The sequence below is a fragment of the Nocardia sp. NPDC004654 genome, assembly GCF_040609595.1.
Taxonomy (GTDB): domain Bacteria; phylum Actinomycetota; class Actinomycetes; order Mycobacteriales; family Mycobacteriaceae; genus Nocardia.
In genome coordinates this window covers 112,232-168,408 of the sequence record NZ_JBEXKI010000002.1, presented here as the reverse complement: position 1 = coordinate 168,408, position 56,177 = coordinate 112,232, and the positions used below count along the sequence as shown (strand labels likewise).

General features: G+C 68.9%; 58 protein-coding genes (2 of these 58 running past the window's edge). 24 read left to right on the top strand and 34 right to left on the bottom strand.

All coding sequences use genetic code 11. The features are described 5' to 3' along the window. Positions 1-430, top strand: the end of a protein-coding gene (locus tag ABZV58_RS06495) for a glycoside hydrolase family 57 protein (RefSeq protein ID WP_354999171.1). 1,157 nt of this gene lie to the left of the window's left edge; only the last 430 of its 1,587 coding nucleotides appear in the window; its start codon lies off the left edge, out of view; the stop codon is at positions 428-430. Further along, the gene (locus tag ABZV58_RS06490) at positions 427-1,689 is read left to right on the top strand and encodes a glycosyltransferase family 4 protein (protein ID WP_354999170.1); all 1,263 of its coding nucleotides are present in this window, start codon (positions 427-429) and stop codon (positions 1,687-1,689) included. Before ABZV58_RS06495 ends, ABZV58_RS06490 begins: the two co-directional genes overlap by 4 nt. Positions 1,690-1,753: 64 nt before the next feature. Here ABZV58_RS06490 and ABZV58_RS06485 read toward each other — a convergent pair whose 3' ends face one another. Beyond that, positions 1,754-3,085, bottom strand: a complete 1,332-nt coding sequence (locus tag ABZV58_RS06485; protein WP_354999169.1) for a PQQ-binding-like beta-propeller repeat protein — start codon at positions 3,083-3,085, stop codon at positions 1,754-1,756. A 266-nt stretch (positions 3,086-3,351) separates the two neighbouring features. Here ABZV58_RS06485 and ABZV58_RS06480 point away from each other — a divergent pair, with 266 nt between their 5' ends. Then, a complete protein-coding gene (locus ABZV58_RS06480; protein ID WP_354999168.1) occupies positions 3,352-4,101 on the top strand; it encodes an acyltransferase in 750 nt (249 codons plus the stop codon). Positions 4,102-4,142: 41 nt separating this feature from the next. Further along, a complete protein-coding gene (locus tag ABZV58_RS06475; protein WP_354999167.1) occupies positions 4,143-4,682 on the top strand; it encodes a DUF1697 domain-containing protein in 540 nt (179 codons plus the stop codon). A 19-nt stretch (positions 4,683-4,701) separates the two neighbouring features. On the opposite strand, the gene ABZV58_RS06470 is transcribed toward ABZV58_RS06475, so the two are convergent. From ABZV58_RS06470 to ctaD, 9 genes are all read right to left on the bottom strand, one after another. Next, entirely contained in the window at positions 4,702-5,895 is a 1,194-nt protein-coding gene (locus ABZV58_RS06470; protein ID WP_354999166.1) for a class I SAM-dependent methyltransferase, read from the bottom strand. Continuing rightward, positions 5,895-6,872, bottom strand: coding sequence for a class I SAM-dependent methyltransferase (locus ABZV58_RS06465; protein WP_354999165.1), 978 nt, complete (start codon positions 6,870-6,872; stop codon positions 5,895-5,897). Before ABZV58_RS06465 ends, ABZV58_RS06470 begins: the two co-directional genes overlap by 1 nt. A 158-nt stretch (positions 6,873-7,030) precedes the next feature. Beyond that, positions 7,031-7,807 carry an enoyl-CoA hydratase-related protein gene (locus ABZV58_RS06460; protein WP_354999164.1) on the bottom strand — a complete coding sequence of 259 codons (777 nt, stop codon included), beginning with the start codon at positions 7,805-7,807 and terminating at the stop codon, positions 7,031-7,033. Positions 7,808-7,865: 58 nt separating this feature from the next. Continuing rightward, positions 7,866-8,636, bottom strand: a complete 771-nt coding sequence (locus ABZV58_RS06455; RefSeq protein WP_354999828.1) for an NUDIX hydrolase — start codon at positions 8,634-8,636, stop codon at positions 7,866-7,868. 302 nt (positions 8,637-8,938) lie between these two features. Continuing rightward, positions 8,939-9,772: an ABC transporter ATP-binding protein gene (locus tag ABZV58_RS06450; RefSeq protein WP_354999827.1), complete on the bottom strand. Its 834-nt coding sequence runs from the start codon at positions 9,770-9,772 to the stop codon at positions 8,939-8,941. A 329-nt stretch (positions 9,773-10,101) separates the two neighbouring features. Continuing rightward, positions 10,102-10,878: an aminoacyl-tRNA hydrolase gene (locus tag ABZV58_RS06445; RefSeq protein ID WP_354999163.1), complete on the bottom strand. Its 777-nt coding sequence runs from the start codon at positions 10,876-10,878 to the stop codon at positions 10,102-10,104. Further along, positions 10,879-11,328 carry a protease inhibitor I42 family protein gene (locus ABZV58_RS06440; protein WP_354999162.1) on the bottom strand — a complete coding sequence of 150 codons (450 nt, stop codon included), beginning with the start codon at positions 11,326-11,328 and terminating at the stop codon, positions 10,879-10,881. Positions 11,329-11,417: 89 nt separating this feature from the next. Continuing rightward, a complete protein-coding gene (gene serB / locus ABZV58_RS06435) occupies positions 11,418-12,638 on the bottom strand; it encodes a phosphoserine phosphatase SerB (protein ID WP_354999826.1) in 1,221 nt (406 codons plus the stop codon). Positions 12,639-12,818: 180 nt separating this feature from the next. After that, positions 12,819-14,561 carry a cytochrome c oxidase subunit I gene (ctaD, locus tag ABZV58_RS06430; RefSeq protein WP_354999161.1) on the bottom strand — a complete coding sequence of 581 codons (1,743 nt, stop codon included), beginning with the start codon at positions 14,559-14,561 and terminating at the stop codon, positions 12,819-12,821. A 263-nt stretch (positions 14,562-14,824) separates the two neighbouring features. On the opposite strand from ctaD, the gene ABZV58_RS06425 reads away from it, so the two are divergent. From ABZV58_RS06425 to ABZV58_RS06415, 3 genes are all read left to right on the top strand, one after another. Beyond that, a complete protein-coding gene (locus tag ABZV58_RS06425) occupies positions 14,825-15,625 on the top strand; it encodes a VOC family protein (protein WP_354999160.1) in 801 nt (266 codons plus the stop codon). A 72-nt stretch (positions 15,626-15,697) separates the two neighbouring features. Next, a complete protein-coding gene (locus ABZV58_RS06420) occupies positions 15,698-16,783 on the top strand; it encodes an ABC transporter substrate-binding protein (protein ID WP_354999159.1) in 1,086 nt (361 codons plus the stop codon). 204 nt (positions 16,784-16,987) lie between these two features. Beyond that, positions 16,988-17,848 carry a dioxygenase gene (locus ABZV58_RS06415; protein WP_354999825.1) on the top strand — a complete coding sequence of 287 codons (861 nt, stop codon included), beginning with the start codon at positions 16,988-16,990 and terminating at the stop codon, positions 17,846-17,848. A gap of 119 nt (positions 17,849-17,967) precedes the next feature. Here ABZV58_RS06415 and nrdF read toward each other — a convergent pair whose 3' ends face one another. Next, a complete protein-coding gene (gene nrdF, locus ABZV58_RS06410) occupies positions 17,968-18,930 on the bottom strand; it encodes a class 1b ribonucleoside-diphosphate reductase subunit beta (protein WP_067781560.1) in 963 nt (320 codons plus the stop codon). Positions 18,931-19,485: 555 nt separating this feature from the next. Here nrdF and ABZV58_RS06405 point away from each other — a divergent pair. The 4 genes from ABZV58_RS06405 to ABZV58_RS06390 all read left to right on the top strand — a co-directional run bounded on the left by ABZV58_RS06405 (position 19,486) and on the right by ABZV58_RS06390 (position 23,773). Beyond that, positions 19,486-20,367 (top strand): hypothetical protein, encoded by an 882-nt coding sequence (locus ABZV58_RS06405; RefSeq protein ID WP_354999158.1) that lies wholly within the window; start codon positions 19,486-19,488, stop codon positions 20,365-20,367. A gap of 184 nt (positions 20,368-20,551) precedes the next feature. Continuing rightward, positions 20,552-21,508, top strand: a complete 957-nt coding sequence (locus tag ABZV58_RS06400; protein ID WP_354999157.1) for a hypothetical protein — start codon at positions 20,552-20,554, stop codon at positions 21,506-21,508. A gap of 181 nt (positions 21,509-21,689) precedes the next feature. Continuing rightward, a complete protein-coding gene (locus tag ABZV58_RS06395) occupies positions 21,690-22,664 on the top strand; it encodes a peptidase (protein WP_354999156.1) in 975 nt (324 codons plus the stop codon). A 179-nt stretch (positions 22,665-22,843) separates the two neighbouring features. Continuing rightward, positions 22,844-23,773, top strand: coding sequence for a peptidase (locus ABZV58_RS06390; RefSeq protein ID WP_354999155.1), 930 nt, complete (start codon positions 22,844-22,846; stop codon positions 23,771-23,773). A gap of 4 nt (positions 23,774-23,777) precedes the next feature. Here the strand turns inward: ABZV58_RS06390 and mgtE are convergent, their stop codons facing one another. The 3 genes from mgtE to ABZV58_RS06375 all read right to left on the bottom strand — a co-directional run bounded on the left by mgtE (position 23,778) and on the right by ABZV58_RS06375 (position 26,232). Continuing rightward, a complete protein-coding gene (mgtE, locus tag ABZV58_RS06385) occupies positions 23,778-25,142 on the bottom strand; it encodes a magnesium transporter (protein WP_354999154.1) in 1,365 nt (454 codons plus the stop codon). A 276-nt stretch (positions 25,143-25,418) separates the two neighbouring features. Further along, positions 25,419-25,943 (bottom strand): hypothetical protein, encoded by a 525-nt coding sequence (locus tag ABZV58_RS06380; protein WP_354999153.1) that lies wholly within the window; start codon positions 25,941-25,943, stop codon positions 25,419-25,421. 76 nt (positions 25,944-26,019) lie between these two features. Continuing rightward, entirely contained in the window at positions 26,020-26,232 is a 213-nt protein-coding gene (locus tag ABZV58_RS06375; protein ID WP_354999152.1) for a type II toxin-antitoxin system VapB family antitoxin, read from the bottom strand. A gap of 171 nt (positions 26,233-26,403) precedes the next feature. Here ABZV58_RS06375 and ABZV58_RS06370 point away from each other — a divergent pair, with 171 nt between their 5' ends. Together ABZV58_RS06370 and ABZV58_RS06365 are read left to right on the top strand one after the other, a co-directional pair. Further along, positions 26,404-27,165 carry a response regulator gene (locus tag ABZV58_RS06370; RefSeq protein ID WP_354999151.1) on the top strand — a complete coding sequence of 254 codons (762 nt, stop codon included), beginning with the start codon at positions 26,404-26,406 and terminating at the stop codon, positions 27,163-27,165. Positions 27,166-27,460: 295 nt separating this feature from the next. Further along, the gene (locus tag ABZV58_RS06365; protein ID WP_354999150.1) at positions 27,461-28,453 is read left to right on the top strand and encodes an LLM class F420-dependent oxidoreductase; all 993 of its coding nucleotides are present in this window, start codon (positions 27,461-27,463) and stop codon (positions 28,451-28,453) included. Positions 28,454-28,569: 116 nt separating this feature from the next. Here ABZV58_RS06365 and nrdE read toward each other — a convergent pair whose 3' ends face one another. From nrdE to ABZV58_RS06345, 4 genes are all read right to left on the bottom strand, one after another. After that, on the bottom strand, positions 28,570-30,651 hold the full coding sequence (nrdE, locus tag ABZV58_RS06360) for a class 1b ribonucleoside-diphosphate reductase subunit alpha (protein WP_354999824.1): 2,082 nt from the start codon (positions 30,649-30,651) through the stop codon (positions 28,570-28,572). Positions 30,652-30,716: 65 nt separating this feature from the next. Further along, a complete protein-coding gene (gene nrdI, locus ABZV58_RS06355; RefSeq protein ID WP_354999149.1) occupies positions 30,717-31,178 on the bottom strand; it encodes a class Ib ribonucleoside-diphosphate reductase assembly flavoprotein NrdI in 462 nt (153 codons plus the stop codon). 45 nt (positions 31,179-31,223) lie between these two features. Further along, complete coding sequence (locus ABZV58_RS06350; protein ID WP_067781531.1) at positions 31,224-31,457, bottom strand: redoxin NrdH; 234 nt, start codon at positions 31,455-31,457, stop codon at positions 31,224-31,226. Positions 31,458-31,987: 530 nt separating this feature from the next. Continuing rightward, positions 31,988-32,614, bottom strand: a complete 627-nt coding sequence (locus tag ABZV58_RS06345) for an NAD(P)H-dependent oxidoreductase (protein ID WP_354999148.1) — start codon at positions 32,612-32,614, stop codon at positions 31,988-31,990. A gap of 143 nt (positions 32,615-32,757) precedes the next feature. Between ABZV58_RS06345 and ABZV58_RS06340 the strand changes: the two genes are divergently transcribed. Beyond that, positions 32,758-33,378: a helix-turn-helix domain-containing protein gene (locus ABZV58_RS06340; protein WP_354999823.1), complete on the top strand. Its 621-nt coding sequence runs from the start codon at positions 32,758-32,760 to the stop codon at positions 33,376-33,378. A gap of 6 nt (positions 33,379-33,384) precedes the next feature. Continuing rightward, complete coding sequence (gene nadE / locus ABZV58_RS06335) at positions 33,385-34,209, top strand: ammonia-dependent NAD(+) synthetase (RefSeq protein ID WP_354999147.1); 825 nt, start codon at positions 33,385-33,387, stop codon at positions 34,207-34,209. A 24-nt stretch (positions 34,210-34,233) separates the two neighbouring features. Here the strand turns inward: nadE and ABZV58_RS06330 are convergent, their stop codons facing one another. From ABZV58_RS06330 to moaA, 5 genes are all read right to left on the bottom strand, one after another. Beyond that, positions 34,234-35,523 (bottom strand): sigma-70 family RNA polymerase sigma factor, encoded by a 1,290-nt coding sequence (locus ABZV58_RS06330; protein ID WP_354999146.1) that lies wholly within the window; start codon positions 35,521-35,523, stop codon positions 34,234-34,236. A 2-nt stretch (positions 35,524-35,525) separates the two neighbouring features. Next, positions 35,526-36,236: a YciI family protein gene (locus ABZV58_RS06325; RefSeq protein WP_354999145.1), complete on the bottom strand. Its 711-nt coding sequence runs from the start codon at positions 36,234-36,236 to the stop codon at positions 35,526-35,528. A 104-nt stretch (positions 36,237-36,340) separates the two neighbouring features. Further along, positions 36,341-36,709 (bottom strand): DUF1801 domain-containing protein, encoded by a 369-nt coding sequence (locus ABZV58_RS06320; RefSeq protein ID WP_354999144.1) that lies wholly within the window; start codon positions 36,707-36,709, stop codon positions 36,341-36,343. A gap of 86 nt (positions 36,710-36,795) precedes the next feature. Next, on the bottom strand, positions 36,796-37,038 hold the full coding sequence (locus ABZV58_RS06315; RefSeq protein ID WP_354999143.1) for a MoaD/ThiS family protein: 243 nt from the start codon (positions 37,036-37,038) through the stop codon (positions 36,796-36,798). Next, positions 37,031-38,089, bottom strand: coding sequence for a GTP 3',8-cyclase MoaA (moaA, locus tag ABZV58_RS06310; RefSeq protein ID WP_354999142.1), 1,059 nt, complete (start codon positions 38,087-38,089; stop codon positions 37,031-37,033). Before moaA ends, ABZV58_RS06315 begins: the two co-directional genes overlap by 8 nt. Before the next feature lie 114 nt (positions 38,090-38,203). Here moaA and glp point away from each other — a divergent pair, with 114 nt between their 5' ends. The 4 genes from glp (at position 38,204) to ABZV58_RS06290 (ending at position 41,992) form a co-directional block, all read left to right on the top strand. Beyond that, positions 38,204-39,409, top strand: coding sequence for a gephyrin-like molybdotransferase Glp (gene glp / locus ABZV58_RS06305; protein ID WP_354999141.1), 1,206 nt, complete (start codon positions 38,204-38,206; stop codon positions 39,407-39,409). Positions 39,410-39,452: 43 nt separating this feature from the next. Further along, positions 39,453-40,469 carry a bifunctional molybdenum cofactor biosynthesis protein MoaC/MoaB gene (gene moaCB / locus ABZV58_RS06300; protein ID WP_354999140.1) on the top strand — a complete coding sequence of 339 codons (1,017 nt, stop codon included), beginning with the start codon at positions 39,453-39,455 and terminating at the stop codon, positions 40,467-40,469. Continuing rightward, positions 40,456-40,890, top strand: a complete 435-nt coding sequence (locus ABZV58_RS06295) for a molybdenum cofactor biosynthesis protein MoaE (RefSeq protein ID WP_354999139.1) — start codon at positions 40,456-40,458, stop codon at positions 40,888-40,890. Before moaCB ends, ABZV58_RS06295 begins: the two co-directional genes overlap by 14 nt. Before the next feature lie 94 nt (positions 40,891-40,984). Further along, complete coding sequence (locus ABZV58_RS06290; RefSeq protein WP_354999138.1) at positions 40,985-41,992, top strand: AraC family transcriptional regulator ligand-binding domain-containing protein; 1,008 nt, start codon at positions 40,985-40,987, stop codon at positions 41,990-41,992. Between the two features lie 4 nt (positions 41,993-41,996). On the opposite strand, the gene ABZV58_RS06285 is transcribed toward ABZV58_RS06290, so the two are convergent. The 5 genes from ABZV58_RS06285 to ABZV58_RS06265 form a co-directional block, all read right to left on the bottom strand. Continuing rightward, on the bottom strand, positions 41,997-42,188 hold the full coding sequence (locus ABZV58_RS06285; RefSeq protein WP_354999137.1) for a hypothetical protein: 192 nt from the start codon (positions 42,186-42,188) through the stop codon (positions 41,997-41,999). Between the two features lie 183 nt (positions 42,189-42,371). Next, positions 42,372-43,418, bottom strand: coding sequence for a GTP-binding protein (locus tag ABZV58_RS06280; RefSeq protein ID WP_354999822.1), 1,047 nt, complete (start codon positions 43,416-43,418; stop codon positions 42,372-42,374). A gap of 74 nt (positions 43,419-43,492) precedes the next feature. Beyond that, on the bottom strand, positions 43,493-44,815 hold the full coding sequence (locus tag ABZV58_RS06275; protein ID WP_354999136.1) for an N-acetylmuramoyl-L-alanine amidase: 1,323 nt from the start codon (positions 44,813-44,815) through the stop codon (positions 43,493-43,495). A 212-nt stretch (positions 44,816-45,027) separates the two neighbouring features. Continuing rightward, entirely contained in the window at positions 45,028-45,438 is a 411-nt protein-coding gene (locus tag ABZV58_RS06270) for a Rieske (2Fe-2S) protein (protein WP_354999135.1), read from the bottom strand. A gap of 80 nt (positions 45,439-45,518) precedes the next feature. Then, positions 45,519-46,010 (bottom strand): sigma-70 family RNA polymerase sigma factor, encoded by a 492-nt coding sequence (locus ABZV58_RS06265; protein WP_354999134.1) that lies wholly within the window; start codon positions 46,008-46,010, stop codon positions 45,519-45,521. 294 nt (positions 46,011-46,304) lie between these two features. On the opposite strand from ABZV58_RS06265, the gene ABZV58_RS06260 reads away from it, so the two are divergent. The 3 genes from ABZV58_RS06260 (at position 46,305) to ABZV58_RS06250 (ending at position 49,157) form a co-directional block, all read left to right on the top strand. Further along, complete coding sequence (locus ABZV58_RS06260; RefSeq protein WP_354999133.1) at positions 46,305-46,670, top strand: hypothetical protein; 366 nt, start codon at positions 46,305-46,307, stop codon at positions 46,668-46,670. A 186-nt stretch (positions 46,671-46,856) separates the two neighbouring features. Next, entirely contained in the window at positions 46,857-47,258 is a 402-nt protein-coding gene (locus ABZV58_RS06255) for a PaaI family thioesterase (protein ID WP_354999132.1), read from the top strand. 639 nt (positions 47,259-47,897) lie between these two features. Further along, entirely contained in the window at positions 47,898-49,157 is a 1,260-nt protein-coding gene (locus tag ABZV58_RS06250; RefSeq protein ID WP_354999131.1) for a transcription termination factor Rho, short form, read from the top strand. A gap of 49 nt (positions 49,158-49,206) precedes the next feature. Here the strand turns inward: ABZV58_RS06250 and ABZV58_RS06245 are convergent, their stop codons facing one another. Together ABZV58_RS06245 and ABZV58_RS06240 are read right to left on the bottom strand one after the other, a co-directional pair. Further along, entirely contained in the window at positions 49,207-50,364 is a 1,158-nt protein-coding gene (locus tag ABZV58_RS06245) for a DUF6545 domain-containing protein (protein ID WP_354999130.1), read from the bottom strand. A 92-nt stretch (positions 50,365-50,456) separates the two neighbouring features. Further along, complete coding sequence (locus ABZV58_RS06240; RefSeq protein ID WP_354999129.1) at positions 50,457-50,894, bottom strand: DoxX family protein; 438 nt, start codon at positions 50,892-50,894, stop codon at positions 50,457-50,459. Between the two features lie 103 nt (positions 50,895-50,997). Here ABZV58_RS06240 and ABZV58_RS06235 point away from each other — a divergent pair, with 103 nt between their 5' ends. Beyond that, the gene (locus tag ABZV58_RS06235) at positions 50,998-51,567 is read left to right on the top strand and encodes a TetR/AcrR family transcriptional regulator (protein WP_354999128.1); all 570 of its coding nucleotides are present in this window, start codon (positions 50,998-51,000) and stop codon (positions 51,565-51,567) included. Positions 51,568-51,659: 92 nt separating this feature from the next. Beyond that, positions 51,660-52,028, top strand: a complete 369-nt coding sequence (locus ABZV58_RS06230) for a hypothetical protein (protein WP_354999127.1) — start codon at positions 51,660-51,662, stop codon at positions 52,026-52,028. 198 nt (positions 52,029-52,226) lie between these two features. Here ABZV58_RS06230 and ABZV58_RS06225 read toward each other — a convergent pair whose 3' ends face one another. From ABZV58_RS06225 to ABZV58_RS06210, 4 genes are all read right to left on the bottom strand, one after another. After that, the gene (locus ABZV58_RS06225) at positions 52,227-53,498 is read right to left on the bottom strand and encodes an MFS transporter (RefSeq protein ID WP_354999821.1); all 1,272 of its coding nucleotides are present in this window, start codon (positions 53,496-53,498) and stop codon (positions 52,227-52,229) included. 315 nt (positions 53,499-53,813) lie between these two features. Further along, positions 53,814-54,578, bottom strand: coding sequence for a 3-oxoacyl-ACP reductase (locus tag ABZV58_RS06220; protein WP_354999126.1), 765 nt, complete (start codon positions 54,576-54,578; stop codon positions 53,814-53,816). A gap of 42 nt (positions 54,579-54,620) precedes the next feature. Continuing rightward, positions 54,621-55,982: an aldehyde dehydrogenase family protein gene (locus tag ABZV58_RS06215; RefSeq protein ID WP_354999125.1), complete on the bottom strand. Its 1,362-nt coding sequence runs from the start codon at positions 55,980-55,982 to the stop codon at positions 54,621-54,623. Positions 55,983-55,996: 14 nt separating this feature from the next. After that, positions 55,997-56,177: the final stretch of a gamma-glutamyl-gamma-aminobutyrate hydrolase family protein gene (locus ABZV58_RS06210; RefSeq protein ID WP_354999124.1), read on the bottom strand. Its footprint extends 569 nt past the window's final position; the window shows 181 of its 750 coding nt (coding positions 570-750); its start codon lies off the right edge, out of view; it ends in the stop codon at positions 55,997-55,999.

The following is a 56,177-nucleotide window of genomic DNA, read 5'->3' as shown; positions in this document are numbered from 1 at the left end:
GGCCGGTGATCAGGTGCGGGATCTGGTCGAACTCAATGACGAAGTCGTGCGGTTGGCGCTGGACACCCTGGACAAGATGCGCGCGGGATCCACGTCCCCGCTGCGCGATCCGGTCGCGGATCAGTTGCTGCGCGAGGCGATCCTGACAGTGTCCAGCGACTGGGCGTTCATGGTCAGCAAGGACTCCGCGGCGGGTTACGCGCGGGAGCGGGCCCACCAGCACGCGCATGCCGTGCGGGAGATCGCGGCGGCGGTCGGCGCGGGTCAAGTCGCGAAAGCGCGGCAGTTGGCGGCAGGATGGTACGCGGCCGACGGATTCTTCCCCGGATTGGATGCGCGACGGCTCCCCAGTGCCGATCCCACCGGGAACCTGGGCCGGGGCCCGCAAGGCCCGGCCGCGGACGGCCCTGCCTATGAAGGACATGCATGAAGATCTTGATGGTGTCGTGGGAATACCCGCCGGTTGTGGTCGGTGGGTTGGGTCGGCACGTGCATCACCTCGCCACCGAACTCGCCGCGGGGGGCCACGAAGTGGTCGTCCTGTCCCGCCGCCCGTCCGGCACCGATTCCGCCACCCACCCGACGCATTCGTTCATCGAGGACGGCGTACTGGTGGTCGCCGTCGCCGAGGATCCGCCCTGCTTCGACTTCGGCGAGGACATGCTGGCCTGGACGCTGGCCATGGGCCACGCGATGGTGCGCGCGGGCGTCGCGCTCGGTAAGCCGGGCATCGGCGACGGCTGGACGCCCGACGTCGTGCACGCGCACGACTGGCTGGTCGCCCATCCCGGCATCGCCCTCGCCGAGTACTACGACGTGCCGCTGGTCTCGACCATTCACGCCACCGAGGCGGGTCGCCACAGCGGCTGGGTCGCGGGCAAGGTCAACAAGCAGGTCCACTCGGTCGAATGGTGGCTCGCCAACGAATCCGACGCGCTGATCACCTGCTCGACCTCGATGCAGGACGAGGTGCAGCGCCTCTACGGTCCCGAGCGCATCCCGATGACCGTCATCCGCAACGGCATCGACGTGGGCGCGTGGACCTTCCGGCCGCGCGCGCCACGCTCCGGCCCGCCGCGGCTGCTGTACGTCGGCCGGCTGGAATACGAGAAGGGCGTGCAGGACGCCATCGCCGCCCTGCCCCGCATCCGCCGCGCCCACCCCGGCACCACGCTGACCGTCGCCGGCGTCGGCACCCAGTTCGAATGGCTGCGGGAACGGGCTCGGGTGCACCGCGTCGCGCGCGCGGTGACCTTCGCCGGTCAGCTCGGTCACCAGGAGCTGCTCGGCTGGCTGCACGGCGCCGACGCCATCGTGCTGCCGAGCCGCTACGAGCCGTTCGGCATCGTCGCGCTGGAGGCGGCCGCCGCGGGCACCCCGCTGATCACCTCCACCGCGGGCGGGCTCGGCGAAGCGGTCATCGACGGCGTCACCGGCGCCTCCTTCGAACCCGCCGACGTGGACGGTCTGGTGGAGGCGGTGCGCGCCACGCTGGACGATCCCGTCGCCACGCAGGACCGCGCCTACGCCGCGCGGGAGCGTCTGACCGCGGACTTCGCCTGGGACGTGGTCGCCGCGGAGACCGCGCAGGTGTACTCGGAAGCCAAACGCCGGGTGCGCAACCCGCTCGGCAGGCCGGTCATCGTGGAACGTCCGCTGCCGGAACGGGATCCGAACAACCCGATCTGATCGGCGCTGCCGGACGCAGTCCGGCCGAAGACCGCGCACGGCCGGAGCGGATACGGAGGTACGCCTACTCCGGCTTGAAAACGAAGACCTCGCCGATTCGCGTGGCCAGCACCACCTCGCCCTCGGCGCCGACCGAGGTGCCGGTGGTGCTGCCCTTCGCGCCGGGCAGCACGTCGGCATCGATGGTGTCGCCGCTGCCGGTGTCGAAGGTGATCAGGCTCAGGCCCTCGCGGATCGCCGCCACGGTGTAGCCGGTACCGCCCGCGGTCTGCACCGGCACGCCACGCAGCGCGAGATCCTTGCGCTCCCAGACCGTTTCGGCGGTCTCACCGGTGTCGCGCAGGGCGAGCAGGTAACCCTCGTCGCCCGCCGGGATGATCAGACCGTCGGCGGAGACCGAGATTCCGCCGGTCGGTGTGAATCCCAGCGGCCGCACCCACTTGGTGCGACCGTCGGCGGTGTCGACGGCGATCAGCCGCTCGGTGTTGTCGCCGACGTAGACCGTGCCGCCGTCCGCGGAGAGCGCGGGACCGGTGGCGCTGCCGTCGGTCAGTATCTCCGCGCGCCACTCCTGCTGGATCTTGTTGTCGGCGTAGCGCAGAGCGACCAGCGCCGCGTTCGGCGAACCGGGCTGCCACACGGTGACGTAGAAGCGACCGGTGGACTCCTCGATCGCCGAGATGTTCGCGACCGGGCATTGCGGGCCGCCGGTGGCGCAGTCGTCGAGACCCTGGCCCGAAGCCGGGCGGGTCAGGTCGGGGTGCTCCATGAAGTCGGGCTCGCCGAGCAGCTGAAGGGTCGGCACGGTCCGCAGGCCGGTCTGCCGGTCGAGCACGTCCACCTGGCCGGACTGGGTGATGGTGAGCAGCCTGCTGTCACCGGTGAACTGCACCGAAACCGGCACGCCCGCAACGGCTGTGCGCCAGCGCGGCTGACCGAGGTAGTTGTAGGAGTTCACCGCGCCGTCGTCGCCGACGTAGACGTTGCTCACGCCGTCCACGGCGGTGGGCGACGAGATCGCGTTGGGGCCGAGCACATCACAGAAACGCTTGCGGCCGGTCGGCATCTGGAACGACAGGATGGCGCATCCGTTGGGGGTGCGGGTGGTCAGGAACAGCTGGCCTTCGGCGCCGATGGTGACCGGCTGCTCGATGGGACCGGCGGCGGGCCTGGACCAGCTCAGCGTCAGCGAGCGCGCGCCGGTCACGGGGCTGACGCCGCTGTTGCGACCGTCGTGGTGCGCGGCGGGCCAACCCTTCCCGGGGCCGACCGTGATGTCGTCGACGTCGGTGCCGCAGGCGGTCAGCGCGAGCGCGCCCATGGCGGCCAGCGCGGCCACCGCACGCACCCGGGATCGCGGCTGTGTGGCGACAGCCCGCACGCTACCGGTTCGCACCTGCTGTTCTCCCCTCTGGTCGGTGGCCGCTCGCAAGACTAGCCGGTGTTCGATTTGCCGCGCCTGCGGCACGGCGCTCTTAAGACTCGCGCGGGGTGGCCGACTTGCGAGGCGCGGGTTGCTTCTCGGTGAACAGGTCGGCTGACGGACGTCTCGCGGGCGAACGGGAGGGTAGAGCAGGCGGTGATGCGGCGCGAAAGTACGCTGTGTAGCCAAAGACACCCCTCGGGTCGCCGGCCCCGGGGAACACGACGGGAGAACGGTTCGTGACGAGCATGTGGGGCGCACCGTTGCGCTCGCGGTGGCGGGGTTCGCGCCGCCGGGATCCGCAGCAAGCGCGATTTCTGACCATGGCGTCGCTGCGCTGGGTGCTCGCCAACCGCGCCTACACGCCCTGGTATCTGGTCCGCTACTACCGGCTGTTCAAGTTCAAGCTGACGAACCCGCACATCGTGCTGCGCGGCATGGTGTTCCTCGGCCGCCGGGTCGAGATCCACGCGACCCCCGAGCTGAGCCGGATGGAGATCGGTCGCTGGGTGCACATCGGCGACGGCAACGCCATCCGCTGCCACGAGGGCTCGCTGCGCATCGGCGACAAGGTGGTGTTCGGCAAGGACAACGTCGTCAACACCTACCTCGACATCGAGATCGGCGAATCGACCCTGGTCGCCGACTGGTGCTACATCTGCGACTTCGACCACAAGATGGACGACATCACGCTGCCCATCAAGGACCAGGGCATCGTGAAGAGCCCCGTCCGCATCGGCCCCGACACCTGGATCGCCGCCAAGGTGACCGTGCTGCGCGAGACCCGGGTCGGCCGCGGCTGCGTGCTCGGCGCGCACGCGGTGGTCAAGGGCGAGATCCCGGACTACAGCATCGCCGTCGGCGCACCGGCCAAGGTGGTCAAGAACCGCAAGGCCACCTGGGAGGCGGGCGCCGAGGAGCGGGCGAAGTACATCGCCGCGCTGGAGGACATCGAACGCAAGAAGAACGGCGCCACCCAGCAGGTGTAGTTCGACGGAAGTCGTCGGTCCGCTCGAGTACGGTCGTCGGCATGAACAGGTACGCGGCGCTGCTGCGCGGGATCATGCCGGCCAACCCGAACATGCGCAACGAGAAGTTGCGCGCGGTGTTCGAAGGACTCGGCTTCGAGAAGGTCGCGACGATCCTGTCCAGCGGCAACGTGGTGTTCCGCTGCGCCGACACCGACGCGGCGGCGCTGGAGGACCGGATCCAAGAAGCCTTGAACCGGGAACTGGGGATTCCGGGCGGGACCATCGTGCGCAGCTACGAGGAACTGCGCGAGCTGCTCGATCGCGACCCGTTCGAGGGCCTCACCCACGAGCGGGGCTCCTACCTCACGGTGACCTTCTTCAAGGACCAGAGCCCGAGCGTCGAGCACCCCGACACCGGCGACGCGCTGACCCGAATCATCGGCTACGACGCCGAGGCGCGCGCGTTCCTCACGGTCATCGACAACAGCACGCCGAAGACCCCGGACTTCATGGCCTGGCTGGACAAGACCTACGGCAAGGACATCACCACCCGCACCTGGCTGACGGTGCAGCGGATCGTGAAGAAGCTGGAGTCGTAGGACGACGGAATCCCGCTTGTCAGGTTGCGGCATGCGCCGTACACAGGAACACCGTGGCGGCGCGGCCGATTCGGGTGATCACCAAGGTATAGGGCACGCTGCCCTCGAGCTTGAGACGTTTACGCAGCGCGTCCGGGTCGACGCCCACGCCGCGCACCAGAATCTCCAGCGCCCCGCAATCGCGGCGGGCCAGCTCTCGGCGCAGTGTCTTCTCACGCAGTTCGAGCCGGTCCTCGATACGGAAGCCGCGGACACCCGCGGGGACAGTCTCGCCCGTGAGGTAGGCGATGTGTGGATCCAGCTGCCACAGACCGTGTCTCGCGGCGTAGTGCCGCACCAGCCCGGCGCGGACGATCGCGCCGTCGGGGTCGATGATCCACTCGCCTGGCGGGCGGTCGGGTAGTTCGTCCGGCTCGGCGTCGGTGACGACCTCCGGCACGCCGCGTGAACTCAGCACCGTGGCGCGGCGGGTGACGCCGGATTCGGCCAGGCCCACCGACCACAGGCACGCCTCGCGCACCGCGCCGTCCAGCGAGACCACCTCGATCTCGCCGGACCAGTCGAGCCGGTCGAAATCCAGTCCGGGCGCGCACTTCACGGCGATGTCGCGACCTGCGTAGGCGTCGAGCAGATCGGGCAGCGGAGGTTGCAGCTTGGCCGGGTCGTGGGTACGACGACCGTCCGAGCGGCGTGCCGGATCGGCGATGACCACCGTGCCGGTACTGCTCGGCACGACGGCATCGGCCTTGACCAGCAACACATTTCCGGTACCGGAGAGCGGCCACCAGCGGGCGCCGAGGTTGTGCGCGGCGATCGCCAGCCGCACCTCGTCCAAGTCGCTGCCGACGACGGCGGGGCACACCTCGGCCAGCTCGACGAGTTCGGCGCCGATGGAGCAGGTGACGTCGTGCACGGCCCGCCCCGCCAGCCGGGCCGCCCGGTGCCGGGCGACCGTGGTCGGCGTCGCCTGCTGTAGCGCGTCGTCGGTGAAGAGCCACTCCCCCGCGCCGTGCAGTTTGGTGGCGGCCTTCCGGCGCAGCCGCACGGTCTCCACGAGGGCGGCGGCGCGCTCCCCGTGGTCGCGACGCACCCGCTCCAGATCGCGCAGGTGCGTCGCGGGAGACAGTTCCAGCCGGTCCGCCTCGGCCAGCGCGGCACGCCCTGTCGCGGAGGCGAGGAAGGCGATGTCCGCGCGACCGAAGCGGTAGCCCACTACTTGGCGGACGCGCCCGGCTTCACGCCGGTGATCATGGCGTTGTAGAAGAACTGGCGCGGCACCACGCGGCGCATGATGTTCTCGTCCACCCAGCTCAGTCCGAGCCAGGCGCGGTACATCGCCATCCGGTAGCCCATGCCGAGCTTCTCGGCGGGCACAGCCGCCTCGAAGGTGCGCACCGGCCAGCCCCACAGCGCGGCGGCGAATTCCTCGGTGCTCGCCTTGACCTCGACCGCGCCCGCGGACCGCGCCATCGACTCGAGGTCGCGGGGATCGAAGGTGTGCAGGTCGACGACCGCCTCCAGCGCCGCGGCGCGCGAGGACTCGTCGAGCTCCTCCTGCGGACGCCGCCAGCCCGCCAGCGCGGGCAGCTTGGTGACCGAGGTGGTGGCCTTCCAGGTGATGCGGCCGAGCCAGCGGGCGTAGAAGTTGCCCACGGTGGTCGGCTCACCGGCGAAGACGAAGCGACCGCCGGGCTTGAGCACCCGGAGGCACTCCTTCAGCGCCAGCTCCACATCCGGGATGTGGTGCAGCACAGCGTGACCGACGACCAGGTCGAAGGTGTCGTCGTCGTAGGGGATGGTCTCGGCGTCGGCGACTCGGCCGTCCACGTCCAGACCCAGGTTCTCCGCGTTGCGCAGCGCCACCTTCACCATGCCGGGCGAGAGGTCGGTGACCGAGCCGGACTCGGCGACGCCGCCCTGCATCAGGTTCAGCAGGAAGAACCCGGTGCCGCAGCCGAGCTCGAGCGCCTTCCCGTAGGGCAGCGGCGCGGGGCCCACCGCGGCGTCGAAGCGGCCGCGGGCGTATTCGATGCAGCGCTCGTCATAGGAGATGGACCATTTGTCGTCGTAGGTCTCCGCTTCCCAGTCGTGGTAGAGCACCTGGGCGAGCTTCGTATCCTTGAGCGCTGCTTCGACCTCGGCCTCGGTGGCATGCGGGTTCGGCGCGGGGTCGTCGGGACGTACCGTCATGGTCGCCTAGCCTACATAAATCCCCAGATGAAGCCCGCTATCGGCCCGGGCTTCTTGCGGAGTGCTGGACCGAGGGTCGAAGGAGAACCTGTTCCCATCAGGGCAATCCCCTGGCATACCCCTTTCGGACCGATCGGTATGTGTGCGGGCGGCTGCCTTCAGCGACCGACGAAGGCCGCGGAACCCGGCCCGTCGGCGACGTAGGACTCCGTGCCGATCCGGCGGTCCTCGGTGGCGAACAGACCCGCCCACTCGCTGCGGGCGCGGTCCAAACCGTGCGGACCGGCCTCGAATACCGCCTTGGCCGCGGCCAGCGCGCGGGCGGGGCCGTCGGTGAAGCGTTCGGCCCAGCGCAGCGCGGCGGCGAAGACGTCGTCGGGCGCGACGACTTCGTCGACCAAGCCGAGCGCGCGCGCCTCGTCCGGCTCCACGAAACGCCCGGTGTAGACGAGGTCCTTGGCCGGGCCAGGACCGATCAGCAGCGAGAGCCGCCGGATACCCGCGAGCGGGATGAGTCCCGCGTGGATCTGCGGCAGGCCGAGCTTGACGTTGTCGCCGATGACGCGACGATCGGCGCCGAGGGCGAGCTCCAGCCCGGCGCCGAGGCAATACCCACTGATCGCGGCGACGGTCGGCTGCGGAACCTTGGCCAGGCACCCCAGCGCGGACTGCACGTCGGCGGCCATCGCCTCGGCCTGATCGGCGTCCAGGGCGGCCAGCTCGGCCACGTCGTCACCCGCGGAGAACACCCGCTCGTCCCCGTACACCACGAGGGCCGCGACCCGCGGATGCGCCGCCACCGCCGCCGCGGCCTCGGCCACCTCCCGCACCACCTGAACGTTGAGCAGGTTCATCGGCGGACGAGCGATCCGCAGGACGGCGACGCCCCGCGCGCCATCCCCTTCCGGCAGCTCCAAGGTCACGAATTCGGCCATGGCACGCACGCTACCTTCCACCCCTGCCGCACCCCGCATCTCCGCGGGCCTCGCTCGGCTACCGACGGGCGGAACCTTTGAGCTTGCCCGCTTCGGGAAGGTCCGCGAAGTAGCGGTCGTTGCCGGGGAAGCTCAGCATCTTGGTGCCGTTGGTGTCGGTGAACTCCGGCATGATCGCGTCGATGACCGGCTCGGCCGCGAAGATCTCCGCCGTGGAACCGAACCGGCCGAGGGCGTCCAGCTGGGACCAGGTCGGCGGGAGCAGGATGTCGGTGCCCGCGCGCCAGCGGTCCAGCGCCTCGGCCGGGGTGCTCCACTGGACCTCGGCGGCCTCGGAGGTCGCGCCGTCGGCCAGCTGGCCCTGCGGCAGGACGGCGACGAAGAAGTGGGTGTCGTAGCGGCGCGGCTCGATGACCGGGGTGATCCAATTCGCCCACGGGCGCAGCAGATCCGCGCGCAGCACCAGCTTCTCCTCGGCGAGGAAGGTGGCGAGGGAGAGTTCGCGGCGCTCGAGCTTGCCGCGGGCCTCGCGGTACGGGGCGGTGTCCTCGACGACGGTGTCGGCCGTCGGGCCCGCGAGCAACACGCCGCATTCCTCGAAGGTCTCCCGGACCGCCGCGCACACCAGCGCCTTCGCGCGGGGCTCGGTGCTCGCGAACCGCTCGGCCCACCAGGCCGGATCCGGACCCGCCCAGTCGATCTCGATGGTGCTGTCGGCGGGATCGACGCCCCCGCCCGGGAACACCGTCATGCCCGCGGCGAAAGCCATCGCCCCGACTCGTCGCTGCAGGAACACCTCGGGACCGTTCGCCCCGTCGCGCACCAGCATCACCGTGGACGCGTCCTTCGGGGCCGGGGGTTCCTGCGGCTGCGCGTCAGCCGACGTCGTTGTCTCACTCACACCTGCACCCTAACGCGCGCTTGGTTCGCGTCTACCGCCGCAGGACCAGCGACCACGCTACGCCGACGTGCGCTCCCGCCGCGCCGCATGACCGCAGCGCAGGCTGAGGGGCTCGAGGCGCGCTTGGCTTTCCAGACCCCAGTCGGCGCGCGGTCTGCGACCGGGCACACGCAGGCCGAACGTGCGCTGTCCACCGGCCCGTCGCGAGGCCAGCTGCGCTCGTGTGCTGCCTAGCGGGAGCGGTGTTTTCCCGCGCGGCGGGCGCGGCGGGCGAAGTAGCGGCCGTCGACGCGGTCGAGGGCGATGGATTGGCGGAAGGCGTCGCTGAGGTTCTCCGAGGTGAGCACGTCGGTGAGCAGGCCCTGCGCGACCACTTCGCCCTCGTTGAGCAGCAGGCCGTGGGTGAAACCGGGCGGGATCTCCTCCACGTGGTGGGTGACCAGCACCATGGCGGGCGCCTCGGGGTCCGCGGCGAGATCGCCGAGGCGCTCGACCAGTTCCTCGCGACCGCCCAGGTCGAGACCGGCCGCCGGTTCGTCGAGCAGCAGCAGTTCCGGGTCGGGCATCAGGGCGCGGGCGATGAGCACCCGCTTGCGCTCGCCTTCGGACAGGGTGCCGTAGGTGCGGTCGAAAAGGTGTTCGGCGCCCAGGCTTTCCAGCATGTCGATGGCGCGGTCGGTGTCGACGTCGTCGTAGCGTTCGCGCCAGCGGCCGAGCACGGCGTACCCCGCGGACACCACGAGGTCGCTGACCTTCTCGTCCAGCGGCACGCGATTGGCCAGCGCCGCCGAGGAGAGGCCGATGCGCGGCCGCAGCTCGTTGACGTCGACCTTGCCGATCACCTCACCGAGCAGGTGGGCGATGCCCGAGGTCGGGTGCATTTCGGCGGCGGCCATGCGCAGCAGGGAGGTCTTGCCCGCGCCGTTCGGGCCGAGCACGACCCAGCGTTCGTCGAGCTCGACCTGCCAGGTGACCGGACCGACGAGGGTGTGCCCCGAGCGTCGGACGGTCACGTCGGTGAAATCAATGAGCAGATCGGGATCCGGTTGCGGCACGCGCTCCATCTTGGCCCACATGCGCCGGGTTTGTCCGACCGACCCACAACGCTCGCACGGAACCGGGCATCCGGTCGGCCACGCGAGCCACCAAGGCGCGCCGCCTGGCTCGGGCGGGGCGCGGTCGATCCGACGGCGGCCCACCGATCGGCCGGAACATCCTGGCGACGATGAGGGCCAGCGGCAACGAAAGCAGCACCCATCCGGCGAGAATCCACAGCAGCGTCGTCATGACAACCTCCGGAGACAGCGGGGGCGCGGTCCTGTTCCGTCACTGATACCCAAATACCCACCGCCCACACCTGAGTGCGGCGGCAGCGGCCGGTCCGGCGAGCGGATCACCAGGCCTCGGGCGGCACCGCGATCACCGTCAGCGAACCCGGAGCGATCTCGGTGAAGCCCGCGTCTCGCACGGCCACCGCGCCGCCCGCCCGCACCAGGTCGCTCAGCGCCTGCCATCGCGCGGGGTCGGCTTCGCGCACCGCGCAATGGTATTCGCGCCGAGACCACCGGTAGGCGTCCTCGGGACGCAGCGCGGCCGCCAGCAGCATACTGGCGTGGCCGACCTGCGCCGCGCTCTTGCCGAGCGTCATGCGGAGCGCCGAGTTCACCCACAGCACAGGAAGATTCGGGTCCGCGATCCCCGGGTCGTCGTGATCGAGGTCGGTGCCGCCGATCTGGAGCTTCTTGATCCGCGGGTCCACCTCGCCGACCGCGCTCGGCACGAAGGCCCGCGCCTGCGCGCCGCCGATCTCCACGGTGACGCCGTCGACCTCGTTCGCCGCCAGCCACTGCGCACCGCGGGCACGACGCGCCACCTTGCGGATGCGGGAGCGCTTCCACGCGAGATACCGCTGCGCCCAAGGGCCGTCCGGTCCGACCCGTTCGTCCAGGCACAGCGCGACCGCCGAGGCCGCGGCGGCGGCGAGCAACGCGCTGCGCGCGGGCGGATCGGCTTTGGGCAGGTGCAGCACCATCTGCATCGCCTGCACCTGATCGGGGTCGTCAGGATCGCCCGCGCCGCCGTAGCCGAGCGCGAGTTCCGCGTGCCGGATGCGGAATCCCTCTTCCCCCGTGGACAATTCGTCCACGATGCCGCTCTCCGGACTGCTCATTCACTCCACCTCGACCCTCAACGTGAACTTCTGCGCGGGCTCGACACCGTGCTCCCACGGGCGCGCGTACTCCAGTGCAAGCTCGGTGACACCCGCGGCATTCCCGACGAACGTCCACACCGCGGTGCCGCCGGAACCCGGCGCGATCGGCCGGTCCGCATCCGGCCGGTAATCCGGCTCGCCTTCGGGACGCAGCACGTTCTGGTCCAGCGCGGCGAGCCGCCAGCCGTACCCGGTCGACGGGTTGGCGGGCAATGTCACGACCAACCGCTGCCCGGTGCGCAGCTCGCGATTCTGCCCGCTGTCGGCCTCGGTCACGTCCATGGCATCTCCCGAACGCTGGGTGGTCGCGGACGCGGTGGACGTCGCGGGCGTGTGCCCTTCGTGATCATCGGTGCCGCACCCGGCGAGCACGACGCCGAACAGCAGCACAACCAGGGACTTCCGCACCGCATTCTCCGATCGCCGAATGATCACCGTCCGCAATCAGCGTACGTGCCTGCCGGCCGCACCCGACCGGAGCGAAGGCGCAGGCCCGCTCACCGAACCAGCGGCACCCGGCGCATCAACCCGTCGCGCGCGTCGGCGGCCTCCACCTCGTGCCGGGTGACGCCGAGGATGAACAGCACCGCGTCCAGATACGGGTGCGACAGCGCCGTATCGGCGACCTCGCGCAGCGCGGGCTTGGCGTTGAACGCGACACCGAGCCCGGCGGCGTTGAGCATGTCGATGTCGTTGGCGCCGTCACCGACCGCGACGGTCTGCTCCATGGGCACCCCGGCCTCGGCGGCGAACTTGCGCAGCGCGGTCGCCTTGGCGGCGCGGTCGACGATGTCGCCGACGACCCGGCCGGTCAGCTTGCCGTTCTTGATCTCCAGCGTGTTCGCCTGCACGAAGTCGAGTTCGAGTTCGTGCGCGAGCGGTTCGATGACCTGGCGGAAACCGCCGGACACCACACCGCAGCGGAAGCCGATGCGGCGCAGGGTGCGGATGGTGGTGCGCGCGCCGGGGGTCAGCTCGATCCGGTCGGCGACCTCCTCGATGACCGATTCGTCGAGCCCCTCCAGGGTCGCGACGCGCTGGCGCAGCGATTCGGCGAAGTCGATCTCGCCGCGCATGGCGGCCTCGGTGACCTGGCGGACCTGCTCCTCGACACCGGCGTGCGCGGCGAGCATCTCGATGACCTCGCCCTGGATCAGGGTCGAGTCGACGTCGAACACGATGAGCCGCTTGGCCCGACGCGCCAGCCCGGCCCGCTCCACCGCGACGTCGACCTCCTCGGCGACCGCGACCTCGGCCAGCGCCGTGCGCAGCCTGGAGTCGGTGTCCGCGCCGGTATCCGTCGCGGTGACCAGCAGCTCCATCCCGGTGACGGGGTAGTCGGCGATGCCGCGGATGGTGTCGATGTTCGCGCCGAGCACGGCCAGTTCCCGCGACACCGCGCTGAACGCCCGCGCGGTGACCGGCGCGCCGAGGATGACCACCGCGTGCGTGGACATCGGCGCACGCCCGATGGCGGCGCCCACCTCCACGTCGACACTCATGCCGACGGTGTTCATCGCTTCTTCGAGCTCTTCCTGGAGCTCTTCCGGGTCGTTCGGACAGGTAACCAGCACACCGAGGGTGAGTCGGCCGCGGATGACGACCTGCTCCACATCCAGCAGGCTCACCTGGTGCCGCGACATCGCCGCGAGCAGCACGGACGTCACACCGGGGCGGTCGGGTCCGGTGACGGTGACGAGAACGGTGGTGTCGGCCAAGTCTGTGTGCTCCAAGTCTGTGTTCGATTGCCGCTGAGCTCTACCGTATTGGACGCCGACGCCCCGCGGCAGCCGCAGCGTGCGCAACGGCCCGTCAGCCGGGAGCCGTCGACGCACTACACCGGGTAAACACACATGCACCCGCTGGAACCAGCGGGTGCATGCGCGTTGTGTTGCGAACTAGTGCTTCGCCAGCTCGCCCTCGTGGACGGCGGTGGCGTGCTTGCCCGAGCCCCAGCCCACGTGCGCCTCGGCGCGCATGCGCTCGACCATGTGCGGGTAGTGCAGCTCGAACGCGGGACGCTCGGAACGGATGCGCGGCAGCTCGTAGAAGTTGTGCCGCGGCGGCGGGCAGGTGGTGGCCCACTCCAGCGAGTTGCCGTAGCCCCACGGGTCGTCCACCGTCACGACCTCGCCGTAGCGGTAGCTCTTGAAGATGTTCCAGATGAACGGCAGCATCGAGGCGCCGAGGACGAACGCGCCGATGGTCGAGATGGTGTTCAGCGTGGTGAAACCGTCCGTCGGCAGGTAGTCGGCGTAACGACGCGGCATGCCCTCGTTACCGAGCCAGTGCTGCACGAGGAAGGTGGTGTGGAAGCCGACGAAGGTCGCCCAGAAGTGCCACTTGGCCAGGCGCTCGTCCACCATGCGGCCGGTCATCTTCGGGAACCAGAAGTAGATACCCGCGAAGGTGGCGAACACGATGGTGCCGAAGAGCACGTAGTGGAAGTGCGCGACCACGAAGTAGGTGTCGGACACGTGGAAGTCCATGGGCGGCGAGGCCAGGATGACACCCGAGAGACCACCGAAGAGGAAGGTCACGAGGAAGCCGAGCGACCACAGCATCGGCGATTCGAAGGTCAGCTGACCGCGCCACATGGTGCCGATCCAGTTGAAGAACTTCACGCCGGTGGGCACCGCGATGAGGAAGGTCATGAAGGAGAAGTACGGCAGCAGCACGGCGCCGGTCGCGTACATGTGGTGCGCCCACACCGCGATGGACAGCGCGGCGATGCCGAGCGTCGCGTAGACCAGCGTGGTGTAACCGAAGATCGGCTTGCGGCTGAAGACCGGGAAGATCTCCGAGACGATGCCGAAGAACGGCAGCGCGATGATGTACACCTCGGGATGGCCGAAGAACCAGAACAGGTGCTGGTAGAGCAGGATGCCGCCGGTGGCCGGGTCGTAGATGTGGCCACCCAGGTGGCGGTCGTAGGCCAGGCCGAACAGCGCCGCGGTGAGCAGCGGGAAGGCGAGCAGCACCAGGACGCTGGTGACGGCGATGTTCCAGGTGAAGATCGGCATCCGGAACATGGTCATGCCGGGGGCGCGCAGGCAGACCACGGTGGTCAGCATGTTCACGCCACCGAGGATGGTGCCGAGGCCGGAGACGGCGAGGCCGAGGATCCACAGGTCGGTGCCGACGCCGGGCGAGTGCAGGATGTCGGTCAGCGGGACGTACGCGGTCCAGCCGAAGTCGGCGGCGCCGCCCGGGGTGACGAAGCCCGCGGTCGCCATCGAGCCGCCGAACAGGTACAGCCAGTAGCTGAACGCGTTCAGACGCGGGAAGGCGACGTCAGGGGCGCCGATCTGCAGCGGCAGGATGATGTTGGCGAAGCCGAACACGATCGCGGTCGCGTAGAACAGCAGCATGATCGTGCCGTGCATGGTGAACAGCTGGTTGAACTGTTCCGGCGAGAGGAACTGCAGGCCGGGGCGCGCCAGCTCGGCACGCATCAGCAGCGCCATCAGACCGCCGACCATGAAGAAGCTGATCGCCGTCACCAGGTACATGGTGCCGAGCACCTTGGGGTCCGTGGTGGTGACCATCTTGTAGAGGAAAGAACCCTTGGGTCCGGTCCGAGCCGGATACGGTCGAGTCGCTTCCAACTGAGGGACTGGTCTGGGCTCTACCGCAGTCACTGATCCTCCTGAAGATGCCTTTAGGTCGCTCCGCGAGCTCCGCTGCTCGCCTTCATCCCGTTCCCGAGACAGCGGACAGTTCGCTTGCGCTCCTGAGATCGTAAACGGTGCCGTCACGGCCGACAGCACGGGTCCTACTCTGCGTCGTATTTCGTTGTTCGCGGGTCGTCCGCGGGATGTCCCACGGCCTACGCCGATGAGTTCGCGACGCCGCGGTCGTCTCTATCCATGACAACCCTTCGTCACCTGCGAGGAGACCGCTGATGACCACCCCGAAGCCGGGCGACCCTGTCTGGGTCGACCTCTACACCGCCGATCCCGAGCGCAGCATCGCCTTCTACGGCGACCTGTTCGGCTGGACCGTCGACCGCGCCGACGCGGAATTCGGCGGCTACCTGACCTTCCGCAAGGACGGCAAGGCCGTCGCGGGCGGGATGGGCCGGACGGACGACGACGGCGACACCGGACCGGATCGGTGGACCGTCTATCTGTCGGCGCCGGACGCCAGGGCCGCCGCCGAGGCCGCGAGCGCGCACGGCGGGTCCGTGATCGTCGAGCCGATGGACGTCGGCGATCTCGGCGCGATGGCGGTGCTCGGCGATCCGGGCGGCGCGGGCGTCGGCGTCTGGCAGGCAGGTTCGTTCGGCGGATTCGAGACCGCGGCCATCGTCGAGGGCGGCAAGTGGCGCGACCATGCGGGCGCACCGTCCTGGTTCGAGCTGCACACCCGCTCCTACGAGAACTCGCTGGCGTTCTACCGCGAGGTGTTCGGCTGGTCCGACACCTTCGAGATGCCCGGCGCACCGGAGTTCCGCTACACCACCATCCACTCGACCAGTCCGATGCTCGGCGGCGTGATGGACGCCTCGGACTTCCTGCCGCCCGGCGCGCCCGCGGGATGGACCGTGTACTTCGGCGCCGACGACGTGGACAAGGCGGTCGCCCAGGTCGTCGCGCTCGGCGGCAAGGTCGTCTCGGCCGCGCAGGACTCCCCGTACGGGCGGATGGCCACCGTCGCCGATCCGACCGGCGCGATCTTCAATCTCGGCGGTGACGTCGCCTGAGAGCTCGCTCGCCGAGGCGCGGGCCGCCCCCGCGCCTCGGTCGCGCCGCCGGACGCCTGTACCCTCTCCGGCATGCCGGTGAGCGCACTCGTACGCACCCGAAATCGCGTTGTCGCCGCCCGTTACGGCGCTGTCGTCCGTAACGGCACTGTCGCCGTCGCGGCCGTCTGCGCCGCGGTGCTGGTCGGCTGCGGTAACCAGACCGACGACGCGAGTTCGATCATCCGCACCACCACCAACATCGCGGGCGCGGGCGTCGTCGGCCTGGAGCGCGACACGACCAAGGCCTGCGCCCTGCCCAGCGCGCCCGATCAGGCCTCGGGCACCCGCAGCGTCACGCACGCCGCCGGGGTCTCGGAGGTGCCCGCCGATCCGCAGCGCATCGTCGTGCTGACCACCTCCGCGCTGGACGCCACCTGCGCCCTCGGCCTGTGGGAGCGTGTCGTCGGCGCGGTGACCGTGGACGGCGAACGTCCGCAGCCCGAATTCCTCGGCACCGGCGTACTGAAGATCCCGAGCGTCGGCACCGCCGCCGCACCCGACCTGGCCAAGATCGCGGAACTGCGTCCCGACGTCATCATCGGCGAACAGCCCTCGGGCGCGGCCACTTTCGACGCGTTGCGAGCCATCGCACCGACCGTGCTGGTCGGAGCCTCGCACAGCTGGCAGGCCGAATTCAGCGCCTTCGCGGCGGGTTTGGACCGAAGCGGCGCGGCGAACACGGCCGTGGAGAACTACCGCACCGAAGCCGCCGACATCGGAAACGCCATCGCCGCCAACCAGAGTCAAGCCTCGGTCGTCCGGTTCACCGGCGACGCCGTCCAAATTCAGGGCGGTGACAGTTTCGCGGGCAGGGTCTTGGCGGACGCGGGCGTCCAGCGCCCCACCGCCCAGCGCGGCGCGTCCTTCGACGTTTCCACCGGCGACCTCGACACCAAGGTCGAAGGCGACATCATCTACGTCGTGCTCGCCGGTGAATCCGGTAAAGCGCAGGGCGAGAAGGTGATGCGCGGCGACGAATGGAAGGAACTGGGCGCCGCGAGCGACCGTCGCGTCTTCGCCGTCGAGGACAGCGTGTGGCACGGCGACGGACTCACCGCCGCCCGCGCACTGCTCAGCGATCTGCAGAAGACGCTGAACGGATACGTCACCGACTGATCGCACAGCCGCTCCCCTGAACTCACCGCGCGCGGAACCGCGAAGTCCACACCCTCACAGCGAACTCCCAGCGATGTCCCAGTCGGGTCCGAGCAGGGCCTCATACCTTCGCAGTCGACGCGGAACGAGCGGAGGAGGAATGTGGTGGACAGGAATGGTGGGGTGCACGAGCACGATCTCGGTCTGGCGCACGACCTGCGGGTCATGTCGCGGCGGCGAGCGCTGACCTTTCTCGGGATCGCCGGGGCGGCGACGGCGGCGACCGCTTGCGCGACGGCCACGACCACCGGCACGTCGAGCGCTACGAGCACGACCACGAGCGCGGCGGCGAGCGACACGGGCGCGGTGAGCGCGGCGCCGCAGGAGACGGCGGGACCGTACCCGGGTGACGGCTCCAACGGGCCCAATGTGCTCATCGAATCCGGGGTGGTCCGCTCCGACATCACCACCAGCTTCGGCTCGTATTCCGGTGTGGCGGAAGGCGTGCCGATGACACTGCGGCTCTCGCTGCGCGATCTCGCGAAGAACGGCGCCGCGGGCGCGGGCATGGCCGTCTACGTCTGGCATTGCGACCGATCCGGCGCGTACTCGCTCTACAGCCCGGGCGTGACCGACCAGAACTACCTGCGCGGCGTGCAAGTCGCCGACGAGACCGGCGCGGTGACGTTCACCTCGATCTTCCCTGCCTGCTATTCGGGCCGCTGGCCGCACATCCACTTCGAGGTCTACGACTCCTTGGAAACCGCGGTCGCGGGCAGCAACGCCCGCCTCACCTCGCAGATCGCGCTCCCCCAGGACGCGTGCGAGGCGGTCTTCGCGCAGGACTCCGGTTACGCGCATAGCATCCGCAACATGTCCGACGTCTCGCTCGCCTCGGACAACGTGTTCGGCGACGGCTGGGACGCCGAGCTGGCCACCGTCACCGGAACACCCGCCTCCGGCCTCACGGTCGCGCTGACCATCGGCGTCGCCGCGAGATCCGAGAACTCCTCTCCCGAAGAGGGTTTCGGTAAACCCGGCGGCCCGCCGTCCGGCCGCCCCGGCGGTCCGCCACCCGGCCGCTGAACTCGGGAAACCCGCTCAGCCGTGTGAGACCGGAACCCGCTGAGCGGCAAACCCGAAAAACCTGAGCGGCATAAAGACGGGGCCCCGCATCGGCGGGGCCCCGGTTCACGCGTGGACGCTCAGAACTCCCAGTCCTCGTCCTCGGTGTTGACCGCCTTGCCGATCACGTACGACGATCCGGAGCCGGAGAAGAAGTCGTGGTTCTCGTCGGCGTTCGGCGAAAGCGCCGAGAGGATGGCCGGATTCACGTCGGTCTCGTCCTTCGGGAACAGCCCCTCGTAACCGAGGTTCATCAGCGCCTTGTTGGCGTTGTAGCGCAGGAACTTCTTGACGTCCTCGGTGAGGCCGACCTCGTCGTAGAGGTCCTGGGTGTATTCGACCTCGTTGTCGTAGAGCTCGAAGAGCAGCTCGAAGGTGTAGTTCTTCAGCTCGTCGCGCTCGGCCTGGGAGACCAGCTCGAGGCCCTTCTGGTACTTGTAGCCGATGTAGTACCCGTGCACGGCCTCGTCGCGGATGATCAGGCGGATCATGTCGGCGGTGTTGGTCAGCTTGGCCCGCGAGGACCAGTGCATCGGCAGGTAGAAGCCGGAGTAGAACAGGAAGCTCTCCAGCAGCGTGGAGGCCACCTTGCGCTTGAGCGGGTCCTCACCGTTGTAGTAGGCCAGCACGATCTCGGCCTTGCGCTGCAGGTTCCGGTTCTCCTCGGACCAGCGGAACGCCTCGTCGATCTCCTTGGTGGAGCACAGCGTGGAGAAGATGGAGCTGTAGCTCTTCGCGTGCACCGACTCCATGAACGCGATGTTGGTGAGCACCGCCTCCTCGTGCGGGGTCAGCGCGTCCGGGATCAGGCTCACCGCGCCGACGGTGCCCTGGATGGTGTCGAGCAGGGTCAGGCCGGTGAAGACCCGCATGGTCAGCTGCTTCTCGTCGGCGGTCAGCGTGTTCCACGAGGGGATGTCGTTGGACACCGGAACCTTCTCCGGCAGCCAGAAGTTGCCGGTCAGCCGGTCCCAGACCTCGGCATCCTTCTCGTCGGGCACCCGATTCCAATTGATGGCGCTTACCCGATCGATCAGCTTCATCCTGCCTCCACACCTTTCCCGAGCACGCTGCCGTCACAGAGTTCCTACCACCGAACACTACTCCTAGTGGCTCAGAACTCCATGCAGCACAACACCTTGTGTCGCTGCGGCGCACGTCACGGACAACCGTTTCGCCGTGGGACCACCGCGCACGGCACCCATTGTGCGGTACCCGTCCGCGCGCGACCGCAGCGGTCCTCGGCCAGCGGGGATCGATCGCCAGCAGTTAGCCATCGCCAGCAGTTAGCCGGAAGAACTCGCCCGCGTCCGGCCCGTGGTCCACCCATCGGCGGCCGTTTGCCGGGACCGAATCGGTCCCGCGACCCGCCGAGACGGCCGGGAAACACCCCAATCACCGACTCCACACACCTCAGGTGGAACCCCGCCGCCGCCACCTCGACCGTTTGGCCCGCACCGCATAGTTGGGGCAGAGTGCTGTACCAGAAGTCGCGCACTCGATGCGCCGCACAAGGGGGGTTCGCTGTATTGCGCAGGTTCGCGCAGGCCGTAGTTGCCCTCGCCCTCGTCGCGATATCGGCGGGATGCCTGGAGGAAATGCCTGCCTCGCCGAAAAGCGACATGTTCTGGTCCACGGTGCCCGAGACCGACGAACAGCGCTGGGAGGTGTTGCGGCGGGTTCGCGCGGTCGACCCGTGTGCGTTGATTCCCCGCGCGGACCTGAGCCGATTCGGGTCGGTGGTGCGGGTCGAGGCGCGCAGGCCGGAATGGTGCAGCACCGTCATGGAAGCGACCGGACGCACCAAGATCGACTGGTCGCTGTTGTTCGCACCCAACGGACTCCACATCGGAGAGGGCGCCCGGGCGACCACCGTGGGCGCAGCAAAGGTCACCATGCTCGCCGACGTCGATGCCGATCCCAGCAAGAAGGACGAACTCGTCGAGCGGAAATGCACCGCTACGGTCACCTTGCCCTCGACCGTAGCGGTCATGCTTTTCGTCACTACCCCCCTGGGCACCGAACCCTGCTCCGTCGTCGAGGAGGTGGTGCCCGCGCTGCTGGCCAATCTGAACCGTTCCCCCGGGCAGGGCACCTCACCCGATACCCCGAAGACCGTTCTGCACGGCACCGATCCGTGCCGGGTGGCGCGCGGTTTCGGCGCCACGCCGTCCATCGAGGCGCAGCAAGTATGGAAGTGCATCTTCACCTACCGTGGCGACACCGTCCTGGTCGAATACACCTATGACCAGGAGAAGCTTTTCGCCGAGGGCGAGCCGCTCATCGTGAACGGGCGTCGCGTCTATCGCAAGGATCTGGACGAGGCCCGGGCATCCACGGCGCTCGTCGGCCCGGAAATATTCACCGCGGAGCCCGCCTTCATGGGACCTCGCTTTCCGGTCGTCACCGTCCTGGGCAAGGACGCCGCCACAGTGGAAGAGGTTGTGCGCCAAGTAGCCTCGTACTTCCCCGCGGCGTGAGCGGCCGCCTCGGGCAGCGGCGACGGCAGTCGAACGTGCATCGACCGACGGAATACCCGACCACTCACCGGCGCCACGCCGCGGCTGTTTGCGACGCGCGCCGACGAGCGGGCAGACTGCTGCCCAGGAACGCGCGCACTCGGCGCGCCGCACAAGGGGGGTCACTGTGCTACGCAGATTCGCGATGGTCGCCGCAGCCGCTGTTGTCCTGCTGGGTGTCACGTCCTGTCAAGACGACCTGCCACCCACACCCACCGGTTCCAGCGGATACTGGTCCACCGCCCCGCAGACCGACGAACAGCGTTGGGAACTGCTGCGCAAGATTCGCGCGATCGACCCGTGCGCGCTCATCCCACGCAGTGAACTGGCGAAGATCGATATCGTGCGCTGGGTGGATGCCCGCAGGCCCGATTGGTGCGAAGCGCGGATGGGGTCGACCGAAGCCGGGAAAGGAACCGAGCTGAGCTGGTCGCTGTTGGTCGCACCGAACGGCATCAAACAGTCGGAACCCGGTCGCACGACGACGATCGGCGCTGTCACGGTCGGCACGTTGAGCGATCTCGACGCCAATCCCGACCTCCAGGACCAGCTGGTCCAGCGCAATTGCACCGCGAGCGCGAGCTTCCCCTCGACCGCGGCCGTGATGATCTTCGTCACGACCCCCCTCGGCACGGAACCGTGCCCGGTCGCCGAAGCCGTAATACCGACCATCCTCGCCCAGCTCGACAAGGAACCCGCGCACGGCACCTCGCCGGATACACCGCTGACCGCCCTGCTCGGCCGCGATCCCTGCGCGGTCGCGAACGAACTCGGCGTCCCTCTGGCGGTAGCGGACCAGCGCGAGTGGAAGTGCTCCTTCTCGTACCGCGGCGACGACATCGAGGTTCAGTACACCTATGACAAGGAAGCGCTGGTCGTCAAGGGCGAACCGATCTTCACCATAAATGGGCATCTCGGATACGGCGATCCGGACGCCACCGAGCTCCATTCGTACAACGCGATAGTGGGACCGGTAGTGCCGTCGGCCCAACCCGAGTCCTTCCTGGGACCAAAGCTCCCGGTCGTGAACGTGTACGGCCGCGACGGGGCCGTGGTGGAAGAGGTCCTGCGCCGGGCGACCGCGCTGTTCCCCGCCGCCTGACACGCGGGGGCTGTCTCCACCCAGCCGGGAGAACCCGCGCGGACGACGATCCGCCCTGGCCTGGGGAATGTACGCATCTCGCTCCCGGCCAATGCAATCCCCGTTTTGCGAGACGGCGGCACTACGGGCAGACTCGGCGGCGATGGTTCGCGGGAGTTCGAGCCATCTCGGATCCGTTGCGATGAAGGGGGACTCGATGCTGCGTCGACTACTACTGGGGGGCGTGATCGCCCTGACCGCCGCCGGATGTCAGTCCGAACCGGCGACGAACTCGGCGTCGGCCACGGAATCCGTTGTGGCAGCGGAGTTCTGGTCCAAGGTCCCGGAGAACGACCAGCAGCGTGACGAGGTGCTGCGGCACACCCGCCGGATCGATGTGTGCGCGCTGCTTCCGCGCGAGACGCTCGGCCAACTCACCGAATTCGGCGCGGTGCGCGCCGTGGAGAACGATCAGCCGACCTCGTGCGAGGCATCGCTGGGTCCTGCGGGCTACCTCGAGGGCACCAAGCTGAAGTGGTCGACGAACGCGCTGCCGGATCAGTTTCCGCAGGACCGCGGTACGGTGCGCCAGCTCGGCGACATCACGACCTGGACCGTCGCTTCGGAGCGGCGGTGCAGCGTGACCGCCAGGTTCCCGGCGGGCGTCGGCGTGTATCTCGACATCGAGACCAAAACGTCGACCGATCTGTGCGCGACGATCGAAGGCTTGGTCCCGGGGATGCTCGACAGGTGGCGCTCGGGGCCGCAGCAAGGCACCTCGCCCGACACCGCGCCCACCGTCCTGCACGGCGCCGACCCATGCGCGGTGCGCGGCAAGTTGACCGGCACCGTCGAGTTCGGCGTCAAACGAACGCTGAACGGCTGCGGTTTCACCTACCGGGACGAGGAGGTGATCCTGACCTACGAGAACAGATACCGGCGTGTGCTCACCGCCGCCGCCACGGCTGTCACGATCGACGGTCACGACGTCTACCGGTCCAACCCGTCCGGCGACAACGACCCGATCCGCACATACAACGCGCCGGTCGGCCCCGACCTGCCGCAGGCCGAGCCGTCGGAGACGTTCGGCCCGTCCGTGCCGATCGTCAGCGTCCATGCCGCATCCGACGATGTCGCGAAAGAAGTCGTGCGGCAAGCGCTTTCGCTCTTCTCCTGAACCGGCCGGATCCCGTCGTCGACGTCCGCGCGGACACCGACGAGGTCGCCCAGAAGGTGACGAGTCAGGCGGCCGCCTGATCCCGGTGACGACGGTGATGTTTGCGCGGGGATTGCTCGAACGGCAGACTCGATAGGCGAGCACTCGATCGGGCACGGCCATCGCGGACGGAGGATCCGATGCACCGCAAACTCGTCCTGACCGCCGCCGCGCTGCTCGTCGCGGCGGGCTGCGGCGGTTCGAGCGAGGAAGCCGCCACCGTCCAACCCGCGCATCCCCCGGAATTCTGGTCGCAGCCCGCGCACACCGAACAGCAACGCCAGGAGGTCGCCTCGGGCGCCCGTCAGATCGACGTGTGCGCTCTGCTTCCCCGCGACGTCCTCGCCGATCTGGGCGAGGTGCGCAGGGTGACGACCGACCTGTACTCCTGCACCGCCGAGGTCGAGCGCGAAGAGCAGGCGGACGTCGTCATCGCGTACTGGTCACCGACGCTACTGGCCGAACTGACCGGCGCGACCAAGCCGATCGGCGACGTGAGCGTGCGCGTCGTTCCCGACCGCGAGACCGGACCGGCGACAGCGTGCGGAACCACCTCCCGATTTCCGGCGGGCGCGGCCATCTATCTCGGCGTCACCGCGAACGATCCCTGCGCGCTCGCCGAGCGGCTCACCCCCGGGATGCTGGACAGGTGGCGTGCGGGTCCGGTCCAGGGCACGTCACCCGACACCGTGCGCACCGTCCTGCTCGGCGCCGACCCCTGCGCGGTGCGCGCCCGGCTGTCCGGCACCGCCGATACCGGCGAACCGCGCCTGACCGCGTGCCGGTTCCGCTATCGGGACGAGGTCGTCACCGTCGGCTACGAGTACCGGATCCCCGACTACCTCGCCGAGCAGGGCACCGAGGTGCGCATCGACGGGCGCCCCGTCCGTCGTTCGGTCTCGGTGTACGACAACACCATTCCGATCTTCACCGCCCAAGTCGGCCCCGAGCTGCCCTCGGGAAGCACCGCCCACGGTCCGCGGGTACCTGTCGTCGAGGTCACCTCGGCGTCCGACGAGGTGGCCGCCGAGGTCGCGGCCCAGGTGCTCGCCCTGTTCCCCGAGCGCTAGCGGGTCAGATGCCGAGGACCAACTTCGCCGTCGTGAAGTAGATGATCAGACCGGTGGCGTCCACCAGCGTCGTCACCATCGGCGCCGACACCACCGCCGGGTCGATGCGCAGCTTCTTGGCCAGCAACGGCATGGTGCCCCCTATGGTGGCGGCCCACGCGCAGATCAGCACCAGGGTGATCGCCACCACCACCGCGATGCGCGGACCGACGAACAGCCCGCCGATCACCAAACCCGCAGTGGCCAAAAGGGATCCGAGCACCAGACCGACCCGGCATTCGCGCCAGATCACCTTGAACAGGTCCGAGACCCGCACCTCGCCGACGGCGAGCGCGCGCACACACGCGGTGGCCGCCTGGGCGCCCGCGTTGCCGCCCGCGCCGATCAGCAGCGGAATGAACAGCGCGAGGTGCGCGGCCTGTTCCAGGGTGCCCTCGAAGAAATCGGTGACGCTCACCGTGAGCGTCGCCGCGAAGAGCAGCAGCATCAGCCACAGCGCGCGGTAGCGGGCCAGCTGGAAGACGCCCGCCGCCATGTAGTGGCCCTCCCACGGCGCCGAACCGGCCTGGCGGGCGACGTCCTCGCTGTCGGCGGCCTCGATGACCTCCACGGCGTCGTCGATGGTGAGCAGGCCGACGAGGCGGTCCTCGCTGTCCACCACCGGCAGGTTGATGTCGTTGGTCTCGCGCATCAGGCGGGCGGCCTTCTCGGCGGAGTCGGTCGCGCGGGCGAACGCGGGCTCGGTGACGACCAGCTCGGACACCATGGTGTCGGGCCCGGCCAGCACCAGTTCCCGCAGCTCGACGACGCCGGTGAGCCGACGGCCCGCGTCGACGACGGGCAGCGTGTACACCGTTTCCGCGCCCGTGCCCTTGGCGCGCACCGTGGCCAGCGCCTCCGCGACGGTCAGGTTGCGCGGCAACGCGACCACCTCGGGCGTCATGTACTGGCCCGCGGAGCCCTCGGGATAGCCGAGCAGGGCGGCGGTCATCCGCCGCTCGCGCGGGCTCAGACCGGCGAGCACCTTCTTGGCGACCTTGGCGGGCGCCTCGCGCAACATGCGCGCACGGTCGTCCGGGGCCATGCCCTCGACCAGCTCACGGAAGCTCTGATCACGCAGGCCCTGCAGGATCTGCTGCTGGTCGACCGGCTCGAGCTCCTCGAAGACGGCCAGCGCCAGATCCTTGTCCAGCAGCCGGAACGCCATGCCAGCCTGGACGGCGTCCATCCTGGCCAGCTGGTCGGCGATGAAGTGCGGCGGGTGGTTGTCGAGCCAGTCGAGGGCGGCGTCGACACGGTGCTCGGCGACGAAGTCCGGCAGGGACTCGGTCGTAACCGGGCGTGCTTCGATGAGATCGATCTGCGACATGGGAGGTCCTCAGCACAGCGTGGGGTGAAAAGTGCACGAAGTTTCACACCGCGAGGCGCCCACCCGGGCGACGCAGACCTACCAGGTATGCGAAGGGGCGGCGCCGCGCGGCCTTCGACTGGGAGGTTCACTGCGCATGGCAACCCACCTCCTGATCGTCCCCGCCGCGACCGATCGGTCGCGCGCCGTTTACCTGGTCAACAGAATTCGAACGCGAATGCGTCCCCGTGAAGGATACATGTTTCAACCCCATGTTTCACGGCGGGCGGCGTGTCGTCACCCTTCCGCGGGTCGCGGCGTGATCGAAGCCACCACAGCGGGTTCCGCATCGTCCCAGGTCAGCACATGTTCGACCCACTCCGGGATCGGGCCGGATTGCACGCCGAAAAGATAGAGATGCGGCACCAGACCGCGCAGCGCCCGGTGCACGTCCAGACGGTCGTCGATCATGTGCGTGATGCCGAGCTCGGCGCAGTGAATCGCCTTGTCGGCGCGTTCCCGGCAGAAGCGGAGGTTGCCGCGCGGAAGTCCGGTCCGCTCGTAGAAGTCGTGGTGGTCGAGCCACCGCTGGGTGCGTTCTTCCACGCGCGGACCGCATTTGGAGATGATCCAGGCGCGCCGCTCGAACAGCGCGACCAAGCGCGCGAGGACCTCGAAAGCGTTGGGGCTCGGTGGAGTTCGCATGGCGTCCGTGTCGCCGCCGCCGAGGAAGACGGTGTCGGCGTCGCCGGAAGGCAGCGCGGCGCCCTGGATGACCCGGCCGAAGTCCACGCCGAGTCGATACTGTCGTTCGTTGGTCATCGCACCAAGCATGACCTCGGCCGAGCTGACCGGCCACCGAATTTCGTTCCAGCGCCGGGCTTTCCCACGTTCCCCGTTACCAGGAGACGGTCTTGCGCCACGGGTCCGGCGCCTGGTCGACCTTCTCGCGGGAACGGACCATCATCCGCTCCAGCATCGCCAGCCGCTTACGTTGCGCGATCACCTCGTGCAGTGCCGCGTTCACCGTTTCCTCGGTGTCCGTCGTGCCGAGCAGCACACCGACCACCGCCAGGGCGGCATCATCCACATCGATCGATGTCTGCGACATGCGCACCTCCCACAAATCGGCCCCTCTTCGAATCGTAGGCCGAATTTCCGCGCCGTGGACAGTGGTATTCGCCGTGGTCCGGGTTGTGGGGGACCCGGGGGGACCTTATAGTCGGGCGGGGTTCTGGCGAAACACGTTGTGCTCGTTGGGGACACGTCACAAGGGGGAGCTGTGAACGAGACGATCGATGCTGTCGCGGCGCTGCTGTGGCCGTTGCTCGCGGCGGCCGCGCTGTGTATGTTCCGCGGTCCGTTGGCGCGGGTGATCAGCTCGGCGGCGCGCAGGCAGTTCACCTTGCGCATCGGCGGGCAAGAGCTGGACATGAAGCAGGTCAGCGAGCAGCAGGAGAACATGATCGAGGATCTTCAGGTCCAGGTCCGCAGACTGCGCGAGCAGGTCGATCAGCTCACCGCCGAACGTGCGCTCGACCCCGGCGCGGGACAGGTCCGCGGCCTGCCCGGCACCGGAGACGACACCCGATCCGGCGCCGCGGAGGACGTCGGCAGCTCCTTGGACCTCGGCACGGCCCCGCCTCGTCCGGAATCCCCTGTCGCGAGCGCGATCCTGTGGGTGGACGACCACCCTTCGAACAACGCCTTCCTCATCGACCGGTTGGAACGCAACGGAATTCGCGTCGACACCGCACTGACCACCGCGGCCGCCACCGACCTGCTGTCCACCCGCCGCTACGGCGCGATCATCACCGACATGAACCGCACCGAAAATGGCTCCGCCGTCCCCGACGCGGGCCTGCGCCTCACCGAAACCGTCCGCGCCCGCGGCCTCACCACCCCCGTCCTCGTCTTCACCAGCGCCCACACCGCCTGCTGCGACACCAGCGACCAGGCCATCGCCGCAGGCGCCCGCACCGTCACCTCCTCCCCCACCGACCTCACCGGCGAGCTAGCCACCCTCGGCCTCCTCCCCAGATAGTCGCCCCACCGCGGCAGTGGCAGTACGAAGTGAGCGCGAGCGGCCGCATCTGGTACTGCCCCGACTCGGAACGACGAATCGTCTGGGTGGTGCTGGCCCGCTCGGGCCATCCCAAGCAGACCGACTGAGCCGGTAGAACGCGCCGCGAATCGGCGGGCCTCGGCTCGCGCTCGGCGGGAGTTCGGCGCGGGGCGCGTGGAATGGTTGATGTCGAGGTGGGGAGTGGGCAGGGTGGGGCGGGTTCGCGGCAGGATGGCCGGGACAGGTCTCGCTCGGATATGCGAAGGAGAAGTCTGTGCGCTTCGGATTGTTCGTCCCACAGGGCTGGCGGTTGGATCTGGTGGGGATCGAGCCCGCCGCGCAGTGGGAGGTGATGCGGAATCTGGCGCAGCGCGCCGACGCGAACGACGCGTGGGAGTCGATCTGGGTCTACGACCATTTCCACACGGTCCCGGTCCCCACCGAGGAGGCCACGCACGAGGCGTGGACACTGATGTCGGCGTTCGCGGCGAGCACCTCGCGGGTGCGGCTCGGCCAGATGTGTACCGCGATCAGCTACCGCAATCCGGCCTACTTGGCGAAGGTCGCCGCGACGGTGGACGTGATCTCGGGCGGCCGGGTCGAGATGGGCATCGGCGGCGGGTGGTACGAGCACGAGTGGCGCGCCTACGGCTACGGCTTCCCCTCCGCGGGCGTGCGCCTTGGCCGCCTCGACGAGGGCGTGCAGATCTTCCGGCAGGCGTGGACCGCGGGCAAGGCCACCCTGGACGGCAAGCACTACCAGGTCGACGGCGCGATCGTCCGTCCGCTTCCGTTGCAGGAGGGCGGGATTCCGCTGTGGATCGCGGGCGGCGGTGAGCAGAAGACGCTGCGCATCGCGGCGAAGTTCGCGAATTACACCAATTTCAGCGGCAATCCCGACGAGTTCGCGCGCAAGTCGGAGATCCTGCGCGGACACTGCGCCGAGGTCGGCACCGACTTCGACGCCATCGTTCGCTCCTCGAACTTCAACGTCGCGATCGGCGCCACCGAGTCCGAGGTGGAGGACCGCCTCGCCGCCCTGCGCGATCGGCTGATCCCGTTCGTGGGCGCCGAACAGGCCGCCAAGCAGGTCGACGACCTGTTCCGCGGCACCGCCGCCGTCGGCACCCCGGAGCAGATCGTCGAAAACCTCTCCAAGATCCGCGATCTCGGCTTGGGCTACACGATCCTCAACTTCCCCGAGTCCGCCTACGACACCTCGGGCATCGAGCTCTTCGAGCGCGAGGTCATCCCGGCGCTGTCCTGATTCGACTGCGGACCGAGTCCGGTCACGACGTCGGCTCACCCGGCCCCCCGGCGCAACCCGCACACGAAAGGGGCGGCCTCCCAACGGAAGCCGCCCCTTTCATCCAGCCACAAGCCTCACAACATGCAGCTCACGCAGCCCTCGACCTCGGTCCCCTCCAGCGCCATCTGCCGCAGCCGGATGTAGTACAGCGTCTTGATTCCCTTGCGCCAGGCGTAGATCTGCGCCTTGTTCAGGTCACGGGTGGTGGCCGTGTCCTTGAAGAAGAGGGTCAGCGACAGGCCCTGGTCCACGTGCTGGGTGGCCGCGGCGTAGGTGTCGATGATCTTCTCGTAGCCGATCTCGTAGGCGTCCTCGTAGTACTCGAGGTTGTCGTTGTCCATGTAGGGCGCCGGGTAGTAGACGCGCCCGATCTTGCCTTCCTTGCGGATCTCGATCTTCGACGCCACCGGGTGGATCGAGCTGGTGGAGTGGTTGATGTAGGAGATCGAGCCGGTCGGCGGCACCGCCTGCAGGTTCTGGTTGTAGATGCCGTGCTCCATGACCGAGGCCTTCAGCTCGCGCCAGTCGTCCTGGGTCGGGATGTGCACGCCCGCGTCGTCGAACAGCTGACGCACCCGGTCGGTCTTCGGCTCCCACGCCTGGTCGGTGTACTTGTCGAAGTACTCGCCGCTGGCGTACTTCGACTCCGGGAAGCCGCCGAACCAAGCGCCGCGCTCGATGGCGATCCGGTTCGACGCCCGGATCGCGTGGTAGACCACGGTGTAGAAGTAGATGTTGGTGAAGTCGATACCCTCTTCGGATCCGTAGTGGACCCGCTCGCGCGCCAGGTACCCGTGCAGGTTCATCTGCCCGAGCCCGATCGCGTGGGACTCGTTGTTGCCCTGCTCGATCGACGGCACCGAGTAGATGTGCGTCTGGTCCGACACCGCGGTCAGCGCGCGGATGGCCACCTCGATGGTCTGCGCGAAGTCCGGCGAGTCCATCGCCTTGGCGATGTTCAGCGAACCCAGGTTGCAGGAGATGTCCTTGCCGACCTTCTTGTAGGACAGGTCGTCGTTGAACTCCGACGCGGTGGAGACCTGCAGGATCTCCGAGCACAGGTTGGAGTGGGTGATCTTGCCCGCGATCGGGTTGGCCCTGTTCACCGTGTCCTCGAACATGATGTACGGGTAGCCCGATTCGAACTGCAGCTCGGCGATGGTCTGGAAGAACTCGCGCGCCTTGATCTTCGACTTGCGAATCCGCTTGTCGTCGACCATCTCGTAGTACTTCTCGGTGACGTCGATGTCGGCGAACGGCTTGCCGTAGATGCGCTCCACGTCGTACGGCGAGAACAGGTACATGTCCTCGTTCTTCTTCGCCAGTTCGAAGGTGATGTCGGGGATCACCACGCCGAGCGAGAGCGTCTTGATGCGGATCTTCTCGTCCGCGTTCTCCCGCTTGGTGTCCAGGAAGCGGTAGATGTCCGGGTGGTGCGCGTGCAGGTACACCGCGCCCGCGCCCTGCCGCGCGCCGAGCTGGTTGGCGTAGGAGAACGAGTCCTCGAGCAGCTTCATGATCGGGATGACGCCGGAGCTCTGGTTCTCGATCTTCTTGATCGGCGCGCCGTGCTCGCGAATGTTGCTGAGCAGCAAGGCGACACCGCCGCCGCGCTTGGACAGTTGCAGCGCCGAGTTGATGGAGCGCCCGATGGACTCCATGTTGTCCTCGATGCGCAGCAGGAAGCACGACACCGGCTCGCCGCGCTGCTTCTTGCCCGAGTTGAGGAAGGTCGGGGTGGCCGGCTGGAAGCGGCCGCCGATGATCTCGTCGACCAGCTGACGCGCCAGGGTCTCGTCACCGGCGGCCAGGGTGAGCGCCACCATGCACACACGGTCCTCGAAGCGCTCCAGGTAGCGCTTGCCGTCGAAGGTCTTGAGCGTGTACGAGGTGTAGTACTTGAACGCGCCGAGGAAGGTCGGGAACCGGAACTTGTGCGCGTAGGCCTGCTTGAACAGACTCTTGATGAACGCCCTGCTGTACTGGTCGAGAACCTCTGCCTCGTAGTAGTTCTCGTCGACCAGGTAGTCCAGCTTCTCGTCCAGGTTGTGGAAGAAGACGGTGTTCTGGTTGACGTGCTGCAGGAAGTACTGGTGGGCGGCCTCGCGGTCCTTGTCGAACTGAATCTCGCCATTCGGTCCGTACAAGTTCAGCATCGCGTTGAGGGCGTGGTAGTCGAGTACCTCGCCCGCGGCGTCGGCGCCGCGCACCGGGGGCTGCTCTAAGCGAGCTGTCTTTCCGGCGGGCGCTGTCGTTGCTGTTGCCAAAACAATCCCAATCCCTCTCGGACGCGGTCGACGTCCTCAGCGGTTCCCATGAGTTCGAAGCGATACAGATACGGCACCCCGCACTTGCGCGAGATCACCTCTCCCGCAAAGCAATAGGTATCGCCGAAGTTCGTGTTTCCCGCCGCGACGACGCCGCGCAGCAGGGCGCGGTTGTGCGGATCGTTGAGGAACTTGGCGACCTGCCGCGGCACGAAGTCCTTGTCGGACCTGTTACCCCCCAGAACGTGCCGACCGCCCCCGTAGGTGGGGACGATCAGCACGTAGGGTTCGTCGACGCGCAGCGAATCGGCGGTGTGCAGTGGTATGCGAGTGGCTGGGAGTCCCAGCTTCTCGACGAAACGATGTGTGTTCTCCGAGGCACTGGAGAAGTAGACCAGCGCGGTCCCCGTGGACATCGCTTCTCCTCTCCCATCGGACGAACGCCGAAGATGTGGCGCCGATCAGGCCGCCGCGACCGCCAGGGCCTTGATGCGGTCGGGGCGGAAGCCGGACCAGTGGTCCTCACCCGCGACGACGACCGGAGCCTGGAGGTAACCGAGGGCCATGACGTAGTCACGCGCCTCGTCGTTCTCGGAGATGTCGATGACCTCGTAGTCCACCCCGGCCTTGTCGAGGGCCTTGTAGGTGGCATTGCACTGGACGCAAGCGGGCTTGGTGTACACGGTGATGGTCATTGATGTCCCTCTCTCCTGTGCCTAATCCGCGATGTTCGCGGCCTGGTTACGCGGGCTTCCGCCTCCGGGCCCGAGCTCACATCGCGAGCCTGATCCACAGCCGGTGATCCGTATGCAGTGCGTGATCCGACGTACGCTGCGCAAACTCCTGGATCCGGTCTCGAAACCCCTGCTAGCGCCGCTGCGGACGATAGCTCCTCGCGGTGGGTCTCGCACCGCCTTCCAGCACCGAAGACACTACACCTAGTGGCCGACAGAAAGAAACGACACGACATGTTGCGAGTCGCATAGATGTAATTCCACCGCGAGAAGTACCAGGACGCTCGATTCGCAACCCGACACGTCCGTGGTGCAGATCACAATTCCGTACCGTAGCGCTCTCTCAGCAAACTCTTGTGTCACACCTGTCACCGCCGCATCGTCTACCCCTTGTGCACTACCCCGACACATCGGAAACACAAGTCCGCCCCCGCCTCGAACGAGAGCGGGGGCGGCACCGAAGGCCGGCGCTGCGTCGGACGCCGGACGGCTCAGGCGGATACCAGCTGACCGCGCGCGGCGTCCACCAGCTCGTGCAGCGTCGCGCCGAGCTGGGTGAGCGCCTCGGCGTCCTGGCGCGGATGCGCGGCGCCGAAGCGCTCGCCGATCACACCGAAGTGCGCGTGCGCCGCCTCGACGACCTTGCCGCCCGCGACGCCGATGGCCTTGACCGCGTCGCCGTGCGCCCACCGCGCCGCGTTCGGGCTGATCGAGGCGCTGATGACGGCGACGGACTTGTCCTTCAACGCGCCCGCACCGTAGGGCCGCGAGGTCCAATCGATGGCGTTCTTCAGCACGGCGGACAGGGTGCCGTTGTATTCCGGGGTCACCAGGAGGACACCGTCGGCGGCGGCGACCGCGTCGCGCAACCGCTGCGCGGCGGCGGGCACGGCGCCGGGGACGTCGATGTCCTCGTTGTAGAACGGGATGTCGGCGAGGCCCTCGTAAATGGTCACCTCGACACCGTCCGGCGCGGTCTGCACAGCCGCTTCGGCGAGCTGGCGGTTGATCGAGGCAACGCGCAGGCTTCCCACGAGAGCGAGGATCTGGGTCTGGCTCCTGCCTTCGGCATTCGCCAGGGGCACTGTGTTGATGATTCGCTCACTACGCTCGCTCATGGCAACTCCCTGGTGTACTGAAGATGGTGTCCGACTGACACAAGACACTAACCGGACTGCGGTCCGATTACTTCCCACGAGACCGTGAGAGGGCTGTGAACTACCCCACACCGCCGGCAGGCGAACCGCCGCGCGAGCGACCCGTGCTGCGCATCGGCGCCTCTCTGCCCGGCATCGCCGAGCCCACCGAGCGCGCCGACGCGGCGCGCAATCGACAGCTGCTGCTGGACGCGGCGCAGGATCTGGTCCGCGAACACGGCGTCGACAGCCTGACGATGGACGAACTCGCCAAGAGGGCCGGCGTCGGCAAAGGCACCGTGTTCCGCCGCTTCGGCAACCGCTCCGGCCTGATGCGCGCGCTGCTCGACCACTCCGAGCAGAAGTATCAAGGGGCCTTCATGTTCGGGCCGCCACCGCTCGGACCCGGCGCGCCTCCGGTGGACCGGCTCGTCGCGTTCGGGCGCGCACGGATACTCGACATCGAGGTCGAGGGCGAGCTGTACCGGGCCGCCGAGGTCAGCGAAGCCGAGAATCGCTATACCGGCAGGCCGTACAGCCTGCTCAAGACGCACGTGGCGATGCTGTTGCGGCAGGCGGGCACGCCGGGCGAGATTCCCTTGCTCGCCGACGGTCTGCTCGCCGCACTCGCCGCGCCCCTGGTGATGTACCAGCTGAATGTCCTCCGATACGACGGGAAGCGGATCGGGGACAACTGGGAAGCCTTCGTTCGCCGGGTGGTCCCGGCCACCGCGCCAGTAGAGTGAGGAGCCATGGCTAGTCTGCGCGAACAGATCATCAGCGAATTGGGTGTCCAGCCGACGATCGAGCCGAAGCTCGAGGTGCGCCGCCGGGTCGATTTCCTCAAGGAGTATCTGCGCGCAACGCCCGCAAAGGGTTTCGTGCTCGGCATCAGCGGCGGCCAGGACAGCGCGCTGGCGGGGCGGTTGTGCCAGCTCGCCGCGGAGGAGCTGCGGGCGGAGGGCTTCGAAGCGATCTTCGTCGCGGTGCGTCTCCCCTACGGCGTGCAGTCCGACGAGGCCGACGCCAGGATCTCGATGACCTTCGTCGCACCGGACCGTTCCGTCGTGGTCAACGTACGCCCCGGCGCCAACGCGGTGGCCGCCGAGACTGCGTCCGGGCTGAAGGTGAGCAAGCTGAGCGATTTCGTCCGCGGCAACATCAAGGCCCGCGAGCGCATGGTGATCCAGTACGCCATCGCCGGTCAGGAGAACCTGCTCGTGGTCGGCACCGACCATGCCGCCGAGGCGGTCACCGGGTTCTTCACCAAGTACGGCGACGGCGGAGTCGACATGACCCCGCTCACCGGTCTCACCAAGCGCCAAGGCGCGGCGCTGCTCCAGGAACTCGGCGCGCCCGCCAGCGTCTGGTCGAAGGTGCCGACCGCGGATCTCGAGGACGACCGACCCGCGCTGCCCGACGAAGAGGCGCTCGGCCTGCGCTACAGCGAGATCGACGACTACCTCGAGGGCAAGGACGTCACACCCGAGGTGGCCGACCGAGTGGAGAGCATCTTCCGCAACACCAGGCACAAGCGCACCGTCCCGGTGACGCCGCTCGATACTTGGTGGCGCTGAAGATACGGGTCACGCGGCCGGGGTTTACTCGGCCGCCTCGACTTCGGCGAGCCGCCGCGCCAGAAACCGCCGGACCTGCTCGTTTTCCGCGATGTCGAGGGCGGCCCGGTAGCTCTCGGCGGCCTCGGGTTTCCGTCCGGCTCGGCGCAAGAGATCGGCGCGGGTGGCCGGGACCAGGTGGGTCCCGGCCAAGCGCGGATCGTCGGCCACCTCGTCCAGTGCGGCGAGCCCGGCGTCGAATCCGCGCGAGAAGCCCACGGCGACGGCACGATTCACTCGGACAGCGGGCGAGGCGGAGTAGCGCAGCAGCTCGTCGTAGCTCGCGACGATGGCATGCCAATCGGTCTCGTCCCAACTAGGGGCCGTCGCGTGCGCCGCTGCGATGCGGGCCTGCGCCAGATACGGCCCGTCACCGTCGGCCGCCGCTGACTCGAGGCACGCCAGACCAGCCCGGATGGCCTCGCGATTCCAGGCCGACCGGTCCTGCTCCTCCAACGGAATCAAGTCGCCTTCGGCAGACCGGTCCCGTTCGGCGCCGCGCTTCCTTTCCGCATCGGAACTCCTTGCGGCGCCGCGCCGTTGCCCGCGCCTGCTGTCCTGCAACAGCATCAACGCCAGCAGCGCCCGCGCCTCCGGCTCCTCCGGCAGCAACCCGCACAGCAGCCGACCGAGCCGAATCGCCTCGTCGCACAACTCGTCCCGCACGGCCGACGGTCCGGAGGTCGCGAAATACCCTTCGGTGAACACCAGATACACACACGCCAGCACGACGGGCAACCGCTCCGGCAGCAGGTGCGCCGGAGGCACCCGCAACGGAATACCGGCCTGCCGGATCTTCGCCTTGGCGCGGGAGAGACGTTGCGCCACGGTGTGTTCCGGTTGCAGAAAGGCTCTGGCGATCTCCACCGTTCGCATGCCGCACACCAGCCGCAGCGTCAACGCGACCTGCGACTGCGGCGACAGCGCCGGGTGGCAGCAGGTGAAGATCATCCGCAGCTGGTCGTCCGCCACCGGCGACACTTCGACCTCCTCGATCGGCGCCCGCGCCACGACGGCGTCGTATTCCTTGACCGCCCTTGCCGATTCGCGCCGCAGCCGGTCCAGGGCCCGGTGCCGGGCCGCGGTGGTGATCCAGGCGCCCGGATTCGCGGGCTCGCCGCGCTCGGGCCAAGTGCGCAACGCGTCGGCGAACGCCTCCTGCACCGCGTCCTCGGCGAGGGCGATGTCGCCGACCATCCCGGCCACGGTCGCGACGGCCCGGCCGAACTCGGCGCGATAGACAGCGTCGATTCCCGCGGCCGGGCCGGTGGTCACCGTCAGTCGCCCAGGTCGACGACCTGACGCACCTCGGTGCGCCCGCGCTCGCCGAGGGGAATCGCGGCCGCGATCTCCGCCGCCTCCGCCCGGCTCGCCGCCGCGAACAGGTACAAACCGTCGACCACCTCCGCGAACTCCGTGAACGGTCCGTCGGTGAGCAGCAGTTCGCCGTCACGGACCCGCAACGTGGTCGCCGACGACGGCGGTTGCAGCGCGCCGCCGCCCCGGATCGCCGACGCGTACTTCGCGCCGAAGCGCTCGTGCTCGGCCAGCCCCGCGTCCCACTCGGGCGTGCCAGGCGCGATCACCGCGTCCGGCGCTTCCCACAACAGCGCGAGCCACCAGTCCGCGCGTGGCGTCTCGTGCGGCGACCACATGACCATCGGCCGCAGTTCGATCGTGCCGTCCTGCGCGGCGGGCAGCTGGCGCGCGAGCTCGATCGCCGCGTCCAGATCGGGCGCGTCGAACACGTAGAACCCGCCGACGACCTCCGCCTGCTCGGCGAACGGGCCGTCGGTGACCAGAGTCCGTCCGCCATCACGCCGGACGTGCATCGCCTCGGCGGAGGGGAACAGCGCGACCCCGCCCGCCACCGCGTCGGCCGCCCGCTCCTCGAACGCCGCGTACTTCGCCACTTCGGCGTCGAACTCGGGCGTCCCGGGATCGACGCCCGGCTCCTCGCGTCCCACCAATGTCGCCAGATAGTGCATCGCGTCATCCTTCCTCGTCTCGAGGGGCCCGATGCCCCTGCTACTCGGACGACGAACGGCGCGCCGGTTTCTCTACATCGCCGCGGCGAGATCTTTCGGCGCGCTCAGCAGACGAGTCCGCCTTCCGTGGCCGCCGTCGCCCGCAGCAGATCGCGGACCAAGTCGAAGTCGATCAGCTCCGGCTTGCGGAAGCGCAGGCAGCCCTTGCCCATGTCGTGGTCCGCCAGCCGCTCGGCGAACGCCGCGCGCACGTCGGTGCGCAGTAGATAGAAGGAGATGTACTGCTTCTGGTTGGCGAACGCGATCTCGCCGACGCCGTCGCGTTCGTAGCAGGGCATGCCGTAGGCCATGACCTCGGTGAAACCCGTCAATTCCGCACGGCACAGGTCGCGCATCCGGGTCACCGCCGCACGGCGGGCCTCCGGCACCTCGGCCAGGTAGCCGTCCACATCGCTCGCCTTGCTCTGCACCACGGCTCGACTGTAGCCGGACACGGCGTCGGGCGGCGCCGCCTGAGGTAGTCCGTCCACAGCCCCGCGCACGACCGGAGCGGCGGTGCCTATCCCCCCGCGAACGGCGGAAGCACGTCGACGCGCCCGCTGAGTGCCGCGGACGGGTCGCGGGTGAGTTCGTCACCGATGAGGTAGGCGCAGACCGCCAGCATCTTGTCCAGGTCGGGACCGTACGCGGCGGCCAGGCTGGTGCGCAGATCAGCGACCGTGGCGTCGGCGGGCAGGTCGAGGCGCTCGGAGTCCTTGCCGACGGCGTCCGCGATGGCGGCGAAATAGCGAACCTCAACCACCGATGGCTCCCATCGTGCGTTCCGGCGGCACGAAGTCCGCGGCGTCGATGCCGTGTCCCGCCCACTTGTTCCACATCGCGCCGCGCCAGATGGTGGCCAGTTCGTCGTCGTCGGCGCCGGATCGGATGGCCTGGCGCAGATCGAACTCCTGATCGCTGAACAGGCAGGAGCGCAGCATGCCGTCGGCGGTCAGCCGGGTGCGGTCGCAGGTGTCGCAGAACTTGCGCGTCACCGTGGCGATGATGCCGACCGTGGCCGGGCCACCGTCGACGAGCCACTTCTCGGCGGGCGCGGACGGGTCGGAGCGACCGGCTTCGGTGAGGGTGAACCGGGCGCCGAGCACGTCGAGCAGTTCGGCGGCGGTCACCATGTTGGCGCGCGCCCACTCGTGGTCGGCGTCCAGCGGCATCTCCTCGATGAACCGCAGCTCGCACTCCTCGGCGAGGCACCATTGGAGCAGATCAGCCGCGCCGGAGAGGGTTTTGCGCATCAGCACCGCGTTCACCTTGAGCGGCGCCAGGCCCGCGGCGCGGGCGGCGCGGATACCGGCGAGCACCGATTCGAGGCGGTCGCGGCGGGTGAGCTTGGCGAAACCGTTGCGGTCCACGGTGTCCAGCGAGACGTTCACCCGGCTCAACCCGGCGGCGGCGAGCCCACGGGCGCGATGCTCGAGGCCGACGCCGTTGGTGGTCATGGCCAGCGGAATGCCGGGCAGTCGTTCGTGGCAGCCCGCGATGATCTGCTCCAGGTCCCGGCGCATCAGCGGTTCGCCGCCGGTGAACCGGACCTCGCGCACACCGAGCTGCTCGACGGCGAGCGCCACCAGCCGCACGATCTCGGCGACGGTCAGCAGCTCGTCCTTCGGAATCGGCGGCAGCCCCTCCTCCGGCATGCAGTACGTGCAGCGCAGCGAACACTTCTCGGTGATCGAGACCCGCAGATCGCGGGCCACCCGCCCGAAGCGGTCGACCAGCAGAGGCGTGTCGGGGCGTCCGTCGAGCGAGGGGCGCCCTGATCGCACGGCGGGTATGCCCATCTCGACCAACGTCACCCTTCCAGTATGACGCGTCGTCTACCCCGCATCACGGGCAGCGCCCGGTTCGGTCGATCTCACAAACACCCATGTCAGGCCGTGAGATCAGGCTCGACCACTATGCTTTCCGCTATGAATTCTCGGCCAGCCGGCGCTACGGCCAGGACCGTCGACGACTACCGCGACAGCATCGAACAGCTGCTGCGCCCCCTCGCGGCACGCCCGGTCGAGTCCGTCGCGGTGCCCGCCGCGCTGGGCCGCAAGCTGGCCGCCGACGTCCGCTCGCCGATCGATCTGCCGGTGTTCCGCAACTCGGCGATGGACGGCTACGCGGTGCGCGCCGACGATGTGGCGGTCGCCCCGGTGACGCTGCCGCTGGCCGGTGTGGTCGCCGCGGGACAGCCGGGCCGGGCTCCCTTGCCCGTCGGAGCGGCGCTGAAGGTGATGACCGGCGCGCCGATCCCGCCGGGCGCGGACTGCGTCGTCCCGGTGGAGGACACGCGCGCCGACGGCCGCGCCGTGATCGTCGAACGCGGCCGTGCCGCAGGCGAATTCGTGCGCGAGCCGGGCACCGACGTGCGCGCGGACGCGCTGCTCGTGCCCGCGGGCGTCGCGCTGACGCCGCGGCACATCGCCGCGCTCGCTGCCGTCGGGGTGCCGACGGTGCCGGTCTTCCACCCGGTGCGGGCGGCGGTGATCACCACTGGCGACGAACTGGTCCCCGCGGGCCGACCGCTGCGCCCCGGACAGATCTACAACTCCAACGGCATCGCCCTCGCGGCCGCGCTGGCGGCCAACGGCGCGGCGGTCGTCTCGGTCGAGCACAGCACCGACGATCCCGCGGTGTTCCGCCGACTGCTCTCCTCCGCGACGCGTTCGGCGGATCTGGTGTTCACCTCCGGCGGCGTGTCCAAGGGCGATTTCGAGGTGGTCAAGGACGTGCTCGCCGCGCAGGGCGGGGTGTTCGGCTCGGTCGCGGTGCAGCCCGGCGGGCCGCAGGGGCTGACGGTGCTGGACGGCGTCCCGGTGCTCAGCTTCCCGGGCAACCCGGTGAGCACGATGGTGTCGTTCGAGGTGTTCGCCAGGCCGATCCTGCGCCACCTGTCCGGGTTGCCGCCGGTGCGCACCAGCGAGGTTCCGTTGCTCGAGGCGGTGCGGTCCCCCGCGGGGCGGCGGCAGTTCCTGCGCGGACGACTCACCGAGAACGGCGTCGAACCGTTCTCCGGTGCGGGTTCGCACCTGATCGCGGGGATGGCGTGGGCCGACGTGCTGATCGACATTCCCGCCGACACGACCGAGCTGACCGCGGGCACACCGGTGCTCGTCCACGAACTGTGAGCGGATGCGCGCCGCGCCGCGACACTGTGCCAGGCTGGTTCTCATGACCGAGTTGTCCCATGTCGACCAGGAAGGTCGCGCCCGCATGGTCGATGTGAGCGCGAAGGCCGACACCACCCGCGTCGCCGTGGCTGCCGGTGCGCTGCACACCACCGCGGAGGTCGTCGCGCTGGTCCGCGCCGACGACCTGCCCAAGGCCGATGTGCTGTCCACCGCGCGGATCGCCGGGATCGCGGGCGCCAAGAAGACCTCCGAGCTGATTCCGCTGTGCCATCAGCTGGCGCTGTCCTCGGTGAAGGTCGAATTCGGCTTCACCGAGACGGCCATCACCATCGAGGCGACCGCCAAGACGAAGGGACCGACAGGTGTGGAGATGGAGGCGCTGACCGCGGTCGCCGTCGCCGGACTCACCCTGCACGACATGGTCAAGGCGGTCGACCCGGCGGCCACGCTCGACGGTGTCCGGCTGCTCACCAAGGAGGGCGGCAAACGCGGTCACTGGCAGCGGCCCGGCGAATCGACAGCGGACGCCGAGACCACCGTTCCCGTGGTGGAACAGGACGAAAACCCCGATGACGCGGATCGATCCGCGGTCGTGCTCGTCGCCTCGACGGGCGTGGCCGCGGGCACCAGGGTGGACACCACCGGTCCCGTGCTCGTCGAATGGCTGGCCGGACTCGGCTTCTCGGTGCGCGGCCCGCTCGTCTACGCCGACGCCGAGATCGCTGTCGGCCTGGCGGACGCCCTGCGGTTCGCGCCCGCGCTGGTGATCAGCACCGGCGGCACCGGCGCGTCACCCACCGACGCCACGCCCGAGGCGACGCTGGCCGTGTTGGACCGCGAGCTGCCCGGCGTGGCCGAGGCGATCCGGCAGCGCGGCACCGCGAAGTTCCCGCTGGCGGCGCTCAGCCGCGGGGTCGCCGGACTCGCCGGTCGGTCGGTCATCGTGAACCTGCCCGGTTCGCCGGGCGGGGTGAAGGACGGTATCGCGGTGCTCGAACCGCTCCTCGATCATCTGCTCGCGCAAGTAGCCGGAGGCGGCGCTCATGACAACACCTGAGACCACGGTGCGGGTAGCCCGCATCAGCGACCAACCGCTCGACCCCGCCGAAGTAGAGGCAACGGTCACCGGTCCCGAACACGGCGCGGTGGTGGTCTTCACCGGCAAAGTCCGCGACCACGACGGCGGTCAGGCCGTTTCCGCGCTGGAGTACTCGGCCCATCCGGAGGCCGAACGCTTCCTGCGCGAGTGCTGCGCCGCAGCCACCGCGTCAACCGGGCTTCCGGTGGCAGCGGTGCACCGGATCGGCGCGCTGACCATCGGCGATCTCGCCATCGTGGTCGCGGTGGCCGCCCCGCACCGAGCCGAAGCCTTCACTGCCTGCGCGGAATTGGTGGACCGGATCAAACACGAGGTGCCGATCTGGAAACGGCAACTCTTCGCCGACGGCATGTCGGAGTGGGTCAACGCCTGCGGTTGACCATCTCGTGATGTGAATCGGATGACGGATCAATCACCGCGCCGTTAGCGTTCTCGCCCAGAGTGTTCATCCGGATGTGGGGCAGGGAGGACGCGTGGGTACCGACCAGGTTTTGCTGCACCGTTTCGTCATCTCGCAGCTCACCGCTGCGGGAGCGGATCGGGACAAGCTGATACGGGAGACCGGGTTACCGGAGTGGACGATGGCGGGCGACGACATGCACCTGCCGAGCCACACTTTCTCCCGGCTCTGGGAAATCGGCGCGCACGCGCTCGGCGACCCCGCCGTCGCGTTGCAGGTGGCCAGCCGCTACGAGCTGACGAGTCTCGGGTTGTACGACTACCTGTTCTCGACCGCGCCCACCCTCGGCGCCGGTTTGGCGACCTGCGGACCGTATGTCGCCGCGGTCACCACCAATCACCGCTTCGACCTGATCGCCGAGAACGAACGGGAGACGACGCTCTACCTCGAGATCATCGACGGCGAGGGCGTGGGACGGGACCTGACCCAGCTCTGGGGATTGAGCGCGGTGCTGAGCCGGGCCCGGCGCGTGGTCAGCGATCCGCTCGTGCCGCTCCGGGTCACGCTGCGCCAGCAGGCGCCCGCCGATCACCGCGCCTTCGTCGAGGTGTTCGGCACGGCCGCCATCGAATTCGGCGCGTCGGCCGACTCGATGACCTTCCGCGCCACCGATATGGATATCCCGCTGACCACCGCCGACCCGGTGCTGGCGAAGATCTTGCGCCCCTTGGCCGACGCTCTGCCGCCGCCACCGCCGCTGCCCTCGGCGTGGCCGCGGCGCGTCGCCGAGGCGCTGGCGGAGGCGCTCGACGCGGGCGACGCCTCGCTGCACCGCGTCGCCCGGCGATTGACGACCAGCCCGCGCACCTTGCAGCGCAGGCTGATGGAGGCGGGCACGACGTGGCGCAAGGAACTGGACCGGGCGCGCGATGCCCGTTTGCGGCAGGCGGCGTCGGCGGGCGCGCTGACCCGGGCACGGCAGGCGCAGCTGCTCGGTTACGCCGACGCCGGTTCGATGCGCCGTGCGGCGCGGCGCTGGAGCATCGCCGAACACGCGCACCGATGTGAGCGGTTCGACTGACACCTCACACCCGCAGGAAGCTGGCCGCGATGCGCCAGAAGGTGGCGTCCTCGATGGCCCGGAAATCCCAGCCTTCGGCGATGTCTCTGGTGGCGGCGACGATCGCGGGTACGTCGAAATCATCGCGGGTGGCGGTCCCCTTGGCCTCCAGCGCGTTGATCACGTAAGCGGTGGCGCTCTCCCACGTCTCGGACACCGAACTCTCCCATCGGTCGCACAACATCGATACGGTCGATCACGGTCATCGACCGACGCCGCGCGCGGCGCAGAGCGCCGTCCCCGAACACGGCGGGCGTGCAGCCAGTGTCACCACAACTCGGCCGCGTGGGAAGCGCCGAACGCGCCAGCTCGCGGTAAAACGCGCCAATCCCTGACGCGCTCAGTGCGGGGTGTAGCGCCACACGCCGAGCATCGCTTGCTCGTCCAGGAAATCGTCGGCGTTGTGCACGGTTTCGCGCAAGCGGGAGAGCGTGGGCTCGGACGGCATGCCCGCACCGATCAGCACCAGCTGGCTGGTGCGCGGTTCGCCGCGCCGCCACGCGCCGGGCTCGAAGACGATGTGCCTGCCGACCATGTGCAGCAAGAACTTCCGGCGCTCGGCCGCGACGCCGAACGCCGCGAAGCCCTTGGCGCGGAACAGCCCGGGCGGCGGGTCCTCCAGGAAGTCGATCAGCCTGCGCGGATCCAGTTCTCGTTCGCTGGTGAAGGAGACGCTGGTGTAGTCGTCGTGCAGGTGCCGGTGGTCGTCGTTGTGCTCGTGGTCGTGCTCGGCGAGCAGTTCGTCGAAACTGAGCTGCTCGGCGACGCGCCGGGTCGCCCGCAGCGGCTCGTCGAACAGCAGGCCTGGATCGATGCGTCCGCGGGTGGTCGCGTAGACCGGGACCGTGCCGACCAGGTCGGCGATCTCGCCGCGCAGCGTCTCCAGTTCGTCCGCGCCGACCCGGTCGGCCTTGTTGACCACCACCAGATCCGCCAGCCGCAGGTGGGTCAGCAGTTCGGGGTGGCGCTCGCGGGTGGCCGGGAACTGTTCTGCGTCGACCACTTCCACCAGACCGCCGTAGCGGATGCGCGGGTTGTCGCTGCCGACCACCATGCGGATGAGATTGCGCGGCTCGGCGAGACCGCTGGCCTCCACCACGATCACGTCGATGTTCGACCTCGGCTGCGCCAGCCGGGTGAACAGGTCGTCCAGCTCGGTGACGTCGACCGCGCAGCAGACGCAGCCGTTGCCGAGCGAGACCATCGCGTCCACCTGCCCGGCGACCAGCATGGAATCGATGTTGATCGCCCCGAAGTCGTTGACGACCACGCCGATTCGGGTCCCCCGATTGTTGCGTAGCAGGTGGTTGAGCAGGGTGGTCTTCCCCGAGCCGAGAAAGCCGGCGACGATCAGCACAGGAATCCGGTCAGCCACCCGGACCACCATAGTCGGCGCGCGAAGGCCGTCGGAACGGCCGAACGCCACCCGACGGATCGGGTGGCGTTCGGTGGCGGATGCGATTACTTCGCGGGTCCGAACAGGGTGCTGGCCAGGGTGTAGGCCAGGTTGATCAGCTCCGCGGTGATCATCGTGTCGTCCATGCCGAGCGTCCGTGCCAGTGGCATGAGCAGCTCCAGCACGTCGTTCGCGAGGATGCCGAGGGTGCCGGTTTCCGAATTCGACCGGTAGTCCGGCGTCGACTGAGTGCCGGGGGTCGACGGGCTGCCGGGGGTCGACGGGCTACCGGGCAGTGCGTAGGTTCCGGGTGTCGACGGGCTGTTCGGTGTCAACCGGCTCGGGTTCGTCTGGATGGTGTCCTGGCCGGAGCCCGGGATCGGCTGGCTGCCCGGCGTCGTGCCCGGCAGGGTCTGCGACTGCGGCGCCGCGCCGTCCTGCGTCGCACCGTTGGCCGGTGTCGAGCCGTTCGGATCGAACCGCGCGGGGACCGATTGCGCTGGCACCGCCTGCGCGGGCGCCTCCGCTGGAATCGCCTGCTCTGACTGCGCGGGCGCCGAGGCGGGTAGGTCGGTGGCCGATCCGTTCGTCGCGGGCGAAGTGCCGAGCAGGTAGCTCACCAGTCCGGTGGTGACCGCGATGGCGTGTTTCAGCTGACCTTCGGGACTCTCCAGCAGCGCGGCGTCCTCCGCGTTGGCGCCGTTGCCCATCTCGAGGAACACGTTCGGCACCGCGGTCAGCGCGGGGCCCGCGATGTCGGAGCGCGTCTGCAAACCGTCCTGCACTCCGGCGTACGTGGCGGCCGGGAATCCGGCTTGCAGGTATGCGTCGCGCACCGCCTTCGTCACGGTCAGGCCTGGCCCGGACTGGACCTGGCCGACCTTGGCGTCGGACACGGGCAGCGCCGGGACGATCAGGTGGAAGCCGCGGAGATTGGGCGGCGCGCTGTCGGCGTGGATGCTCACCGCCACGTCGGCGCCGGATTCGTTGGCCGCTCGCGCCCGTTCGTCGACGCAGCCGCCCCAGCCGCTGTCGTCCTGGCGACTGAGCACGACCCGCGCGCCGATGCTTTCCAGCGAGGTCTTGATCAGCTGGGCGACGTTCCAGTTGATGGTGTGTTCGGGTACGCCGTTGACGGAGGTCATGCCGGTGGTCTGGCAGTCCTTGGTGCCGCCCCGGCCGTTGTTCACCTGTCTGCCCAGGTTCTCGGAGTGGTTCGACCCCTGGTGGCCGGGGTCGAGGAAAACCGTTTTGCCTGCGAGCTTGCCCGCCATCTCCGGCGCGACCGGGGCGGCCGTCGCGGCGACCGGGAACAGCCCGGCGAGAGTGGCGGTCACCGCGGCCGTGACGGTGGTGGAGATACCGGCCTTGATGATGCTTGGCTTCATGTTCGGTCGGCGCCCCGGGACGGAGCACCCCTCCCTTCCCACTAGTAACACCAAACCCAGTGGTTCACTCTTGCAACGCAGCGCACGGCGAAGCAAGTCCAGTTACCGAACTGTTACCAACACAGTCGGCGACATCGCGGCTGGTCAGAGGCACTGAAACCACCGCGAGAAAGGGGCGTTGAGCGGGAGTGGCTTACAGCGGGCAGCGCCCGTCAGGCGGTCACGATGCGGTCGCCGTCGACCCGGACGGCCCGCGGCGCGAGCGGGCGTTCGGCGGGCCCGGTGGCTACCGTGCCGTCGAATCGGAACGCGCTGCCGTGGCAGCGGCAGACGATGGTCTCGCGCTGGATCTTCGACACCGTGCAGCCGAGGTGCGTGCAGGCGGCCGAAAAGCCTTGGAAGACTCCGGCTTGCGGTTGGGTCACGACGGTGCCACCGGCGATCACGGCGCCGCCGACCGGCACGTCGGCCACCTTCGCGACCTCGGTGCCCGGCGCGACCTCGCGCGCGGACGGTTCGGCGGACGCGCAGGCGGCCACCGTCACCGCAGCGGCGGCCACCCCGGCGCCCGCCAGCGCGGTCCGTCGGTCGATTCGCAGGTCACCGCGGTCTTCGGTCGGCATCGGTCAACTCCGGCTTGGTTCGGACACTGCCGACCACGGTAAGGGGACCTCTCGCTCGATCGCGAACCGGATCGCCGGGATCAGGCGCCGGACGGGAGTTGGCGCAGCGAGCGCAGCGCGTAGTGCACGCGGGTTTTCACGGTGCCGACCGGGACGCCGAAGTCCGCGGCCACCTCGCGGTAGGCGCGGTCGCGCAGGATCACCTCGACGACTGCCTCGCGCTGGGCTGAGGGCAGCCGGGACAGCAATTCGGCGACCAGCAGGCCGTCGATCAGCCTGTCGGCGAAGTCGGGGTGGGCGATCGGGCTCTCGCCGGCAGCGTCGCCGATCTCGTCCCATGCCGTGTCGAACGGCCGCGCCGCGCGGGCGCGCGCGATGTCGATGATGACGTTGCGCTCGATGGCGAGCAGCCAGGTGCGCACGCTGCCGCGGCGCGGGTCGAACAGGCAACAGGAGCGCCAAGCCCGTAGCAACGTCTCCTGCACCGCGTGCTCGGCCAGGCCCGCGTCCCCGAGGCCGCGTCGCGCGCGCCAGTGCAGCAAACCCCCATCGGCGGCCAGTACTCGAGCCAAACCCTCTTCGGTGCACAAGCCTGCGCAGTGGGCACTACACGTACGCCGCTGCTCCGTGAGCGCACCCAATGGCCGAATACCTCTCACACCATCGATATCGCGGCGACTCAGGACGATGACACCACCGACCCGCGATAACGGCGAATTCGTGCGAACGCGGTGTGCATGTGACAGAAATCTCTCGAATACCCCCACTTCCGCGGACGACTCTGGTAGATCTGGGCCGCGGAGATGTGGGGATCTCCGCAGGTCATCCGCCCAGTTATGGGCGCGAACATCGAGGAGACAGAGCGCATGCGCATGCTCGTGATCGCGGGGGCGATGGCGTCCGCCGCGACCTTGTTCGGAGGCGGAACCGCGGCCGCCGAGCCCGCGAATTTCATGCCAGGCGACGGCCTCTACATGGTCGGCGTCGACATCCACCCCGGTATCTGGGAAGCGCCGGGAACTCCCGACCCTCTTTACGGCTGTGACTGGCGCAGGCTGTGGAAAGTGGAGGGCGACAATACGAACATGCAGTACATCATCGGCAACAACTTCACCCGGCTCGGCCCGGTCCGCGTGGAGATCAAGCCGACCGACGTCGCCTTCAAGACCGTGAACTGCGGCGCGTGGCGGATGGTGGGGTCGACGCCACCCACCGGTTCGTCCGGCTTCTGATCAGCCGTGTGCCGCCGCATCTGTGGAGCGCGGTGGCCACCCGATCGGGCCGAGTTTGCGCCGTCCGCCTCCGGGCGCGGCGACCTCACCCGGTGACGCGCGGATTCCCGCCAACCGCACGCTGATCGACGCCGATTACCTCCGGGGTAATCGACCGGCGCGCCACCGGACGGCAGCATGGTCGGCATGATCGACGAGACCGGCACCAAGCTCTTCCACCAGTCCATGCCGTTCACCGAGCGGCTCGGCGTCGAGGTGCTCGAGCACGGCGCCCAGCTGGTGCGCAGCCGGATCGCCTGGGACGAGTCGCTGTGCACGCTCGGCGGCATGCTGCACGGCGGCGTCCTGATGTCGCTCGCCGACGCGACCGGCGCGGTGTGCGCCTTCCTCAATCTGCCCGAGGGCAAGCAGGGCACCACAACGGTGGAGTCGAAGTCCAACTTCCTGCGCGCCGTGCGCTCCGGCCACGCCGTCGCCAGCGCCCGGCCCTTGCACGCGGGACGCTCGTTCATCGTCGTCGAGACCGAGATTCGCGACGACGCCGACAAGCTCGTCGCGAAGGTCACCCAGACGCAGGCCGTGCTCTGAGACCGGATTCACCTGTCGTGCGTCGCACGACGTCAGCGTGCCTGCCTCGGAACCGCGTCGCACGGTCGGTCGGGTACTTCAGGTAGCGCGGCGGGAATATTGTTCCGGCGCGGGTCGTTGAGGCAGTGGCAGGCGATCGTCTGCAAGCATCCGATCCGCGGCGACGGCTTTCGATTGGAACGATCGACGAACGCCGCGTGCCGCGCCGGGCGTCAGCCCGACTCCCGCACTGTGGCACCGCCATCAGTAGTCCGCCGCGCGGAAATCATTGCGCCGCAATGGTAATCGACGTCTATCGGCTGCGGCTCGCTCGTTGTCCGTGCTGCGACGGTAGCCGATGTCGATCGGCATCATCGAGGGGCCGAGTACCAGCCCGAACTGCGACGCGGCGCACGCTCGACAGGTTCACCCTTGCGCGAATCGATTCGCGGTGGGTAGCCTCGGCGCTGTCGGTGGTTGTAGACGACGTCTCCCACGGACAGACTCGGATCCCCCCTTTCCGCGATATCGGATTCGCGATGAATGGGACCCGCTCACCCGCACCCGCGACGCATCGCGCCGATTCCGGGTCGCGGTCACGAGATCTCTACCGCATAGCCTTCGCCATCTCCCACACACTGCCTTCAGTAAGGAAACATCATGAAAGACAACAATTCTCAGCATTCGGCAGCGCACGACGACCAGGTCGAACGGCCGGTCTCCGGCATCCTCGATATCGTCGGCAACGCCGCGACCTTGTGCGTCGATGGATACCTTCCCGGCGACAACGACCTGCACGTCGCGCCCCGCTTGGTCCGCGAGAACCATTTGCGCCGAGGTGATTTCGTCACCGGCGTGACACGATCCGCGCAGCGCGACGCGCAACCGACGGAGCGAGATGCGCAATCGACCGAACCCCCAGCGCAATCGACCCGGCGTAACGCCCAATCGACCCGGCGCGACGCGCGATCACCCCAGCGCGGCGCGAAACTCGACTCGCTCCTCCGCGTCGACACTGTCAACGGCCAGCCCCCGGAGCACGCGGGCAAACGGCCCATCTTCGAGAACCTCATCCCCCTCTACCCCAACCAGCGCCTGCGTCTGGAAACCGAGCCGCACGAGCTGACCACCCGCGTCACCGACCTCGTCATGCCGATCGGCAAGGGCCAGCGTGCACTGGTCGTCGCTCCACCCAAAGCGGGCAAAACCTCTGTGCTGCAAGCCATCGCGCACGGCATCGCCAAGAACCACCCCGAATGCGAGCTGATGCTCGTGCTCGTCGGCGAGCGCCCCGAAGAGGTCACCGACCTGGCGCGCAGTGTCCCCGCCGACGTCGCCGCCGCCACCTTCGACCGCTCACCGCGCGATCAGATCGCGCTCGCCGAACTCGCCATCGAACGCGCCAAACGCCTGGCCGAAACCGGCCGCGACGTGGTAGTCCTGCTCGACTCGCTGACCCGCCTCGCCCGCGCCTACAACAACGCCGCGCCCACCTCGGGCCGCGTTCTCTCCGGCGGCGTCGACGCCGCGGCACTCGCCTCGCCCAAGCGCTTCCTCGGCGCCGCGCGCAACTTCGAGAACGGCGGCTCGCTCACCATCGTCGCCACCACCCTGGTCGAAACCGGCTCGCTGGCCGACACGGTGATCTTCGAGGAGTACAAGGGCACCGGCAACGCCGAACTCAAACTCGACCGCGCCACCGCCGCCCGCCGCGTCTTCCCCGCCGTCGACATCGCCCAATCCAGCACCCGCAAGGACGAACTCCTGCTCACCTCCGCCGAACTCGCCGCGACCCACCACCTGCGCCGCACCCTCACCGCCGTCGACGCCCAGCACGCCACCGAACTCCTCCTGGAGGGCTTGCGCCAGACCGCGACCAACGCCGAATTCCTCACCCAGCTCCCCAAACCACACCCCTGATCCCCTTTAAGCCCTCCTTAAGCCCCTGTCAAGACCCCCAAGGCATTGTTTATTTCAGCCCGGCCGGGCCTGTCCCAGGAGGGGGGGACAGGGTCGGCCGGGCGCTTTCGATAGACGGCATCCTCGCGGACCGCATCCGCACCCACGCCCGAGACAGCTCACGTAGTTGCCGCAGATCGGCATCGAAGTCCCGCGCGGACAGCCCGAGTGGCTCTGCGCTCCTGCGATTTTCCGGCGACGCTCCCGCCTTGCGCGCAGCGATGGCGAGTGCAAGCCGGTACGCGAAACGGTCGAGTTCGCCCCGATGTTCGCCCAGGCTGTCGTGGAGCGGCGGTAGGTACGGCCCGAGGTGGAGGATGGCGTCCCGGATCTCCACGATCATCCGGAACAACCGGCCATCGCTGCCGTTGTCGACGTCCGGGGTCATCACGATTTCCGGTACCGCTTCGGTCAGGTCGCGCCACAGCATGTGCAGCCGCCGACAAGAGCGGCTCGCGGAATCCAACTTGGCCGCGTCGATCAACGCGGCGGCGAGGGGCAGTGTCACCAGCAGACCGTCGGCGGCGACGCAGACGGTGAAGATCCATTCGATCCGTGGCAGATGGGGCCCCAGCTCGGGTCGCCCGAACATCAGCTCCGAGGCCGACAGCAGCTGGTTCGTCCAGATGAAGAGGTTCACCGCAAGCAGCCCGAAAGCGACCAGCTTCTCGACTGCTATCGAGCTCCGCAGCTCCCGCAACCCGCGCATCGCGAACAGGGCCATGATGACGGCGACCGGACCACCGATGGCGAGAGCGAGAAGCCAGCCCTGCCAACCGATTCCGAAATCCAACGGCAGTCCCTTCGCGTCGGCCGACCACCCGGCGAAGAGAATCACCGCCGTCGACGCGAGTGCGATCGAGCAGTGGCGCCGTTCACGTCGCCGGACCCGCCCCATCTCCTCGTGCGGCCCTTCGACGCGAGCGATGCCGAGGAAATAGGTGGTCGACAGCACCACACAGCCGATCGCGAGCAGTTCCACCACACCGGCGAACGGGCCCGCCTCCGGCCAGCGGTACAGCAGCAGTCCGAACAGGCTGCACAGCAGCAACCGATTCACCAGGTAGTCGACGACGGTCTCCCGGACGAGGAGGAATCTTCCGGCGAGCACCAGCGACAGTGCGCCGACGATCGCCCAGGCGACACCGTCGGGAACCGTGAAGGACATCGCTACATCCTCTCCGGTGTCGCTCGAACCTCGTCCGGCCGGTTCCGACGAATCCGCGGCGACCGGCGCCGTGGCGCAGCAGCGCATGCGCGCTAGCCGGCGATCACCAGGGCGGTCGCGCCGAGGAACACCACCTGCAACACGGTGCGCAGCGGGAGCGGCATCGTCTTGATGCCCACGCCTTTTCGCACCGCCCAGACGTTGGCGGGGAACATCACGACGAGCAGTGCGGCGAGGCCCGCCGCCGCGAGGGCCGCGGTGGCGGGAATCAACAGGCCGACCGCGCCCGCGATTTCGAGCACGCCGGTCAGCGTGACCAGTGCGGGTGCGGCGGGCAGTCGCGGCGGCACCATCTCGATCAGCGCCGAGCGTCGTGGTTGGAGGAAATGCGCGCTCGCGGTCGACGCGAACATGGCGGCGAGGCCGAAACGAATTGCGTCCGACCACGAATCGAGCCAGGACAGATCGACGAACCAGCCGAGCAGGCGGGCGAGCGCGGTGACGGCGGCGAGGATGACGAAGGGGGCCATGACTATCTCCCGAGGTGTGGCACGAACCAATCTTGACACTGGAAAGATTAGAGACGGCCACGCGAACTTGTCAATGACAAGATTCTCGGCCACTATCGGAGGCATGGCGAAGAGCGGTTACCACCACGGCGATCTACGCACCGCGATGCTGACCGCGGCGGCCGAGCAGATCGCCGCCGACGGCGTCGACGCGATCTCCCTGCGCGGGCTCGCGCGGCGCGCGGGCGTCTCCCATGCGGCGCCCGCCCACCATTTCGGCGATCGCGCCGGTCTCCTCACCGCGCTGGCCATCGAGGGCTACGACCTGCTCGGCGCGGAACTCGACAGCGCGGGACCGGACTTCCGCGACGTCGCGGTCGCCTATGTCCGCTTCGCGCTGAACCATCCCGGACACTTCGACGTGATGTTCCGTCGCGACCTGCTGCACGCCGACGACGCGGACCTGCGCGCCGCGCGGACGCGCTCCGGAGCCGCGCTGCGCGCCGGCGTCGCCGACCTGCGCCTCGAACGCACCGACCGACGGGAACGGGCCACCCAGCTGGCCGCTTGGTCGCTGGTGCACGGCTTCGCTGCCCTGTGGCGAGAGGGGGCGCTGACGGATTCGGCGCTGGCCGACACGACGGACCCGGAAGAACTGGCCCGCGCCATGCTGGCCACGGTCCAGTTCGACTGAGACAGTCACCACACCGCGTGCGGCGTATCTTCTTGCACAGCAACGACGAAAGGAGCAGGCGGTCGATCGCCGGTCGATCCCGCCAACGCACCATGGAAGTCCACGCCTACCCCACCTCGGCGACCACGCCGGTGGATCTCGCTGCGGCGCAACAGATCGCCGCGCGGTACTTGTCCGTCACGGACCAACTCGACGGCGGAATCGCACAACTGGTCACCGAATTCGATGGCGGCTTCGTCGTCGTCGCGGTCCGCGGGCCGGTGCCGGAAGGCGATTCGCCACTACCGCCGCCGGTGATCGGCGGTTCGGTCAGCGTCATCGACAAGGCCACCGGAGCCGTCTCGTACTGGCCGACCTACCCGGCCGCGCTGATCGCCGAGCAGTACGACGAGATGTTGCGCACCGGTCGACTGATCGTCGCCGACGACTGGCCCACCGAAGACGAGCTCGAGGAGGGATAGCTCTCCGCTACGGGTTCCGGCGTCGAGCCGACGTTCCCGTCTTCCCTGCCACCGCTCGGACCGAGAGCACCGCCGCTTCGACCGACCTCCCCCGGGCGCTGCGGCAGTGAGCCGACGCCATCGCGGTGCGCCACAGACGCAAACCCCCGACGCTTCTGCCGTGTGCCAGCGTCCGTGTAAGCCGTGAACCGGGCCGAGTCAGATCGCGGGTTGCGCCACCCCGGGGAGCGGTGCACCGTCGGCGTCGGGCACCTTGGTACCGCGCAGCGAGGTGCCCGCGGTCTCGCGCAGGTAGGCCCAGGCGACCAGGCCGATGAGGGAGGCGCCGACCATGTACGCGGCGGGAAACAGCGTCCACCCGGTCGAGTCGATCACGGCTTCGTTCACCAGCGGCGCGGTGCCGCCGAACATCGCGGTGGAGACGTTGTAGGCGAAGGCGAAGCCGGCGTAGCGCACGTGCGTCGGGAAGATCGCCGGGAACGTGGAGCTGATGGTGGACAACTGCGGCACGTACAGCAGGCCGAGCACGATGAAGCCGATGATCGCCCACGCGGTGCCCTGCCCCATCAGCCAGTACATCGGCACCGCGAGCACCGCGAGACCGATCAGCGAGAACAGCCACATCGGCCGCCTGCCGACCCGATCGGAGAACATGCCGAACAGCGGCAGCACCAGCATCATCACCAGCTGACCGGTCAGCATCATGGCGGTGGTGGCCGACTCCGACATTCCGATGGTCTTCTGCAGGTAGGTCGGCTGATAGGTGAGCAGCGTGTAGTTCACCACGTTGAGCGCGATCACCAGGCCGCCGAGGGTGAGGATCTCGCGCCGGTAGCCGGTCAGCAGCTCGCGCAACCCGGTCGGCGGGTGCGGGTTCTCGGCGACCTCCTGGAACACCGGCGACTCGTCGAGCCTGGCGCGCAGGTACCAGCCGGTCAGACCGAGCGGGACGGCGAGCAGGAACGGAATGCGCCAGCCCCAGTCGTGCATGGCGTCCGAACCGAGCGCCAGCTGACAGGCGAGCACCACGGCCGAACCGCCGACGAAACCGGCCAGCGTGCCGAACTCCAGGAAGCTGCCGAGGAAGCCACGCCGGCGATCAGTCGCGCATTCCGCCAAATACGTTGCCGCGCCGCCGTATTCGCCACCGGTCGAGAAGCCTTGCAGCACACGGAGCGCGATGAGCAGCACCGGAGCGAGCACGCCGACGGAGGCGTGCGTCGGCAACAGGCCGATCGCACCGGTCGCGGCCGACATCAGCAGGATCGTGGTGGCCAGCACGACCTTTCGGCCGAGGCGGTCGCCGAGCGGACCCCACACCATGCCGCCGAGCGGGCGAAGCACGAACGAGATGGCGAAGCCGAGCATGGTGCCGAGCGTGCCGAGTTCGCCGGGAAAGAACGCGTCGGTGAGATAGGTCGCCGTCGCCGCGTACACGCCGTAGTCGAACCATTCGGTGGCGTTGCCCATGGCCGACGCGGCCACCGAACGCCGTAGTCGCGTCGGGTCCTGTCCACGATCGGTGGTCACGCCCGCCTCCTCACCGGCCCGTCCCCACGGGCCTCGATTCGTCCGTCCGGCCCCACTCGAAAACGGGGGCCGGGCACGGAACAAACCGATACCCAGGTTTCACGACGACCAAACAGCGGCGGACCCGCACCACCGGACAGCGCACACCCGGCTACCTGCACGGCAATCGGCGAATGTGATTGTCGTCACAGAGCGTTCGAGATCGACGGATTGCCCGGACGGGCTCGCACGACCCGTCCGGGTGGCTGGAACGCCTCAGATCGGCGTGACGTAGGCCCCGGAGATGCCGCCGTCGACGAGGAACTGCGAGGCGGTGACGAACGAGGCGTCGTCGCTGGCGAGGAAGGCGACGGCGGCCGCGATCTCCTCCGGCTCGGCGAAGCGACCCAGCGGGATGTGCACCAAGCGGCGCGCGGCCCGCTCCGGGTCCTTGGCGAACAACTCCTGAAGCAGCGGGGTGTTGACCGGCCCCGGGCACAGCGCGTTCACCCGGATGCCCTGCCTGGCGAACTGCACGCCGAGCTCCCGGCTCATGGACAGCACGCCGCCCTTGGAGGCGGTATAGGAGATCTGCGAGGTGGCCGCGCCGAGCACCGCGACGAAGGAGGCGGTGTTGATGATCGAGCCCTTGCCGCGCACCAGCATGTGCTCGATGGCGTACTTGCTGCACAGGTACACCGAGGTCAGGTTCACCTCCTGCACCCGGCGCCACGCCTCGATGCCGGTGGTCAGGATCGAATCGTCTTCCGGCGGTGAGATTCCCGCGTTGTTGAAGGCGATGTCGAGCCCGCCGTACGCCGCGACCGCGGCCTCGAACATGTCCCGGACCTGCGTCTCGTCGGTGACGTCCACCTTCACGAACAGTCCATCGACCTCCGCCGCGGCGGCCTCGCCCGCGGCGGCATCGATGTCGGCGACGACGACTTTGGCGCCCTCGGCCGCGAAGCGGCGCACCGTGGCGAGTCCGATCCCGCTGCCGCCGCCGGTGACGACGGCTACTCGATCCTGTAAGCGCTGCAACGCATCTCCTTCTCGGTGCGGTGAATCACTTGGTTCGATGAATCACTGGGTGGCGATGAAGACGTTCTTGGTCTCGGTGAAGGCCAGCGCGGCGTCCGGTCCGAGTTCGCGACCGAGGCCGGACTGCTTGAATCCGCCGAACGGTGTCCAGTACCGCACCGAGGAGTGCGAGTTCACCGACAGGTTTCCGGCCTCGACACCACGGGAGACCCGCAGCGCCCTGCCGAGGTCGTTGGTCCAGATGGAACCGGACAGGCCGTATTCGGTGTCGTTGGCGATGCGCACCGCCTCGGCCTCGTCGTCGAACGGAAGCACCGCGACCACCGGACCGAACACCTCCTCGGTGAGCACCCGGTCGGTCGGCGCGGTGGGCAGCACGACCGTCGGCGGATACCAGAACCCCGGTCCCTCCGGACGGTGGCCGGTGAAGGCCACTTTCGTCGACGGCTCCACGAACCCGGCGACCCGCTCGCGATGCGCGGCCGAGATGAGCGGGCCCATCTCGGTGTCCTCCGCACCGGGATCGCCGACCCGCACGCCGCGCACCGCCGGCTCCAGCAGTTCGAGGAACCGATCGAACACGCTCCGCTGCACCAGGATTCGCGAGCGCGCGCAACAGTCCTGCCCCGCGTTGTCGAACACGCCGTACGGCGCGGTGGCGGCCGCCCGCTCCAGGTCGGCGTCGGCGAACACGATGTTCGCGCTCTTGCCGCCCAGCTCGAGCGTCACCCGCTTCACCTGCTCGGCGCAGCCCGCCATGATCTGCTTGCCGACCTCCGTCGACCCGGTGAACACCACCTTGCGCACCGCCGGATGGGTGACGAACCGCTGCCCGACCACCGAACCCTTGCCGGGCAGCACCTGGAACACGTGCTCGGGCAGGCCCGCTTCCCTGGCCAGCTCCCCCAGCCGCAGCGCGGTCAGCGGCGTCAGCTCGGCGGGCTTGAGCACCACCGCGTTCCCCGCGGCGAGCGCGGGCGCGAATCCCCATGCCGCGATGGGCATCGGGAAGTTCCACGGCACGATGACACCGACCACGCCGAGCGGCTCCTGAAACGTGACGTTCAGGCCGCCCGCCACCGGAATCTGCTTGCCGGACAGACGCTCCGGCATGCCAGCCGCGAAATGCAGTACGTCGCGGACGTTTCCGGCCTCCCAGCGGGCATTGCCGATGGTGTGCCCGGCGTTGTCGACCTCCAGCCGCGCCAGCCGCTCCAGATCGGCGTCGACCGCTTCGGCGAAGCGGCGCAGCAGCCGGGCCCGGTCGCCGGGCGCGACCTCGCGCCACTGCTCCGCCGCCCGCCGCGCGCGCTCGATGGCGGCGTCGGTCGCCGTCGCGTCCGTCGGTTCCACCGTCGCCACGACCTGCTCGGTCGCGGGGTTCACCACCTGGGTCGCCGCCATGTCGTCCGCTCCTCTCACCCGACTCGTTTCCGCCGATAGGCCGCGGCCGCGGCCACCAGCGTCCGCATCAGACGATCATCTGCCCGATTGGCCTCGGGATGCCACTGCACGCCGATCAGGAACGGCTCGCCGGGCAGTTCCGCGGCCTCGATCGACCCGTCGCCCGAGCGCGCGCTCACCACGAGTCCGGGCGCG

Bases quoted from the DNA above. Each gene is read 5' to 3' on its own strand.
- ABZV58_RS06490 (WP_354999170.1), top strand. From the start codon at position 427: ATGAAGATCTTGATGGTGTCGTGGGAATACCCGCCGGTTGTGGTCGGT.
- ABZV58_RS06475 (WP_354999167.1), top strand. From the start codon at position 4,143: ATGAACAGGTACGCGGCGCTGCTGCGCGGGATCATGCCGGCCAACCCG.
- ABZV58_RS06465 (WP_354999165.1), bottom strand. From the start codon at position 6,872: ATGACGGTACGTCCCGACGACCCCGCGCCGAACCCGCATGCCACCGAG.
- ABZV58_RS06460 (WP_354999164.1), bottom strand. From the start codon at position 7,807: ATGGCCGAATTCGTGACCTTGGAGCTGCCGGAAGGGGATGGCGCGCGG.
- ABZV58_RS06455 (WP_354999828.1), bottom strand. From the start codon at position 8,636: ATGCTGGTGCGCGACGGGGCGAACGGTCCCGAGGTGTTCCTGCAGCGA.
- ABZV58_RS06450 (WP_354999827.1), bottom strand. From the start codon at position 9,772: ATGGAGCGCGTGCCGCAACCGGATCCCGATCTGCTCATTGATTTCACC.
- ABZV58_RS06445 (WP_354999163.1), bottom strand. From the start codon at position 10,878: ATGAGCAGTCCGGAGAGCGGCATCGTGGACGAATTGTCCACGGGGGAA.
- ABZV58_RS06425 (WP_354999160.1), top strand. From the start codon at position 14,825: ATGACCACCCCGAAGCCGGGCGACCCTGTCTGGGTCGACCTCTACACC.
- ABZV58_RS06420 (WP_354999159.1), top strand. From the start codon at position 15,698: ATGCCGGTGAGCGCACTCGTACGCACCCGAAATCGCGTTGTCGCCGCC.
- ABZV58_RS06415 (WP_354999825.1), top strand. From the start codon at position 16,988: ATGTCGCGGCGGCGAGCGCTGACCTTTCTCGGGATCGCCGGGGCGGCG.
- nrdF (WP_067781560.1), bottom strand. From the start codon at position 18,930: ATGAAGCTGATCGATCGGGTAAGCGCCATCAATTGGAATCGGGTGCCC.
- ABZV58_RS06405 (WP_354999158.1), top strand. From the start codon at position 19,486: ATGCCTGCCTCGCCGAAAAGCGACATGTTCTGGTCCACGGTGCCCGAG.
- ABZV58_RS06400 (WP_354999157.1), top strand. From the start codon at position 20,552: ATGGTCGCCGCAGCCGCTGTTGTCCTGCTGGGTGTCACGTCCTGTCAA.
- ABZV58_RS06395 (WP_354999156.1), top strand. From the start codon at position 21,690: ATGAAGGGGGACTCGATGCTGCGTCGACTACTACTGGGGGGCGTGATC.
- ABZV58_RS06390 (WP_354999155.1), top strand. From the start codon at position 22,844: ATGCACCGCAAACTCGTCCTGACCGCCGCCGCGCTGCTCGTCGCGGCG.
- mgtE (WP_354999154.1), bottom strand. From the start codon at position 25,142: ATGTCGCAGATCGATCTCATCGAAGCACGCCCGGTTACGACCGAGTCC.
- ABZV58_RS06380 (WP_354999153.1), bottom strand. From the start codon at position 25,943: ATGACCAACGAACGACAGTATCGACTCGGCGTGGACTTCGGCCGGGTC.
- ABZV58_RS06375 (WP_354999152.1), bottom strand. From the start codon at position 26,232: ATGTCGCAGACATCGATCGATGTGGATGATGCCGCCCTGGCGGTGGTC.
- nrdE (WP_354999824.1), bottom strand. From the start codon at position 30,651: ATGCTGAACTTGTACGGACCGAATGGCGAGATTCAGTTCGACAAGGAC.
- nrdI (WP_354999149.1), bottom strand. From the start codon at position 31,178: ATGTCCACGGGGACCGCGCTGGTCTACTTCTCCAGTGCCTCGGAGAAC.
- ABZV58_RS06350 (WP_067781531.1), bottom strand. From the start codon at position 31,457: ATGACCATCACCGTGTACACCAAGCCCGCTTGCGTCCAGTGCAATGCC.
- ABZV58_RS06345 (WP_354999148.1), bottom strand. From the start codon at position 32,614: ATGAGCGAGCGTAGTGAGCGAATCATCAACACAGTGCCCCTGGCGAAT.
- nadE (WP_354999147.1), top strand. From the start codon at position 33,385: ATGGCTAGTCTGCGCGAACAGATCATCAGCGAATTGGGTGTCCAGCCG.
- ABZV58_RS06325 (WP_354999145.1), bottom strand. From the start codon at position 36,236: ATGCACTATCTGGCGACATTGGTGGGACGCGAGGAGCCGGGCGTCGAT.
- glp (WP_354999141.1), top strand. From the start codon at position 38,204: ATGAATTCTCGGCCAGCCGGCGCTACGGCCAGGACCGTCGACGACTAC.
- moaCB (WP_354999140.1), top strand. From the start codon at position 39,453: ATGACCGAGTTGTCCCATGTCGACCAGGAAGGTCGCGCCCGCATGGTC.
- ABZV58_RS06295 (WP_354999139.1), top strand. From the start codon at position 40,456: ATGACAACACCTGAGACCACGGTGCGGGTAGCCCGCATCAGCGACCAA.
- ABZV58_RS06280 (WP_354999822.1), bottom strand. From the start codon at position 43,418: ATGGTGGTCCGGGTGGCTGACCGGATTCCTGTGCTGATCGTCGCCGGC.
- ABZV58_RS06275 (WP_354999136.1), bottom strand. From the start codon at position 44,815: ATGAAGCCAAGCATCATCAAGGCCGGTATCTCCACCACCGTCACGGCC.
- ABZV58_RS06270 (WP_354999135.1), bottom strand. From the start codon at position 45,438: ATGCCGACCGAAGACCGCGGTGACCTGCGAATCGACCGACGGACCGCG.
- ABZV58_RS06260 (WP_354999133.1), top strand. From the start codon at position 46,305: ATGCGCATGCTCGTGATCGCGGGGGCGATGGCGTCCGCCGCGACCTTG.
- ABZV58_RS06255 (WP_354999132.1), top strand. From the start codon at position 46,857: ATGATCGACGAGACCGGCACCAAGCTCTTCCACCAGTCCATGCCGTTC.
- ABZV58_RS06250 (WP_354999131.1), top strand. From the start codon at position 47,898: ATGAAAGACAACAATTCTCAGCATTCGGCAGCGCACGACGACCAGGTC.
- ABZV58_RS06245 (WP_354999130.1), bottom strand. From the start codon at position 50,364: ATGTCCTTCACGGTTCCCGACGGTGTCGCCTGGGCGATCGTCGGCGCA.
- ABZV58_RS06240 (WP_354999129.1), bottom strand. From the start codon at position 50,894: ATGGCCCCCTTCGTCATCCTCGCCGCCGTCACCGCGCTCGCCCGCCTG.
- ABZV58_RS06235 (WP_354999128.1), top strand. From the start codon at position 50,998: ATGGCGAAGAGCGGTTACCACCACGGCGATCTACGCACCGCGATGCTG.
- ABZV58_RS06230 (WP_354999127.1), top strand. From the start codon at position 51,660: ATGGAAGTCCACGCCTACCCCACCTCGGCGACCACGCCGGTGGATCTC.
- ABZV58_RS06225 (WP_354999821.1), bottom strand. From the start codon at position 53,498: ATGGGCAACGCCACCGAATGGTTCGACTACGGCGTGTACGCGGCGACG.
- ABZV58_RS06215 (WP_354999125.1), bottom strand. From the start codon at position 55,982: ATGGCGGCGACCCAGGTGGTGAACCCCGCGACCGAGCAGGTCGTGGCG.